The following is a 57,671-nucleotide window of genomic DNA, read 5'->3' as shown; positions in this document are numbered from 1 at the left end:
GCCTGGCTGTCGGGCTCGATGCCTCGGAGTCGATGCTGGCGGAGGCGGCGCGCACCAATGCGGTTGGACCGGTTGGTTTCGTGCGCGGCGATGCGGGCCGCCTGCCCTTCGCCGACGGCGCCTTCGACGCCGTGGCCTGCTTCTTCGCGCTGCACTTCTTTCCCGACGCGGAGGGCGCGCTGGCCGAGATCGCCCGGGTGGCCAGGCCGGGCGGGCGGATCGCGGTGACCGCGCTGGCCCACCCGCCGGTGCTCGACTTCCCGCTCTTCCGCGGCGTGGCCGGCATCGGGGGCGCGCGCAGCCTCGGCTACCACGTCGTGCCGGACGTCCTCACCGCCGCGGGCTGCGAGGTGACCGGCCGGAATTCCTCCGGCGCAGTGCAATTCGCGACGGCCGTCAAGCGCTGAGCCACAGTCTGATCCACGAACGGCGAGGTCAGCCGAGCAGCCCGCCGAACATGCCGCCCGACTGCCCGGCCTCCTGACCGCCGCCGGTGCCACCGATGAAACCGCCCGGCGGCAGCTCGGAGGGCTGCACGATGACGAAGCCGCGGCCCGAGAACGACAGGGTCAGGCCCTCGCCGGTGCTGCGGCCGATCAGGCGGCTGAAACCGAAGGAGTCATTGCGCTTGATGCCGGTCTGCAAGCTGGAGGACCAAGCCACCGCGGCCTGCGGATCGGCGTAGGTCGGCTGGTCGACATTCAGGACCACGGGGGAGCCGTGGGTGGTGATGGCGATCCGGCCGCGACCGGTGAAGACGCAGTTGAAGAAGCCCGCATTGCTGGCGTAACCGGCCGCGCCCTGGACCCTTTGGATGTTGTAGGACAGCGTGGAGTCGAAGGCCAGCACGTTCGCGCCATTGATGGTCAGGCCGTCGGTGCCGTCCAGGTCCACGATGTGCACATCGGAGGCGGCATTGGCCAGGAACAGATCCCCGCGCCCCGACACCTGCATGAGCGGCACGCCCTCGCCGGTGAGCCGCTGCTGGATCGCCCGCCCGATCCCACCCGACCCGAGTGCCTTGAAGTGCAGCTCGCCCTGATAGGCGACCATCGATCCGGCCCGCGCCAGGGTCTCCCCGTCCACCGCCACCCGGATCATCTTGCCGCCCTGCTTCTGAATGCCGTAACCGCTGACCTCGGCATGATTCGGATGGAACAGCTCGCTCTGCACGGACGGAACTCCTTGTGGCGCGGAATGATTCGGGACGGGGGCCGCGGGCGGATAGGGCGGCGGCGCGAAAGACTGCGGGGCCATGGGCATAGGCGCCGCCGGCGGCTGGAATTGCTGGGCCGGCAGGGTGGGCGGCAACGGCATCGGCTGCGCGGCGGGGTTGGGTTGTGTCGGTAGATATTGCGCGGGTTGCGGCTGCTGCTGGGGTGGCGCGGCCGGTTGCGGCGGGAGGGCCTGCGCCGGCAGCGTAGGGGCGGGTGGGGCCTGCACCGGCGGCTCGGTGTCGTCGTCGATGGTCACGCCGAAGGCCTCGGCCAGTCCGGCCAGGCCGTTGTCGTAGCCCTGGCCGACCGCGCGCACCTTCCAGGCGTCGCCGCGGCGGTAGATCTCCACGCAGACGACGGCTGCCTCGCTGGTCAGGCTGTTCATCGGGAAAGTCAGTGTGCCCGCGGGGGATCCGATGGCGGCGGTGAGCGTCCCGGCGGCGGCGAAGGTGGCGGGCCCGCTGCCGTCGAGGCTGGCGGTGATGGCGACGCGATCCACGTCGGCGGGCAGGGCGGAGGTCTGAACGTCCACCATGTCCCCGGCGCCGCGGCCGTGCCGGTAGACCACGCCGGGACCGACCGGTTGGTTGAAGAAGATGAAATCCCCGTCCGACCGCACCCGCCCGTTCGCGCCCAGGAGCAGCGCGGACACATCGACTGCGGCGGAGCAGGTTACGGTGACCGTCATCAGATCAGCGGGCGCGGGCCGATTCTCCCCGCGGGCGAGCGCCGTCACCGCGGCCCCTCACCGGCGGCGCGGACCTGTTCGGGCAATAGGCGATTCACAGCCTCAAGTGTCCCGAATGTCCGAATCAATGGCCATCCGGGTATTCCCCCAGATGTTGCCGCTCTCAGTCGCCCGGCCGCTGGAAGGCGGGGAGCGCCGGGATCAGATTCGCCGCGAAATCGCGGATACGCTGCGGCGGAAAGGCTTCGGGCGCGGCCAGCACCAGCCGTCCCGCCTCCCAGAACAGCGCGAACAGGGTGCGCGCGGTGAGCTCCACATCCACCACCCCCCGCCGCTCCGCCGGAACCGCTTCGCGCACGAAGGTTTCCAGCGCCGCGACGAACGCCTGCCGCCCGCGCTCCAACCGGCGCCGGAAGGTCGGAGTGCTCGAATCGACGAGCTGGAAGACCGCCCGCCACCGATCCGGCGCGGCCTGCACCGCGGTGAGGAAGCGTTCGAGGCTCTCGGTGGCGGCGCGGCCCGGATCCCCGGCGGAGGCCAGCGGCACCGCGGTCGCCAGCTCCGCGAGCGCCGCGGTCTCCTCGCGGTCCAGTGAGGCGCGCAGCAGTGCGTCCGAATCCTCGAACAGGCCGTAGATGACCGGCCGGCTGACCCCGGCCGTGCGGGCCACGGAGTCGATGGACACCCGGTGAATGCCCTCCTCGACAATGACCCGAAGCACCGCGTCGAGGAGTTGCTCCCGTCGCTGCTCGGGTGCCATCCGAGGTGCGTAGGCCCGGTTTCGGCGCTCGGCCACGATTCACCTCTCTGCTTCGGAGCTGCCTTGACATCTGGATCTGTCGCGCAAATACTACAGTCAGTGTAGCTACAGTGACTGTAGCTTTGTCGGCTCGGCGGACCTCTAGGCGGTATCCATGACCACTGCGCACTCCCCGTCCGCTCCCGGGTTCTTCGCCGGGCTGCTGGATCCGGCGAATCGGGCCGATCCCTATCCGCTGTACGACCGCATGCGCGAGCACGGGCCGGTGCGGCTCGGGGGCGGGCCGGTGGTGGTGCTGACGTCGTATCGGGATTGCGCGGCGGTGCTGCGGCATCCGGGGGCGGTGGTGGAACGGCGGCATGCGTCGCTGCCGCTGGGGCCGACGCCGACCTACGATCTCGCGGGGGAGCGGGCCGGGGAGTTGGCGGGGACGATGTCGTTCCTGTTCCGGGACGCGCCCGATCACACGCGATTGCGGCGGCTGGTGGCCAAGGCGTTCACGCCGGCGGTGGTGCGGGGGATGGCGCCGCGGATCACCGCGATCGCGGACGCCGCCCTCGATCGGGCCGCCGAGAATGGGCGGCTGGATATGGTGGCAGATCTCGCGTATCCGCTGCCGATCACGGTGATCTGCGAACTGCTCGGGGTGCCGATCGAGGACGAACCGCGCCTGCGGGAGTGGTCGTCCGTCCTGGCCCGCACCCTCGACCCGGTGTCGGGGACCGCCACTTCCGGCCGCCCCGACCCGGTCGAGCTGGTGCGGGCCAACAACGAATTGCACTCCTACTTCGAACAATTGGCGCGCGAGCGACGCCGGCGGCCCGGGGACGACCTGCTGTCCGCGCTGATCGCCGCCGAGGAATCCGGGGACGCGCTGTCCCGCGAGGAGCTCATCGCGACCTGCGGGCTACTGCTGATCGCCGGGCACGAGACCACGGTGAACCTCATCGCCAATGCCACCCTGGCACTGCTCGATCACCGTCATCACCTGGCGAATCTGCGCACCGCCGGATCGTTCGCGGGACCGGTGATCGAGGAGACCCTGCGCTACGACCCGCCGGTACAACTGGTTCCGCGCATCGCCCGCGACCCGATTACCTTGCCGGGCATCGAGATCGCGGCGGGCGACATGATCATCATGCTGCTCGCCGCCGCCAACCGCGATCCGGAGGTCTTCGCGGAGCCCGGCCGTTTCGATCCGGCCCGCGAGAACCGGCACCTGGCCTTCGGTCTCGGTCAGCACTTCTGCCTGGGCGCACCGCTGGCCCGGTTGGAGGCCGACATCGCCCTCACCCGCTTCGCGCGGCGCGTGCGCGAACCCCGGCTCGACTGCGAGCGTCCGCCGTACCGGGAACACGTCACGCTGCGCGGACCGGCCGCGATCCCGTTGTCCTACACCGAGATTCTGCCCGCTAGCGGCGATTCATGAGCGCGCTCAGGACATCGGTGTCGATGGTGCGGGAACCGCCCGCAAAGGCCAGTCCGGCCAGCGAGCGTTCGGCCGCCTCGGCGTGGCCCGCACCGCAGGCGTCGGTCACCACGACGGGCAGGTAGCCGAGGTCGGTCGCGTGCCGCACCGTCGGTTCGATGCCGACCTCCATGGCGATGCCCGCCACCGCGAACGCGCCGATTCCCAAGTCCCGCAGGGTGATATCGAGCGGCGTCCCGGCGAATGCGGACATGGTGATCTTGTCGAAGACGACCTCGTCGGGACCCGGGGACAGCTCGGGCACCAATTGGTACTGCGGCGAGCCCTGCGCGAAGGCGGCCCGCACCTCGGCCGGATCGTCCACGTGCTGCCACTCCATGGCGGTACGCAACTGCGAAATCCCTGCCGCCGCAGGAGGAATCGACATGTGGCGGGTGTAGAAGACGCGGAAGCCGTTCGCCCGCGCCGCATCCCGCAACCGCACACAGGACTTCACGATGCTCTCGCCGTCGGGCAGCTGCCCCACGATGCCGACCTGCATGTCGTAGATCAGCAGCGCCATGCGTTCCGGGTGGCAGGCGTCCTCGACGGTTTGCGGAATGGTCAGTCCGTAGGCTTGTCGCATGACGGCCTCACCGGGTGCGGTCGTAGGGTTCCGCGACATCCACCGAGGCGTCCATCAGCGCCTCGATCGGCAGCGGCGCCGTGACCGGCACATACGTCCACTCCAGGAACCCCTTCTTGGTGAGCGGGAAGTCGTTCACATACCGCTGCGCTTCCTCGACACTGTCGACCTCGAACACGATGACCACCCCCGGCTCGTCGGCGCGGGCGTAGTTCTCCCGCACGATGCCCGCCTTCCACAGCCGCCACACATTGGCGACCTCCTCGGGCAGATACGGGGTGATGGTCTCCAGCGTGACGCCGGGCTTGAATCGATCGAATGTAATGACCTTCATGGGAATTCATGAAAGTCCCCTGATTACAGTGTTACAAGAACGCACTTTTCGGTAAGTACCGGAGGAGAGATGCCGGCGAAGCGCTACCACTGCCCGGTCGAGGTGACCGTCGATCTGATCGGGGGCAAATGGAAGGCGGTCATTCTGGCGCACCTCAAGGAGGGGGTGCGGCGGTATGGGGAGTTGCGGCGGCTCATGCCGGACACCAGCGAGAAGATGCTGGTTCAGCAGTTGCGGGAGCTGGAGTCCGACGGCTTGGTGCGGCGCACGGTGTTTCCCGCTGTCCCGCCGCAGGTGGAGTACGACCTCACCGAGGAAGGGTGGAGTCTGGTCCCGGTGTTGACCGCGCTCTACGAGTGGGGTGAGAAGCGGAGCGCGCGAACGGGTCTCGTCATCGAGACGCCGTGACGCGCCCCGCGTCCGGGTTCGTCAGGCGGCGCGGTCGGTGCGCTCCGTGTGGTCCGGTCCGATGCCGTCCGCCTCGCACTGCGCCCGGTGCATGGCGCACCGGTACTTCGGCCCCGGCTTGATGAAGGCGGGATCCAGCCGCTGGGCGAAGGTGAGGTTGTCACGCCGCCAGCAATCGATGCACACCGGCTCCTTCATGGCGTCCTCCTCGGTCATCGCTCGCGAAAGGTATGCGCGAGAGGGATTCCCATCCCCGGCCTGATTCGGATATACCCTCGGCATCTCTTCCATAACGGATGCGGCCAAATAGCCGACCGGTCGGTTGCCTATTCGCGGTCGGGGGAGCGCCGGAGGCAGGCGATCAGGCCGCCCAGGATGACCACGTAGACGATGACATAGCAGTTCAGCAGGATCTGCGAGATCGGCCAGGACGGCGGGAACAGGAACCAGCCGACCACCACCCAGCGATCGGTCCAGTGGTAGGCCCAGGCGCCGGTGGTCAGGTAGAGGAAGCCGGCCGCCGACCACCAACGCGGTTCCGACGCGGCCCGGTTGATCAGGTAGACGAACAGCGGCAGGAACCAGACCCAGTGGTGGTTCCAGGAGAACGGGGAGACCGCGCACGAGGTCAGGCCCGCGGTGGTCACGGTGAGCAGTCTCTCGCCGCGGCTGTAGAGCGCCGCCGCGAGCAGCAGGCCGCCGACCGCGACCGGGACGGCGATCAGCAGCCACAGCCACTGCGGCACCTGATGGCCCGAGAGATGGGCGATCACGCCCCGCAGCGACTGATTGGCCGGCTGGGTGTCGGGGGCGATGCGGTCCGACTGGAAGAACGTCCTGGTCCAGTACTGCTTCGAATCGGACGGGAGGACGGCGCCGGCGACCAGGATCGTCATGACGAAGGTGGTCGCGGCCACCACGGCCGCCCGCCACTGCCGCAGCACCAGGAACTGCGCCACGAAATACAGCGGCACCAGTTTGATGCCCGCGGCCAGCCCGGTGCCCACGCCGCGCAACCGGCTGCCCTCCGGGCGCGAGAAGTCCCAGAGGATCAGCGCCATCAGGACGAGGTTGATCTGGCCGTAGTACAGCGTGGTGCGCACCGGCTCCAGGAACATGGCCGTCGCCGCCAGCAGGGCGCTGATCCCGGCGAGCCGCCAGGTCAGGCGGTGGCCGAGTACGCGCCAGCACAACAGGACACAGCCGTAGAGCACGCAAATGTTCAGTGCCAGCCAGGAATTCGTGACGTAGCCCCACGGCACCATCAGGATCGGCAGGAACATCAGCGTGGAGAACGGCGTGTAGGTGTAGGACAGGCCGCGATGCGTCGTCTCGGTGTAGAGCGGATGGCCGTGGTAGATCTTCCACGCGCCGTCCCGGTAGACGTGGACGTCGAAGCCGCCCGCCAGAAAACCCACCTGGTCCAGCCACGGATCCACGGTCGTGAAGATCAGCACCAGCGACAACGCCGCACCGAAGGCCAGCACGATCAGCGTTGTCCTGCTCCATAACGGCGGTGGCCCACCGGAATCCGCAATGACAGCACTGTCGTTCGTCCTTGCACCGATCAACACCAGACCCACCTCGGATGTGCGATACAACCTGCCGGGCTCGAGAAATGCTGAACACGAACGCTTCAGCCCACCCGCCTTGACGCTGCCGGCCAACGGCCGGCCGATCCGCGCTCTGCGTAGCGCGAATTCGGATTCTCAGCACCCTACCGTCCACGGCGGGCGGTGCGGTCACATGCCCGACCGCGTGGTCTGTAGTGATAGGCGGCGCGCATTGGCGATGATGGCGTCGGCCAGCGCCTGCTCCGGATCCGCCAGGCGGGTGCGGCGGTGCATGAGAACGAAATCCAGTTCCCCCAATTCGGGGAGCCGGGGGTCGGTGAGCGGGACCAGGCCATCGGGCAGCACACCCGCCGCGTGCGCGATCACCCCGAGCCCGGCCAGGGCCGCCGCCCGCAGTCCGAGCAGGCTGTCGCTGACACACACGACCCGGCAGGTGCGGCCCGCGTGCTCGAGCGCGCGCAGCGCCTGCTGCCGGGTCAGGCTCGGCTCCGGATAGGTGACCAAGGGCACAGGATCGTCGAATTCCGTTGGGGCCGAACGCCCCGCCCACACCAGCCGGTCCCGCCACAGCAGCGTGCCGTGCCGCTCGCCCGGCAGCCGCTTGCCGAAGACCAGGTCGAGTTCGCCTGCGGCCATGCGGGATTTGAGGGTCTCGCTCAGCCCGACGGTGAGCTCGAGATCCACGCCCGGATGGGTGCGCTGGAACTCCACCAGGATGTCGGGAAGCGCGCGGGCCATCACATCGTCGGACGCGCCCAGCCGGACCAGACCGGTGAGGGCGGAACCGGAGAAGTAGGCCTGGGCCTGGGCCTGCGCGTCGAGGATGGCGCGGGCGAAGCCGATCATGGCCGCGCCGTCGGCGGTGAGCGCCAGATTGCGGGTGTCGCGGCGGAACAGCTCCCGCCCGGCGGCCTGTTCCAGCCGTGCGATATGGCCGCTCACGGTGGACTGGCGCAGGCCCAGCTGACGGCCCGCGGCGGTGAAGCCGCCGGCCCGCTCCACGGCCAGGAAGGTGCGTAGCAGCTCGGGTTCGAACATGCGGGTAATTATCACGTATCTCGATGAGAGATATCGGATCGAACGACTATCGCGATCAGCATTCGCGCTCCTACCGTCGAAACGTGCAGCTCCTCGCCAAACTCCGCATCGACTCCTTCATGCTGGGCATTCTCGCCACCGTGGCGCTGGCCGCCCTGCTGCCCGCGCGCGGCGAAGCGGCCGAGGTGCTGGACTGGGCCACCAAGATCGCCATCGCGGTGCTGTTCCTGCTCTACGGCGCCCGCTTGGAACCCCGTGAGGCCCTGGCCGGACTGCGGCACTGGCGACTCCACTCCGGAGTGCTGGCAGCCACTTTCGTGATCTTCCCGCTGCTGGGCCTGGCCCTGCGGGTGCTGGTCCCGAGCGTGCTCACCCCGGACCTGTACACCGGTGTGCTGTTCCTGTGCCTGGTGCCCTCGACGGTGCAGTCCTCCATCGCCTTCACCTCGATGGCCCGCGGCAATGTTGCGGGCGCGGTGGTGAGCGCCTCACTGTCGAATCTGATCGGTGTTCTCGCGACCCCGCTGCTCGTGATGGCCTGCATGAAAACCACGGCGGGCGTGCATGTTTCACCGTCGGCGGTGCTCGCCATCGTGGTCCAGCTGCTGCTGCCGTTCGTGGCCGGGCAGCTGCTGCGCCCCCGCCTGGGCTGGGTGCTCGGCCATCCGGCCGCCACCAAGACGGTGGATCGCGGCTCGGTCTACCTGGTGGTCTACGCGGCGTTCAGTGCCGGTGTGACGGCGGGCATCTGGCACGATCTGTCGGCCCGGGTGCTGGTGTCCACGGTGCTGGTCTGCGCGGCCCTGCTGGCCACCGTGCTGGCCCTCACCTCGCTGGGCGGCCGCCTGCTCGGTTTCTCCCGCGCGGACCGCATCGTGCTGACCTTCTGCGGCTCCAAGAAGAGCCTCGCCACCGGCCTGCCCATGGCCTCGGTGCTGTTCGCCGGGCATCCGGTCGGCCTGATCGTGTTGCCGCTCATGATCTTCCACCAGATCCAGCTCTTCACCTGCGCGGCTCTGGCCCAGCGCTACGCCCGCCGGGCGGACCCGGTGGAAGCCGAGTTGCCCAGCGGTGCAGTGGAACCGGTGTGACCGGTCAGTGCGCCTCGTCCACCGGTGTGCCGGTTTTGCTCGCGCCCCAGTGATTGAAGACCAGATTGAGCACGAAGACCACGATCACGGCCGAGGTGATCGGGCTGCCCGCGATCATCTGGAAGTCGGCCGGGAACTTGGTGTAGATGTTCGGGGCCACCGCCGGCAGCAGCGCCACCGACAGCGTGACCGCGATGATCAGCATATTGCTGGTGCCCTCGAACTGGACCTTGTGCAGCACCCGCAGCCCGACCGCGGTGACCATGGCGAACATGACCGTGGCCGCGCCGCCGATCACCGGACCCGGCAGTGCCGCGACCACACCGCCGACCTTGGGCACCAGCCCCAGCGCCACCAGCATGCCGCCGCAGGCCGCGACCACCCAGCGGCTGCGCACGCCGGTCAGCCCGACCAGGCCGACATTCTCGGCGAAGGCGGTGTCGGGGAAGGAGTTCATGAATCCGGCCAGCACCGCGGAGAGTCCGTCGGCGGCCAGGCCGCGTCCCAGGTCCGCGGGCTCGAGCTGCTTGTCGACCATTTCGGCGACGGCGACCATATCGGCGGTGGACTCGGTGAAGGTCACCAGCATGACCACGCACATGGAGATGATCGCGCCGAGATGGAATTCGGGGGCGCCGAAGATGAACGGCCGCGAGATCGCGAACCAGCCCGAGGACCCGACCGCCGACATGTCGACCAGATGCATGGGCACCGCCACCAGCGTGCCGATCACGACACTGATCAGCACGGCCAGCTGGGCGATCAGCCCGCGGGCGAACCGGTGGATCACCACGATCAGCGCGATGACCAGCCCGGCCAGCGCGATATGCGAAATCTGGCCGTAGTCGGCCGCTTTCGGGTCGTCACCGGCGATCAGCCCGGCGTCCGCACCGATCAGCGACAGCCCGATCACACAGATCACGCAGCCCGACACCAGCGGCGGGAAGAACCGCACCACCTTGGCGAAGAAGCGGGCGATGATCAGACCGAATACGCCCGACACCAGGATCGCGCCGTAGACGGTGGGCAGCCCGGCCTCGCCGCCGCCGAACTGCTGCGCGATCAGGATCATGGGCGAGACCACGGTGAAGGTCGCGCCCGCGACCACCGGCAGCCGCACACCGAGAATCCGGCCGATGCCGACCGACTGGATGATGGTGACGATGCCGGAGACCAGCAGATCGGCATTCACCAGCAGGCCGATGGTGTGGGCCGGCAGTTTCAGCGCCCCGCCGACGAGCAGCGGCACCGCGACCGCGCCCGCGTACATGATCGCCAGGTGCTGCAGGCCCAGCAGCGCCAATCGTGGGGGCGGCGGGATTTCGTCGACCGGATGCCGGGGCCGGACGACGCCGATATCGGGTTTACGGGAGGGGCGCGAAAAGCGCATTTGCATGATGCCTCCTGGAACGCGTGAACAACGGCCCGAACAGGCCGCGACCACGACCCGAATGATGGCGCAGGAAATACCTGTCCCGCAGCAGATTGTTCGATTGTCCAGCCGGTTCGGCGCGCCTCCCGGCCGCCTTCGTATTTTCCTACAGAATCCCGCGGCGCGCGGCCCCTCGTGTTGACCGAATATCGTGCCGCGACGTAGGTTCGGTGCCTCGTAACCCGTGGTCACAGGCAGGAGGCGACCGGATGTCCACCAATTCCGACCTGCGTCGCCTCGCCCATCGGACGGTGTGGGTGCCCGGCCGCGTGGCGCACGGCTGCTGAAGCACGGCTTTCTCGACGAGCGGAATTAATCCGCGAACACTGGATAGTGCACTCGACGTAGAAGGCAGCCTGCAATGGCAATTTTCATGACGGTGAACGGGAAGACCACGACGATTTCTCCCGCCGCGCCGCATACCTCTCTGCTGGACTTTCTCCGGGAGCTCGGGCTCACGGGGTGCAAGGAAGGTTGCGCGGAGGGCGAATGCGGCGCGTGTTCGGTGCTGGTGGCCCGGCCGGGAGTGGCCGAGCCGACCGAATGGGTGGCGATCAATGCCTGCCTGGTGCCCGCCGTCGCGCTGGACGGACAGGAGATCGTCACCGCCGAGGGCCTGGGCGGCCCCGCGCGGCTGCATCCGGTGCAGCGTGAGATGGCGGTGCGCGGCGGATCGCAATGCGGTTACTGCACACCGGGATTCGTGTGCAGCATGGCCGCGGAGTACTACCGGCCGGATCGGCGAGCGCTCGACGAGATCGCACCCGACTGCGCGCATGCCGAGACCGGGCCCAATGGCTTCGATCTGCACGCGCTCAGCGGCAATCTGTGCCGGTGCACCGGCTACCGGCCCATCCGCGATGCCGCCTTCGCGGTCGGCGAGCCCGAGGCCGATGACGAACTGGCCCGGCGGCTCGCCTCCGACCCGCCGGAACCGGTGGCGACCGACTTCAGTTCCGGTGGGCAGCGTTTCGTCCGGCCCGCGACCCTCGCCGACGCGCTCCGGCTGCTGCGCGAGCATCCGGACGCCACGGTGGTGGCGGGCAGCACCGACCTGGGCGTCGAGGTGAACCTCCGCGGCCGGCGGGCGGAGTACACGCTGGCCGTCGATCAGCTGCCCGAACTGCGTGAGCTGACCATCGGCGCGGACCGGATCGAGCTGGGCGCCGCGCTCACCCTCACCGAGATCGAACGCCGCCGGGCCGGGCGGGTGCCACTGCTGTCGGAGCTGTTCCCGCAGTTCGCCTCCCGGCTCATCCGCAATGCGGCCACCCTGGGCGGCAACCTCGGCACCGGCTCGCCCATCGGCGACGCGCCGCCGGTGCTGCTGGCGCTGGCGGCGTCGGTCGTGCTGGCCGATGCCGACGGTGAGCGCGAGGTCGCGCTGGCCGACTACTTCACCGGCTACCGATGCTCGGTGCGGCGGCCGGACGAGCTCATCAAGTCCGTCCGGATTCCACTGCCGCTGGCGCCGGTGACCGCCTTCCACAAGATCGCCAAGCGCCGCTTCGACGACATCTCCAGCGTCGCAGTGGCTTTCGCGCTCGACATCGAGGACGGTTTGGTGCGTACCGCGCGCATCGGGCTGGGCGGTGTGGCCGCCACCCCGCTGCGCGCCTACGACACCGAGGCGGCCCTCGTGGGCCGGCCCTGGACCGAATCGACCGTGATCGAGGCCGCGCAGGTGTTGCGGGACGAGGGCACGCCGTTCGACGATCACCGCGCCAGCGCGCGGTATCGCAGCGCCATGCTCGGGGAGAGCCTGCGCAAACTGTTCGCCGAGACCGCCGAACCCGCGGGGGTGCTGTCATGAGCCACCTGTCGCAACGACCCGAGAATCCCGCGGTGGGCGTGGCGCTGCCGCACGAGAGCGCCGCCCTGCACGTCACCGGGGCCGCGCTCTACACCGACGACCTGGTGTACCGCACCAAGGATGTGCTGCACGCCTATCCGGTGCAGGTGCCGCACGCGCACGCGCGCATCACCGCCCTGCACACCGCGCCCGCCCTGCGGGTGCCGGGCGTGGTGCGGGTGCTCACCGCGGCGGACGTGCCCGGCATCAACGACGCCGGCGTCAAGCACGACGAGCCGCTGTTCCCCGACGAGGTCTGCTTCCACGGCCACGCCATCTGCTGGGTGCTGGCCGAGACCCTGGAGGCCGCGCGGCTGGGCGCGGCGGCGGTCGAGGTGGAGCTGGAGCCGCTGCCCTCGCTGATCACGATCGAGGAAGCAGTGGCGGCCGGCAGCTTCCAGGGCGCGCATCCCCAGGTGCAGCGCGGCGACCCGGAATCCGGGTTCGCGGCCTCGGCGCACGTGTTCACCGGTGAAATCCACTTCTCCGATCAAGAACACTTCTACCTCGAAACCCATGCCGCCCTGGCGCATGTCGACGAGGGCGGGCAGGTGTTCGTGCAGTCCAGCACGCAGCATCCGTCGGAGACCCAGGAGATCGTGGCCCACGTACTCGGGCTGCACAGTCACGAGGTGACCGTGCAATGCCTGCGCATGGGCGGCGGATTCGGCGGCAAGGAGATGCAGCCGCACGGCTTCGCGGCCATCGCGGCGCTCGGCGCGACCCTCACCGGGCGTCCGGTCCGGTTGCGGCTCAACCGAACCCAGGACCTGACCATGTCCGGCAAGCGGCACGGATTCCACGCGCAGTGGCGGGTCGGATTCGACGCCCACGGGCACATTCAGGCCCTGGACACCACCCTGACCTCGGACGGCGGCTGGAGCCTGGACCTCTCGGAACCGGTGCTGGCCCGCGCGCTCTGCCATGTCGACAACCTGTACTGGATTCCCAACGCGCGCTTCACCGGTCGCATCGCCAAGACCAACAAGCCCTCCAATACCGCCTTCCGGGGCTTCGGCGGTCCGCAGGGCATGCTCGTCATGGAGGACCTGCTGGGCCGGTGCGCACCGCTGCTCGGCCTGGATCCGATGGAACTGCGCCGCCGCAACTTCTACCGTGCCGGGCAGACCACGCCCTACGGGCAGCAGGTGCGCCACCCCGAACGCATCACCGCCACCTGGGACCAGGTGCTCGAACGCGGTGAGATCGCCACGCGCACACGGGAGATCGCGGCATTCAACGCGACGCATCCGCACGTGAAGCGCGGGCTGGCCGTGACCGGCGTCAAGTTCGGCATCTCGTTCAATATGACGGCCTTCAACCAGGCCGGGGCGCTGGTGCTGATCTACAAGGACGGGTCGGTGCTGATCAATCACGGCGGCACCGAGATGGGGCAGGGCCTGCACACCAAGATGCTGCAGGTGGCGGCCACCACACTGGGCATCCCGCTGGACAAGGTGCGGCTCGCGCCGACGCGAACGGACAAGGTGCCCAACACCTCCGCGACCGCGGCGAGTTCGGGGGCCGACCTGAACGGCGCGGCCATCAAGAACGCCTGCGAGCAACTGCGCGAACGCCTTTTGCAGGTGGCGGCGGCTCGGCTGGGGGTCCATGCCTCCGACGTCCGCATCGCCGACGGCGTCGCCCGCGCCCTGGGGCCCGGGGACGCGGTCGTCGAGTGGAGCGACCTGTGCCGGACGGCCTATCTGCAGCGAGTTCAGTTGTCGGCGGCCGGTTTCTATCGCACCGAGGGCCTGCACTGGGATGCGAAGACCATGCACGGCTCGCCGTTCAAGTACTTCGCCTACGGCACCGCCGCCGCCGAGGTGGAGGTGGACGGTTTCACCGGCGCGTACCACATCCGCCGCGTCGACATCGTGCACGATGTCGGCGACAGCCTGTCCCCGCTCATCGATATCGGCCAGATCGAGGGCGGTTTCGTGCAGGGCGCGGGCTGGCTGACGCTCGAGGACATCCGCTGGGATACCGGTGACGGACCCGGCCGCGGGCGGCTGCTCACCCAGGCGGCGAGCACCTACAAGCTGCCCAGCTTCTCGGAGATGCCCGAGGTCTTCAATGTCACCCTGCTGCAGCACGCGCACGAGGAGGGCGTGGTGTACGGGTCCAAGGCGGTGGGGGAGCCGCCGCTCATGCTGGCGTTCTCGGTGCGCGAGGCGCTGCGCCAGGCCGCCGCGGCCTTCGGACCGGACGGGGTGAGCGTCGAGCTGGGCGCGCCCGCCACGCCGGAGGCGGTGTACTGGGCCGTCGACGCGGCCCGGCGGGCCCGCGAATTCGCCACCGGGGAAAGCGTTTCCGCCCGTGCGTGACATGACCTGGGTGACCGCGGTCGCGCGACTGCGCGACCGGCGGGAACCCGGCGTCCTGGTGACGGTGGCGTCCGTGCGCGGCCACGCGCCGCGCCGCGCGGGCGCGAAAATGGTGGTGGGACAGTCCGATATCTGGGGTTCGATCGGCGGCGGCAATGTCGAGGCCGTCGCCGTCGAGCGCGCCCGCGAGCTGATCGCGAAACCGCACGCCGAACCCGAGCTGATGGAATTCGCCCTCAACGACAAGGTCGTCGGTCAGCACGGCGTCCAATGTTGCGGCGGCACGGTGACCGTGCTGCTCGAACCGCTGCCGGTGCGCCCGGCGGTGGCCATCTTCGGGGTCGGCCATGTCGGGCTGGAACTGGCCCGCATCCTGGCCCGCCAGGATGTCGACCTGCACCTGATCGACTCCCGGCCCGAGGTGCTCACCGGGGAACGGCTCGCGCCGCTGGACGACGCCATCGCGCGGGTCCATACCCATCACACGCCGCTGCTGCCGGAGCAGGTCCTCGACCGGCTGCCGCCCGGCACCCACATCCTGATCATGACCCACGATCACGCCGAGGACGCCGCCCTCTGCGACGCCGCCCTGCGCGCCGACGACCTCGGTACCATCGGCCTGATCGGATCCCCGGCCAAGTGGGCGCGGTTCCGGAAGCGGCTTACCACCGAGGGCGGTCATTCGCCGGAAGCCCTGGGCCGCATCAAGACTCCGATCGGGCTGGCCGATATCACCGGGAAGGAACCGGCCGTCATCGCGGTGAGCGTCGCGGCGGATCTGTTGCACACCTTCGAACTCGGGGCGCGCACCACCGACTGACGCCGCGGCCGGCCGCCGGGGTCAGTGCGTGGCCGCCAGCGCCACGCTGTGGGTCCCGGCGCGGCGGCCCGAGAAGACGCAGTCGGCCAGGGACAGGCCACTCACGTACGAGTTCGAGCACACCCCGACCGCGGCCCGGCCCGCCGCGAACAGACCCGGGATGGCCGCACCGGATTCGGTGCGGACCGCGCCCGTCTCCTCGTCCACCAGCAGCCCGCCCAGGGTGAGCATGGGCATCGGGTAGGTCAGCCGGGACTTGAACGAGATATCCAGCAGCGCAAAGGGTCCCGCGTGCAACGGGCGGCGGATGTCGTCGGGCTTGCCCATGGGGTCGGGTAGCTGCTGCTCGATGGCGCGATTGTGTCCGTCCACGGTCTTGCGCAGGGCCGCCGGGTCGATACCGGCTCGGGCCGCGACCTCCTCGACGGTCCGGCCGGTCACGCTGCCGAGCCGCAGCAGTCGCTCGGCCTGCATGCGCTGGAACCACACCGACTGCTTCCCGATCTGGCGGCGCGCCTCGGCGGCCAGCCGCGCATCGACCAGCATCCAGGCCCGATGCCCCGGACTGGCGGCAATGGCCGCGCCCAGCGCCGCGCCGTAGCGGGACTCGTCGATCATGCGCTGCCCGTTGGCATCCACGGCGATCGAGCCGAAGTAGGCACTCGGCGGGGCGATGAAACGCCAGGTGGACAGCGCGTCCATGCGACCGGTGGCCGCGCCCGCCGCCTGGGCCATGGCGATACCGCTGCCGTCGTCACCGGCGGTGCCCAGCGGCAGGCCCTCGGCCCACGGATAGTCGGGCGCGTGCTCGGCGACCATCGCGCCATTGGCGATGAAGCCACCGGTGGTGAGGATGACCCCCGACCGCGCCTGGATGCGCACCGGCGCCCCGTAGCGCCGCTCGATGCGGGCCAGCAGCGCCTGCACCGCGTTGCGCAAACCCTGGTGGTACACACCGGGTTTCGCCGAGATCCGGGCGAGCGCGGCGAACCTGCGCTGCACCGCCGCGGGCGCGCCGCTGATCGTGATCGCCTCGATGCCGACCACCCGGCCGTCCTCGACCACGAGTCGCGTTGCCCGGGTACCGGTTCGAACGCGCACTCCGTGTTTCGCCGCCGACTCGGCGAGCGGACCGAACAGCTTCTTGCCGGACACGCCGCGTCCGTGCGCGCGATGCCCGCGCTGCCGTGGTCGCGCCAATTCGCGGAAGCCGCCGGAGTTTTCGCTGCCCGAGTAGTACAGGTAGTAGTCGTCGGTGGGGTACGAGGTCTTGAAGGGGCACAGCGACGGCTGGAACGGCACCCCGTGCCCGGTCAGCCAATCGATCAGTGCGGGCGACTCCTCGCAGAACCTGCGCAGTGTCCGCTCGCTCACGGTGTCGCCGACCTCGGCGCGCAGATACGCGAGCATGTTCTCCACGTCGTCCTCGACCCCGGCCGCGCGCTGCACCCAGGTGCCGCCGCCCGCGTACACGATTCCGCCGGACAGCGCGGTCGCCCCGCCGCCCAGGTAGCGGTCCAGGGCGAGCACGTCGGCGCCCGACTCCCGCGCGGCCAGCGCCGCCGCGACACCCGCGCCGCCGTATCCGACCACCACCACATCGGCCGAAGAGTCCCAGGTCCGCACCGTTGCGTCCACCTTCCCGAGTGAAGAAATCCCAGCGAGGTGAACTATAACGTGTTCTAGTTCGGTGTGTGGTTCGCGGCGAGCCGGTCGCGGATGACCGGAAGGCCGGTTACCGTCGGACGGGTGGCCAGCAAGTCAGCCGCACCGGCGATCGAGGTGCCGGTCGGCGAACACACGGTGCGCGTGTCCAATCCGGATCGGGTGTACTTCCCGGAGACCGGGGCGACCAAGCTCGACCTGGTGCAGTACTACCTGAGCGTCGGCGACGGGATCGTCAACGCCTTGCGGGACCGGCCGTGCATGCTGCACCGCTTCCCGAAGGGCCTGCCCGGCGGCAAGGTCCACCAGAAACGCCTGCCCGGCGGTGCGCCGGACTGGATTCCGACTGTCCAGCTGTACTTCCCGCGCTACGGCCGCACCGCCGACGAACTCTGCGTCGAGAAGCTCGCCGACGTGATCTGGGCGGTGCAGATGTCGACGGTCGAGTTCCACCCCTGGAACTCGCGCCGCTTCGATACCGAACTCCCCGACGAATGGCGTATCGACCTCGACCCCATGCCGGACTGTCCGTGGTCGCGGGTGCAGCGGGTGGCCGGGGTCGTGCACGAGGTGCTCGACGAGCTGGGTGCGGACGGCTGGCCGAAAACGTCCGGCGGCAAGGGATTACACGTCTACGTCCGCATAGCGCCCCGCTTCGGATTCCAGGAGGTGCGCCGGGCCGCGCTGGCCTTCGCCCGCGAGGTGGAGCGGCGTGCGCCCGCGGACGTCACCACCGCCTGGTGGCGCAAGGATCGCGATCCGGCGCAGCTGTTCGTGGACTACAACCAGAACGCGCGCGACCACACCATCGCCGCCGCGTACTCGGTGCGCGGCGTGCCCGAGGCGACGGTGTCGACTCCGGTGCGCTGGAACGAGATACCCGAGGTACACCCCGGCGACTTCACCATGAAGACCGTGCCCGGGCGCTACGCCGAACTCGGCGACCTGCACGCCGGCATCGACGAGGCGGTGTTCGACATCGAACCGCTGCTGGAGTGGGCCGACCGCGACCGGATCGACGTCGACCTCGACTTGGACAGCGGCGACTAGAGCTCGTCGGTGGTGATCAGGCCGTCGCGGATGGCGCGGGCCACCAGGGCCGCCTTGGTCGGGGCCGAGCGTCCGACCGCCGCGTACTTCGCGCGGATGCGTTCCAGGTACGTGTTGACCGTGCCGACCGTGATGTAGAGCTGCTGGGCGACAAGGGCTTTGGACTCCGTCTGGAACCAGGCCAGCAGTACCTCACGCTCCCGGCCGGACAGTCGCGGCCGGTCGTCGCCGTCGGCGCTCATGGCCCGGGCCATGGTCGGGCTCAGATACGGCCGCACCTCGGCGGCGGCGTGCAGGGCGGCGATGAGGTGTTCGCGCCCTTCGGTTTTCGACAGATAGGTGACCGCGCCCAGGTCCAGGCAGTCCCGGACCAGGTGGGGTTCGGTGTACTGCGAATAGACCACCACCCGGTGACCGCGCGCGCAGATCGTGCCCAGCGCGCTCAGATCTGGTGCGCGCTGGTCGAATTGGAGATCCAGCACGATGGCGTCCAGGTCGCCGCGGTCCGGACCGCCCGCGGCCAGGAAGGCCGCCGGATCCGGATGGTCCGCGGCCACCTCGATGCGCGGCTCGGCCGCGGCACACCAGCCGCGCACGCCGTCGCGGATCAGCGGGTGGTCGTCGACTATGGCGATACGGATCATCGGGCCCCCTCGACCTGGAAACGGTGATGCAGTCGCGCCCACAGCAATTCGCCCGCGGTGACCACCTCGGTGTGCACCGCCCCGGCGGCGTCGAGGGCGGTGCCGGACAGCGTGGACAGGCGGTCCAGTGTGTCGGCCGGGCAGTCGCCCAGCGCACTGACCGTACAGCCCGCGGCGTCCGCGGTCACCACCACCCGGGCGCGGGAACGGCTGGCGTCCAGCATGATCCGGGTCGCGGCCACCAGATGGCCCCGGACCACGTCGGGCAGATCGCGCCCGGCGGGCCCGATGCCGCGACCGACCTCAACGTCCGCCTCGACGGTCACCGCCACCCCGCGCCGTTCGGCGGCGTCGATACCGGTGCGCAGGTCGGACAGCAGCGGGTGGCCGAGACCGTCCTGCTGGGTGAACAGGCGGCGCAGGCGGGCGTACTCGGTGCGGGCGGCGGCCTGAACGGCCGGGTCCCCGGGATCCCGGCTGCCGTCGGCGAGACCCGCGAGCAGCGGGGTGAATTCGGTCAGCAGTTCGCGATAGCGGCGCAGGCACTCCTGTTCGGTCATGCGCCCGACCGCGTCGGCGGTGCGGTGCCGCAGGCGTTCCCGGTGCAGGGCGGCGGCCTGCCGCGTGGCCCGATCGAGGGTGGCGGCGAACCAGGCGGTCAGCATCTGCAGGAAGAAGATGGCCGCGGTGTGATACCCCAGCACCGTGAGGGTTTCGACGCCCGGCGCGCGGGCCAGTACCAGCGCGCACACCAGGACCCACCAGACGCTCAGCGCGGACAGCGACAGCCGCGGCGGCAGCCGGAAGCCCAGCGCGACCACGGCCCAGCCGGACGCGCCGATCGACCAGTTCGCGCCCGCCAGTCCGGCATCCGGCGGCAGCAGGGCGATGAGCAGCAGCGAGGCGGCGATCGCCACGCCCATGAGCGCAAGCGTCACCGATTCGCGGCGGCGCGGCGCCAGCGCCGCCAGGGCACAGGCCACGTTCACCGCGACCAGCAGCGCGTTCACCGCCGCCGGGGGCGTCGCCGCGGCGGCGGTGAGGGTCGACTGCAACAGGGTGTCGGCGACCGCGATGCCCACCATGCCGTACCCGAAGCTGCGCCCGAGCCGGTCGATTCCGGAGGCGGCCGCCGGTGCGCCGAACGAATGATCCTCGGCGGCAACCGGTGCGGCGACCGGCCAGCGCAGCCGGACCTCGGTGCCGCGCCCAGGGTTGCCGGTGACCTCGGCGTCGCCGCCCACGGCCCGCAGGCGCTCGATGATCGAATGCCGGACGCCGTAGCGGTCCTCGTCCGGCGCGCCGTCGAATCCGATGCCGTCGTCGGTGATCAGCAGCGTCCCGGGCCCGGCGCTGATCACCACGTTCGAGGCCTGGGCGTGCCGGTCGATATTGGTGAGCGCCTCCCGCGCGGCCGCGGTCACCGTCCACGCCAGCGCCCGGCGGATCGGCAGCGGACCTGGTGTGCGCAGGGTGACCGGCACCGGGCATTCGATGCTCAACTCGCGCAACAATTCCGACAGGTCGGCCGGCGAATCATCGCCCGGCAGCGGGATTCCCGACTCCAGCACCGTGAGATCGCGCGCGGCCTGGCGGGCGATGCGCTCGCGATCGGCGGCGGCGCCCTGACCCACCATCAGCAGGGTGGCCGCGGCGGTATCGTGCATGACCGCCCACTGCTCGTGCTCGTAGCGCCGCCGGGCCGCGGCGACCTCACCGGCGATGCGGGAGTCGGCGGCCGCGGTCACGGTCTGGTCGTGCACGGTGGCCGCGCGCAGCACCACCCGGCGCACCCCCACCGCCAGCAGCCATTCGACCAGCAGGTAGGCGACGGCCAGATCGGACAGGAAACCCCAGGGCGTGAGACCGGGCGTACTGCGATTGGCCCAGTAGAGCGCGGCGAGGACCAGCACGGTCACCGCCGCCGATATCCGCACCCGCTCAGCGATACCCACCGAGATCACCGTTGCCGCCACGACCTTCACATCGATGAGGTCTCCGGTGCCGACGCCGGACGCGGCCACACTGACCGTACCCAGCAGGTAGATCGCCACCACCGCGACATCGGCCGCGGTCCACCACGGCCCCAGGCGCCGCCCCCACAGCCGGCCCGCCGACCACATCGCCAGCAGCACGGTGACCGTCCGCCCCGCGCCCGGATCGACGGCCCCGCCGGCCAGATGCACCACGGTGAGCAGCAGGCAGGCGGCGTGCCGGAACCGGATGGCCAGCCACGTCGCCTCCTGCGCGACCGCGGCGTGGGTCGGGTCGGCTTCGCGCAGCACCCGGTCACGGTACCGAACCGGATTCGAGCCAGCATGGCATCCCGGCGGACGCCGCGGTGTCCGTCGAACATCCGACAGACAGACCCGTCCGGCTACGGAAAAGTGAACCGTGCAGTGGGGTGTGCGGGTCCGGCCCGCGCAGCGGCTGCGCCCGCGGCCGTTGGCGGGCGGGGAGTCAACGGCCGCCCGGGTCAGCGACCCGGGCCGGTGCGCGCGGGGGGTGAGTACGCTTCCAAGTGGACGGACTTAGTGCCCGAGGTGACACGGCCGGCGCAGGAGGCGCGGGATGGAGTGGTTCATCGCACCGGAATACTGGTTCGCGCGGCAGGTGATCGAGCGCGGGATCGCGGCCATCTATCTGATCGCGTTCGTGGCGGCGGCCCGGCAGTTCCGGGCGCTGACCGGGGAACACGGCATGCTGCCGGTACCGCGGTTCGTGGCGCGGCGACCGTTCCGGGTGGCGCCGAGCGTCTTTCAGCTGCACTACACCGACCGGTTCTACGCGACGGTGGCCTGGAGCGGGGCCGCGGTGTCGGCGGCCCTGGTGGCCGGGGCCGCGGATCTGCTGCCGCTGTGGGCGGCCGTGGTGGTGTGGCTGCTGGTGTGGGTGCTGTACCTGTCGATCGTCAATGTCGGACAGGTCTGGTATTCGTTCGGGTGGGAGTCGCTGCTGCTGGAGGCCGGTTTCCTCGTCGCGTTCCTCGGCAACGACCGGGTGGCCCCGCCGGTGCTGGTGGTGTGGCTGGCCCGGTGGCTGGTGTTCCGGGTGGAGTTCGGGGCGGGACTGATCAAACTGCGCGGTGACAGTTGCTGGCGGGATCTGACCTGCCTCTACTACCACCACGAGACCCAGCCCATGCCCGGCCCGCTGAGCTGGTTCTTCCACCAGCTGCCGCGGCCGCTGCACCGGATCGAGGCGGGGGCCAATCACGTCGCGCAGTTGGTGGTGCCCTTCGGGCTCTTCGCGCCACAGCCGGTCGCGAGCGTGGCCGCCGGAATCATCATCGTCACACAGCTGTGGCTGGTGCTGTCGGGTAACTTCGCCTTCCTCAACTGGCTGGTCATCGTGCTCGCCTGGTCCGCCGTCGCCGATTCCGCGCTGGCAAGGGTGTTTCCGATACCCGCGGCGCCGGCACTGCCGGACTCGCCGCTCTGGTTCACGGTGCCGGTGTTCGTCTTCGCGGCCTGCACCGTGGTGCTCAGCTACCTGCCGGTCCGCAATATGCTGTCGAGCCATCAGCGAATGAACCAGTCCTACAATCCTTTCCATCTGATCAATACGTTCGGCGCGTTCGGGGTCGTCGACCGCATCCGCTACGAGGTGGTCGTCGAGGGCACCGACGAAGTCGCGCTCACCGCCCACACCCACTGGCGCGAATACGAATTCAAGGGCAAGCCCGGCGACCCCCGTCGGCTGCCCCGCCAGTGGGCCCCGTACCACCTGCGCCTGGACTGGCTCATGTGGTTCGCGGCCCACTCGTCCAGCTATGCCCGGCCGTGGTTCGACGGCCTCCTCCAGCGCCTGCTGCGCAACGACCCCGCCACCCTGCGCCTGCTGCGCCGCAATCCCTTCCCGGACGTCCCGCCCCGTTACATCCGCGCCCGGCTCTACGAGTACCGCTTCACCAGTCCCCGTGAACTGCTGGAGACCCACGCCTGGTGGGTTCGCGACCTGGTCGGCGAATACGCGCCGCCGATGTTCTCACCGCGCGTCTCGCGCGTGACCCGGACATAATGCGGCATGGGTTTCTTCAGGCCGCGCTGCCCGGTGGGGGAGGTGGAACGGCTCTGGGTCGAGGAGATGCTGTCCTGGTGCGCCACCCAATTCGGTACCAGGACGTTGCGCACCCCCGTCATCCTCCCGACCTCCGACTACTTCCCGGACACCTACTCGGGCGCCGAATCGCAGGCGCTCGCGGTCGTGGAGCGGGTGGTCCGGTACATGGGGGTGGGGCGGGATCGCATTGTCGTGGAACTCGATTCGGCCGGTGCGGCGCCGCCCGACCAGCTCATGCAGCTGGAGGGCGCGGCCCGCGGCGAGGCCGGGCACTACCGGCTCGAGCACGGGCGGGCGGTGGTGACGCTCGAACTGGCGCGGCTGCGCTCACCGGTCACCCTGGTGGCGACCGTCGCCCACGAACTCGCCCACGAGCGGCTGCTCGGTGAGCAGCGCATCGCACCCGACCGGCACGACGGCGAACAACTCACCGATCTGGCCACGGTCTACCTCGGCCTCGGCGTCTTCAATGCCAATGCGGCCTTCCAGTTCTCGCAGAACAGCCGCGGCTGGCGCTCCCAGCGCCTGGGCTACCTCTCCCAGCCCATGTACGGCTACGCCCTGGCCTGCTGGACGGTCATGCGCGGCGACCCTCGCCCCGCCTGGTCGGCCCACCTCGATACCAACCCCCGTGTCTACATGAAGCAGTCCCTCAAATACCTGCGAGCCAACCCCGACGCCCTCTCGGGCTGGCGCGCCGCGGCGTTCGAATCCTGAAGCCGGCCTTCGGATCCGGAAGTCCGGATCCGAAGGCCGTGCGGCCGCGACTACGCGGTGCTGCTCGCGCTGCCGTTCTCCAGGTGACCGGCGAAATGCCTGCGCCAGTTGGAGTTTCCGGAGAGGCTGAGCGTCAGGTCGTACCAGCCCTGGTCGAGCGGGGCGGTGATATCGCGTTTGGATCCGGCGTCGATCGTGGCCGGGGAACCGCCGCTCACCTGGACCGTCAGTGCCGAACCGCCGGAATTGCTCACGGTGACAATGAAAGTCGGCTGATCGGCGGTGCCACCGACGGCGGCGGTGGCGGTGAGCGCCGCGGTATCGGCGGTGCCCGCGGCCTCGACGACGAACCCGTTGGGGGCATGGATCGCGAAGTCGTAGGAGCCGCCGAGCTGGAATCGCTCCTGGGCTGTGCCGCCCGGGACCACCACGGTCTGCCGGATCGAATTGTCGTGGTAGGCAAAGGTTTGGAACGGCATGGCCACCGTGCCCTGGTTGCCGTATCGGGCCGTCGCGGCGTTGCCGGCGACCTCCACCCAGGCGACCGGCTGATAGGGCAGCGGCCGGGCCTTGGCGCGGCCCGCGTCCTGGACCGGCATCTGCTGTCCGGCGGGGGAGGGCGGGGTCGGCTTGGGCAGGTTCTTCTGACCGGCCGCGCGGGCGCGCTCGGCATTGGCGTCGGGCAGGGTGGGAATGCTGGTGTCGCGCTTGCCGAAATCGAAGCAGCTGGTGAGGTCGCCGCACACCGCGCGCCGCCAGGCCGAGATATTGGGTTCGGCGACGCCGGTCCACTGCTCCAGGAAGCGCAGCACCGAAGTGTGGTCGAACACTTGGGAATTCACGTAGCCGCCGCGGCTCCACGGTGAGATCACCAGCATCGGTACCCGCGGTCCCAGGCCGATCGGAGACTGCCCGCCCAGCAGCGCCCCGGCCCGGCTGATCAGGGTGTCCATGGTCGCCGAGCCCGAGGCCAGCCCGAGCGTCGCCGAGCCGGAATTCAGGTCGGTGCCGGTGATCTCCAGCGACGGCAGGATCTCGTCGGGGGTGCCGGGCGGCGCGGTCGGCGGCACCACGTGGTCGAAGAAGCCGTCGTTCTCGTCGTAGTTGACGAGCAGGACCGTCGACTCCCACAGTTTCGGGTTGTCCCACAGGGCCTGCAGGACACGCTGGATGTAGGCGGCGCCGTCGGCGGGACGGTAGGCGGGGTGCTCGGAGTAGCCGGCGGGCGCGACCACCCAGGACACCTGCGGCAGGGTGCCGGCGGCGCAATCGGAAATGAACTGCTGCAGCACGTAATCGACATTGGTGCCGTCGGTGCCGGCCGGTGCGGGCGTCATACCGGTGGTGGTCACCTTGGCACGATCGGCCAGCTGGCGGACCGCGGGATCGGACGAGGCTGCCGCGTCGTGATAGGCGCGGAACAGCCACAGCGGATTGTCACCGAAGTCGGCCAGGAAGTCGCCGCCGCTGTGCGAGTCGGCGTACACCTGCCACGAGATTCCGGCCTGCTGCAGGCGTTCCGGATAGGTGGTCCAGGTGTAGACGGGCCGATAGTCCGGGGGATTGGACACGGCGGGTCCGCCCGCCCGCCCGGCGGCGTCGATGGTGCCGGTCCAGTGGAACAGCCGATTCGGCGTGGTGGGTCCCTGGATCGAACAGAAGTAGTGATCGCAGATGGTGAACGCGGAGGCCAGTGCGCGATGGAAGGGAATGTCGGCCTCGGTGAAGTAGCCCATGGTCATCTTGGACTTGGCCGCGATCCAGGAGTGGTAGGCGCCATCGGCCCACGCCATGTGCGTGGTGTTCCAGTCGTGCGCCAGATCGCCGAGATCCTGCCCGTCCACCCGGCTGGTGTCGACGTGCCAGGGCAGCAGGAACCCGGTGCTGCTGAACGCATCCGGCTGATGGAACGCGTCCCGGGTGTCGCCGCCCGCCGACCCGCTGCTGCTCCCGCTGCCCGAACCGCTGCTCGATCCGCTCGCCGAACCGCTGGCGCTCCCGGTGCCCGCCGACCCGCTGCCCAGATCGGTCCCGGGCCCGCCGGCCAGGGCGGTGTCCATGGCCGCCTGCAGGATCGGGTCGTAGCCGCCGGCGGGCAGCCGCAGGGCGCGCTTGTCACCGAAACCCCGTACGCCGCTCATGGTTCCGAAGTAGTGATCGAAGGATCGGTTCTCCTGCATGAGGATCACCACGTGCTGGACCTGATCCAGGGAGCCCGAGCGCCCCGGTTCCGCCAGTGCCTCCGCCATGCCCTCCGGCAGCCCGGTCACCCCCGCCGCGCCCGCGGCCAGCATCGACCCCAGCACCGTTCGCCGATTCGTCCTGGCGAATCCACGCCCCATCAGAAATCTCCGATCCGTCGTCTGTCCCCAGCCATCGCGGCGCCGCAGACGCTACCGGCACGCCCGCCGGTCCGCAGCGCCCGAAACGTGTCCTGGCCAGCGCTTTTCGCTATAAGCGCGGATGGTGGGGGTGCCGTCGCGGAAAAATCGGCCCCATGAAGTTGGTCGGATGATCACCCCGGGGTCATGTAGAGGTGCCACGGTGGTCGCGTGCGGACGGAGACACAGGCGCGGCCGGCGCGCGCGGTGCGCTGGTTCCACCTGGTGTGCGACAGGGTGGTGGCGCGGCTGCCGTTCGGGCTGGGCCGGTTCGTGGCCCCGACCTTCGTGGGCTATCTGCTGGTGAGCGGGTTCACCTTCACGCTGGATCTGGTGGTGCTGACCGCCCTGCACGGGGTCGCGGGCCTGGCGCTGCCGATCGCGGTGACCGTGGCCTATTGCACGGCATTCGGCGCGAGCTATCTGCTGAATCGGATCCTCAACTTCGAGTCGCACGCCGCGGTCGGTCCGCAGGTCGCCATCTATGTCGTGGTGGTCGCGGTGAACTACCTGGTGTTCATCCTCGGCGTGACCAGCGGTGTGGCCGCCTTGGGCATCGACTACCGAATCGCCCGCGTCCTGGGCGGTCTCGGCGAGGGTTTGTTCATGTACGCGTCGATGCGGCTGCTCGTCTTCCGGACCTGGTCACTGTCCAGCCGCCGCTCGCGTCGTCAGCGCGAGTGTTGAATACCCGGCCACCAGCGCTACCAGCGACAACAAGTCAGCGGGGCTGGACGGGTGTGGGCTGGACGGGCATGTAGGTATGGCTTACCTTGGCAGCCGTGAGTGTTGCCGAAGCTGTGCCGAATCTGCTGATCTGCCTGCGGGAGGGCCTGGAGGCGGGGCTCGTGGTGACCATCCTGCTGGCCGCCGTGCGCCGGTTGTCCACACCTGAACGCCCGGTCTCGACCACGCCGGTCTGGCTGGGCGTGCTCGGCGCGATCTCGGTGGCCGGGAGTTTCGCCGCCGTGCTGACGTATTCGACTGCCGCACTGACCAGTTCGGCCCGGGCCGCCGTCGCGGGCGTGCTGAGCGTGCTGGCCGTGGCCCTGGTCACCGTGATGATCTTCTGGATGCGGCGCACCGGGGCCTCCCTGTCGGGACAGCTGCGCGGCGAGGTCGCGCGGGCCGCGGGACTGGGCGCGGGTGTGCTCGCGGTGACGGCGTTCCTGGCCGTCGGGCGCGAGGGCCTGGAGACCACGCTGTTCGTGTGGACGGCCATCAAGGCGGCGGGATCGACAGCAGCTCCGCTGGTCGGCGCGGCCCTCGGACTGGGTATCGCGATGGCGCTGTGCTGGTTGCTGTTCCGGCGTGCGGTGCGGCTGAACCTCGGTGTCTTCTTCAACCGGACCGCCGTGCTGCTCATCGTCATCGCCGCGGGCGTGCTCGCCTACGGCCTCGGTGACCTGCAGGAGGCGGGCTGGCTGCCGGGCGCCCGCTGGATCGCTTTCGACCTGACCGCGCACGTCGACCCGAACTCGTGGTGGGTCTCGATCATCACCGGCATCACCAACCTGTCGCCGAAGATGACGGTGCTGCAGATGGTGGCGTGGATCGCCTACCTGGCCACCGTGATTCCGCTGTTCGTCCGGGCGGGCCGCACCCCCGCGACCGAGGCCGAGCCGGTGGCGAAGCCGGAAACCGAGCCCACCGGCAAGAAGCCGGAAACCGAGCCCGCGCACGCGGATTGGTGGGAGCGAATCGCCGGTCCGCGTCCGGTGCTGGTCGGCGCGACCATGGTGCTGGTCCCGGTGCTGGCGGCCGGCACCGCCATCGCCCTGCTGCCCGCGGGCGGCTCGAACACCGCGCACACGGTCACCGTGACCGCGGATGCGTGCGCGCCGGAATGGACCTCGGCGCATACCGGCACCCAGACCATCGCGGTGCACAACACGTCCGGCAAGTCCGGCGAGATCGATCTGGTCGACGCGGACGGCGCGGTGGCCGGTGAGATCGAGAACATCGGTCCCGGCACCACCGCCGAGCTGACCGCGACCCTGAATCCGGGCAGCTACACCATCGTCTGCCTGATGTCGGGCCGCCCGTCGCTGTCCTCGCCGCGCGTACAGGCCACCGGTCCTCAGACGGACGCGCCGCCGGCCTTCAAACCCGCGCGCGCCAGCGAACTGCACGGGCCGAACGAGGCCTACCAGGCGTACGTGCGGGGCGTGCTGACCCGTCTGACCGGTGCCGTCGGCACGGTCGGCCGGGATCTGCGGGCGCGCAATATCCCCGCCGCGCAGGCCGATTGGCTGCTCGCGCTGCAGGAGTGGGAGCGGGTCGGCGCGTCGTACAACAGCTTCGGCGAGGCGGGGACCGCGGTCGACGGGCTGCCCGGCGGTCTGCTGGACGGCGTCAACGATCCGGGATTCACCGGCCTGCACCGCCTCGAATACGGCCTCTGGCACGGCCAGGGCCCGGAGCAGCTGCTGCCCGTGGTCGACAAGCTCACCGCGGATATCGCCGCGATCGGGGACAAGCTGACCAGCACCGATATTGCCGGTGATCCGGCCACCCTGCCGGTGCGCGCCCACGAGATCCTGGAAGACACACTGCGCGACCATCTTTCGGGCCTGGACGATCAGGGTGCGGGCGCGGCCTATCCGGCGACGCTGGCCGATGTCGAGGTCACCCGCACCGTCCTGGATCAGCTCGCCGTCCCGCTGGACGAGCGTGACCCGCAGCTGCGCCCCGACCTCGGGTCCAAGCTGGACCGGTTGCGCGCCGCCCTGCTGGCCACCCAGGACGACGGCCGCTGGCGCACGCCGGCACAGACACCGCAGGCCGCCCGGCAGGCGGTGCTCGCCGCGATCGGCGCCGCCCTGGAAGCGCTGGACCGGGTGCCGCGGCTGCTGGAAACCAAAGCGAACTGACTCTCTACGAAGGACCGAGGCCATCACCATGACTGTCAGCCGCCGCCGCTTCCTCTCCGGCGCCGCCGCGGGCGCCGCCGGAACCGCCCTGACCGCAGGCGTTCTCGTCGAGGGCGCCCGCGTGGACGCCGCCGCCGCGGGCGGGCAGGCCACGACCACACCGGCCTACCCGTTCCACGGCGCGCATCAGGCGGGCATTCTCACCCCGGCTCCGGCCGATCGCCAGAACGCCTCCTGCTTCGCGGCGTTCGACGTGACCGCCGCCAACCGCGCCGAACTCGCCGACCTGATGAAGACGCTCACCGAGCGCGCCCGCGCCCTCACCGCCGGTGGCCCGCCGCCGGATCTGGGTCCGAGCCACCCGCCCGCCGACAGCGCCGTCCTGGGACCCGAGATCCCGGCCGACGGCCTGACCGTCACCACCGGTGTCGGTGCGAGCCTGTTCGATCAGCGGTACGGACTGGCTTCCCAGAAGCCCGCGCACCTGACGCCGATGCGGATCTTCCCCGACGACTCGCCGGAAGCGGCCTGGATGCACGGTGATCTGCTGCTGCAGCTGTGCGCCCACAACCCGGACACCATCCACCACGCCATCCGCGATCTCACCCGCCACACCCGCGGCGGGATCCAATTGCGCTGGAAGATCCAGGGTTACAACTCCCCGCCGCGGCCGTCCGGCACCGGCCGCAATCTGCTCGGCTTCAAGGACGGCACCGCCAACCCGACCGGCTCCGACGCCGCCGCTCTGATCTGGGCCGGCAGCCCTGACGAGCCCGCGTGGACCCGGGGCGGCACCTACCAGGTGGTCCGCCTCATCCGCATGCTGGTGGAGTTCTGGGACCGCGTCTCGATCGCGGAGCAGGAGAACATGTTCGGCCGCCGCCGCGAATCCGGCGCACCCCTGGACGGCACCAAGGAATTCGACGTCCCCAACTACGCCGCCGATCCCGACGCCACCGTCACCCCCGCCACCGCCCACATCCGCCTGGCCAATCCCCGCACCCCCGACACCGCCGACCAGCAGCTGCTGCGCCGCTCCTACAACTACGACCTCGGCGTCGACCCGAACGGCAATCTCGCCACCGGGCACATCTTCACCTGCTTCCAGCAGGACATCCAGCGCCAGTTCGAAACCATCCAGACCCGTTTGGCCGGAGAGCCTTTGACCGACTACGTTCAGCCCTTCGGCGGCGGCTACTTCTTCGTCCTGCCGGGCGTCACCGACACCAAGGACTGGTACGCCCGCACGCTGCTCAGCTGATCCGCCACCGCCCGAGCCGGGTCAGACGGTCAGCACGGTGTGGATTCGATTGCCGGGGTCGATGGTTCGGCGCAGCGCGGCCAGGCGCGGGTAGTTCTGTCCGTAGTAGCGGCTGAGGGGATCGCCCGGTTCGAGGTAGTTGGCATAGGCCCCCACCGAGACCGGTGCGAAGAGCCGGTGGGCGGCGGTGACCCAGGCCTGGGCGGTGTCGTGCGGGATCGGTTGGTAGGCACCCCATTCGACGAGGGCGGCGTGGTTGCGCCAGGGGAAGGCGGTGGCGGTGGGTGCGGTATCGCGGATCGCCCCGTCGAGGGTGTTGATCTGCACCCAGCCGGTGCCGCCGGCGTGCGAGAAGATCGTCAGGGCTTCGATGATGCGGGCGATGGTGTCGGGGGTGAGCTCGGAGACGACGTCGGAACCATTGGTGAAGCTCGCCCGCGGTGAGGTGGGACTGCCGCCCGCCAGATACATGATGGTGTCCATGTGATCGAGGGTCTGCGTGTCGATGGTCGACGGTTGCAGACCGATCGCATCCGTCAGCGCGGCCGCGGCCTGGTCGCCGGACCCGGCCGTGCAGACCATCTGCATCCAGCAGTCCAGGCTGCCGTTGCCATCGGCGTCGACGCTCACGTCGGCCCACTGGGAGCGGTCCGCGGACTGCAGCCAGGTGGACCAGCCGGCGATCACCTGCGCGGCGCTGTCGCCGGGAAAGGTCAGGCGCACCAGGTCTTTCGACGTCGCGGGACAGGTGTCGAAGGTCAGCGAGGTGACCACGCCGAACAGTGGGCCGCCGCCGCGCAGCGCCCAGAGCAGGTCCGGGTGGGAGGTCTCGGAGACCTCGGCGACGGTGCCGTCGGGCAGCACCAGCGTAGCGCCGGCGAGCCGGTCGCAGGTGAGGCCGTAGGCGCGGGATTCGAAGCCGAGGCCGCCGCCGAGGGCGAGTCCGCTGATGCCGACATCCGGGCACATACCGGTCGGAATGGTCAGATCCGAACGGTCGAGCTCGCGGTAGACGTCGTACAGGGTGTGGCCCGGCCCCACGACCGCCTGTCCCGCATCGACACTCACGCCGGTGAGCTGCCGGACGTCGATGATCATCGCGCCGGTCGTCGTCGACACCCCCGCATAGGAGTGCCCGCCGGACCGAGCGGCCACGGGCAGGCGGTATTCGGCCGCGAAACTCATGGCGGAGACGACATCGGCGGTCGAGGCGACCTGCACCACGGCAGTGGGTGTTTCGCTGTCGAACCGGGTGTTGAAGACCTGCTTGGCCATCTCGTAGCCGGTGTCGCCGACCCGGACGACGCGGCCGCGGATGAGCCGCTCCAGCCTGCTCCAATTCGGTTTGGCCGCACCGGCTCCGGAGGCGACCGAGACGGGATCGGCATCGGACAGGCCGGTGAATCCCCACCCGGCCAAGGCGATTCCCAGTGCGCCACACAGAAATGTGCCTCGCGAGAACCCGGCATCCGTCGCCCGTACGGATCTCACTCTGCGCATGTGCCCTCCAGGCTCGGAGCTAGCCGGAAAACCATGGCGGGCAACGGATGCACGCCTGCCCGGGACGTCGACTATGTGTGGTTTGCCGCAATTTCCTGCGGATGATCAACAGCCGCCAGGTAATTGTGCCGACCACCCGGGTGGCGAGGCATGAGTTCGACCTAGGCCTAAGACAACTCACAGGCAACCGTGACCGAATTGCCCGCGTGTCGCGCTAGGTCGTGAAGTTGGAGAAGTTGTGGTCTCGGAGGAGTTGTGGCCTCAGAGATAGGCCCCGCAGTAGGGCCACGCCCCTGGGCCCTCGTGCGCGAGGATCCGTTCCGCGATGCGGATCTGCTCCTCGCGACTGGCGTCGGCGGGATTCCCCCTGCCGCCGTACGCCTTCCAGGTGCCCTGGCTGAATTGCAGGCCACCGTAGTAGCCGTTGCCGGTGTCCGCCCCCCAATCCCCGCCCGCCTCGCACTGGACGACGGCATCCCAGTCGTGCCAGCCGGCGGCGAGTGCGGTTGGGGCCGGCCCACAGGTCAAGGCCGTGATCCCAACCGCGAGAGCAAGAAAGTGAGCGGGTCTTCGAAACGAGCGCTGTCCGATCATGGCGTATCTCCGCCCTGGTAGCCGAACTCGCGGGAAAGACAACCAGCCGATCGTAGCTGAAGATTTGCTAGGATTCTATATTTTAGTATTGACCTGGGTATTAGTTGGTTTGCAGGTGGAAGTCTGCCGGGTCGGGCTCGGACAGCATGGACTCCATGGTGGCGCGGTCGAAGGGGAGCAGGTCGATGCTGCCGCCCTCGGTGAAGTACCAGGAGTTGCAGCCGGTGTTCCAGACAGTGGGGCCCATGGCCTCGGAGACCTCGGTCTCGAACCGCGCGGTGGCGTCCTCGGTGACCTCGACGGTGTCGAATTCGCCTGCGCTCCAGCGCTGGATCCACCGGGTGATGTAGCGGGCGGTCACCTCGGCGGCGTGGTGCAGCGGAATGGAACCGGTGGGGGAGTGGGGGCCGAGGACCGTGAAGAAATTGGGGAAGCCGGGGATCGCGGTCATCCGGTAGGCGCGCGGGCCCTTCGCCCAGGCGTCGTCGATCGAGATGTCGCCGCGGCCGGTCAGATTCATCGGCCGCATGTAGTCGTGGGCGCGGAAGCCGGTCGCGAGGACGATCAGATCGAGCTCGTGGTGGCGGCCGTCGGCGGTGCGGATGCCGGTCGGGGTCACCTCCTCGATGGCCGTGGTGATCAGCTCGGCATTGCGGGCGCGCAGCGCGCGATAGTAGGTGCCGGACAGCACCTGCCGCTTGCACAGCGGCTCGTAGTCGGGGGTGAGCTGTTCGCGGAGCTCCGGCTGGAGGATTTGCGCGCGCAGGCTCAGCCGCGCGTACTCCTGGACCGCCCGCCGCCGCCAGCTCGGCCGGGTCACCACGTCGGTGAACAGCCTGGCTCCCGTCATGCCTGCCTGGTAGAGCGCGCGATTCACCTGTGGCAGCCGGTTCAGCACCGCGCCGACGATCGCGGGCTGCGGGATCTGCATCGGAGCCCAGATCACCCACTGCGGGCTGCGCACGAAGTGGGTGACGCGCTCGGCCTCCGGCTGCAGCGCCGAGACCACCTGCACGCCGGTCGAACCCGTGCCGATGACCGCGATCCGCCGCCCGGCGGTCGCCACGCTGTCGTCCCAGCGCGCGGTGTGCAGCACCTCGCCGGTGAAATCGGACAAACCGGGCAGATCTGGCACCGCCGGATGATGCAGTACCCCGGTAGCCGCGATGACGAAGTCGGCCTGGTAGCGGCTCCCGTCGCCGGTCTCGACGAGCCACCCGGATCCGGTGAACGTCGCTGCCACCACCTCGGAATTCAGCCGCAGATGCGGCCGCAGCCCGTACTGCTCGGCCACATCGGCGAGATATCGCTGTATCTCCGGGCCGGGCGCGAAGATGTGCGACCAGTCCGGCTTCGGCGCGAACCCGAACTGGTACAGCTGGGAGGGCACGTCACAGGTCAGTCCGGGGTAGTGGTTCCAATGCCACACCCCGCCCACATCGGACCCCTTCTCCAGGATCACGAAGTCATCGAACCCATTGCGCTGCAACGTGATCGCACTCGCTATGCCGGACACTCCGGCTCCGATGATCACGATGCGAGGCTGCCGCGCCGCACCCATCCCAACCTCCTTGTTGGATACCCTAGGAACTCAAATACTGACGGTATTTGGAACCATTGGGTATGTCAATCGGCCGGTACGGGGCGATTGCTCAGTTCCTCCAGGTGAGCTGAGTGCGGTAGCGCGCGGGCCGGCCGTCGATTGCAGGCCACCGCCGATCGCGCCGGGGTGTCCGATCCTCAGGACTGCTTGATCGAATAGGAGCCGGCGGCGTTCCCGGTCAGCTGCCAGCCGCCCGCCACCTGGGTGAGGGTGAGGTCGGAAACGTTGGTGGACTGCACATTCGGGCGTGCGGCGCCGGGGTACCAGGCCTCCACCCGGCCCGTGCCGGTACCGGTGAAACCAGTGGCGCCGACCGTGCTCAGGGTGCCGGGGACCGCGCGCGGGTAGGCGCGGGCCAGCGCCCGGGCATACCCGGCGGCCTGGCCGAGCGACGCGCCCGACGGGCAGGAGATGCGGTTGAGATTGCCCTGCGGCTGGTTCGTATTGCCGTCGCGCACCGTGTGCGGGTCACCGCAGGCCTGCTTCCACGACCACCACGACCCGCCCATGCGATTGGCATCGAGCTGGTCCACGAACCGATCCACCTTGGCCGCATCGGAATTCGGATCCCCGAACCAGCCCCACTCGCCGCTCCACACCGGCGCCCGGTACTTGGCGGCGGCGTCGAGGGCGATCTTGAACCCCACCTCGATGGTCGGGAAGGTGTTCACGATATTGATGGACTCGCTGTACAGATGCGGCGAGAACACCGCCAGCGGATCGGTGATGTAGTGCGCCGGCGGCGTGGCGTCGATGCCGATGGCCGACCAGATCGCGCTGGGCTCGAAGATGGCCAGGTGCGGCCGGCTGCCGCGCTCGGCCTGCCGGATAGCGGCAATCACCCGCTGGTAGTACCTGCCGAGCTGGTCGGCGGCCGAGAACGGGTCGCGCAGACCGGGATTGGGCTCGTTGAGCAGGTCGTAGCCGGCAATCGCGGGCTCGTCCTTGAACTCGGCGGCCAGCTTCGCCCAGGTGTCGACCAGGTGGCCCTGAATGCCCTGGGTGTCGTCGTAGAAGTTCTGGAAGGCGCGGGCGACCGCGGGCGCGGTCTCGCGGACGCCGCCGAAGTTGCAGGTGGTCCAGCCGTCGGTGAGGGTCGCCCACGCGGGCGCGCCGTCCCAGCCGATGCCGGGCTTCATGAACGGCGGGCAGCTCTGCCCCTTGGGCGAGCCGACGGCCTTGCCCCAGGCATCCTGGTGCATGTCCAGCACGGTGTAGAGGCCGTTGGCCTTGGCATCGTCGACCGCGGTGTGGATGCGGGCCAGGTAGGCCGGGTCGAACGCGCCGGGAGTGGGTTCGAGCGCCGACCAGGCCAGATTCAGCCGCACCACATTGAAGCCGAGCTCCGCCATCTGCGCGAAGTCGGTCCGGTCGAGCGGCGCGACGGCCGGCAGCGCCGGATCGTTCTGCGCGTAGTCGTTGAGCTGATTGACATTCACGCCGCGCAGCAGCACCGTACGCCAGGTGACATCGGTGATGGTGCCATTGGCGACCGTGAGCTGAGGCAGGGTCCAGCCGCCCGGCTCCGCCGTCGCTTCCTGGGCCGTGAGGCCGGTGAACAGCAGCGCCGCCGCGACGGCGGACGCCAGAACTCGGTCTCGTCTCAGCATGTCCTACCTCTCCCTGGCGCGAAATCGCGAGGATTTCTCCGGGCGATACCCGGTGCGTGCACGGAAAACCTAGTGGCACAAGGGCTCCGAGAGAAGCATCGGTTCCGAACGGATTGACAAGACCGGGTTGTCAATGATGTTCCCCGCTGAATGAGACCCGTTGGACTGTTTTCTGATTGGTTTCCGCCGGTTCATCCGGTCCGCGTAGATCTGTCTGCGATCAATTGCGTGTCACGCGTTGTCGCAGATCAGGGCGCGGGTGGCAGGCACGAACAGGAGTCTGAGAGTTGTCTGTTTCGTGGCGTCGTAGCGCCGTCGTTGTCGCGCTGAGTGCTGGGCTGCTGGCAAGCCCGTTGCTCGGGAACGTGGTGGATGCCCAGCTGTCGGCGCTGCCGGCGGCGACCGCCAAGCCGAAAACCGATCAGGCGGCGGATGCGCCCCGGCTCGCCAGCGTCGACAATTTCCGCGATGTCGCGGGCACCGGGGCCGGTTACGACGCGCAGGGTAGCCACCACGTCAACAAGGGGGTGTTCTACCGCTCGAACGCGCTGACCCCCAACGATTCCGACCTGGCCACGCTGAACGGGCTGCACCTGAGCAGCGTCTTCGACCTGCGCAGCAGCAGCGAGATCGCCGCCAAGCAGGACCGTGTTCCGACCGGTGCGATGTATGTGAACATCCCGATTCTCGGCGGGGACCTGTCCAGCGCCGTGGCGAAGCTGAAGTCGCCCGATGACGCCGCCAACTTCATGCGGGACATCAACCGGCTCTTCGTCACCGGCGCGGACGAGCGGGCGGGATTCGCGAATCTGCTGACCCAGCTCGCCGGTCAGGACGGTCCCGCGGTCTTCCACTGCACCGCGGGCAAGGACCGCACTGGCTGGGCCGCCTACCTGCTGCTGAGCATCGCCGGCGTCGACTCCGACACCATCATGAACGACTACCTGCTCACCAACCAGTACTCGGCCGCCTCCATCGCCGCCACCCTCGCCCAGATCAAGGCTGCCAAGGGCGACGCGGCCGCCGCCCTCTACCAGCCGCTGCTCGGCGTGGACCGCAGCTACCTGCAGGCCGGAATCGACCAGCTCACCGCCACTTACGGTTCGGTCGACAAGTATCTGAAGGACGGTCTGGGCCTGAAGGGGCAGACCATCGAACAGCTGAAGCACAAGCTGATCCAGTAGCCGCCCGGCGGCGGGCTGTCAGGAGTCGCCGGCGTCCAGGGGATGGAGCCGGCCCCGGGAACGGACGATCGGCAGTTGGTGCTGCATCTGCCAGTTCTCCATGGTCAGCGAGTACAGCCCGCCTCGGACCCGCAGGCGCGATTGCATATCCAGCGGCAGCGTGTACGTCACGGCCCCGGCTTCCCACATGGTCCGGAAGTCGAGGAATCGCTCCAGCCGTTCGTGGTATTCCCGCGCCCACGAGGTGTGGCCGTAGCGCCCCATGAATCCTCGATGGGTGGCGACTCCGATCCCCACCTGGTCATTCCAGTTGATCATGATTTCCCGAGCCTCGTCGGTGAACGACCACTCGAGCATGTACATCCCCGGCCGATGGGTCGGGAAGGTGTCGTAGTAGGCCTGATTCGCCGTGATCAGCCGGCGCTGCGGCGCGTAGAAGGACACGAGATCGGCTGCCGCCTCGATCATTTCGGTGTCCATGATCGGTGTCACCGCGGTCTCGAACACCTCGAAATCCGGGATCTCCAGGGCCGGGCCGATTCCGGTGATGGACGGGTAGGGCGAGGCGTAGCCGGCCAGATCGCAGATATAACGCCACTCGTCGTCGCTGGCCTGATAGGTCGTCGCCAGCACCCGCAGGATCCCGACGTCGACCTGTCCGACCTCGTCACGCTCGACCTTGGTCAGGTAGCTGGCGGTGATATGCGCTTCGGCCGCAGCCTTTTCCCTGCTGAACTTCCGCGCCGCGGGAAGCTCGCCGGTCTCGTGCCTGTGGACCTCTTCGCGCTTGCGCAAAAACGTAAGATGCTGCCCCAACGACTGTTTCGTGGGCTCGTTCACCACTCTCGGCGGATCCTCTCTGGGTACTACATACAACGCGATTGTATATACGGGCGGGGGATGTTCGGTTCGGGTCGCGCCGGACCCGCCCTGATACATTCCGAAACATGGGGTACGAGATCGGCTCTCCGGCAGACAATTTGGCGACCGAGGTCATCGAACTGACCGATAACTTCTTCGATGACCCGCACACGGTGTACGACCAGCTGCGGGGCCGGGGAGCGGTGCATCGGGTCCGCCTGCCGGATTCCGGACTCGGGTGGCTGATCACCGATTACGAGGTCGCCAAGGCCGCGTTCACCGATCCCGCCATCAGCAAGGTCCTCAAGTCACCCGGCGCGAAGGCCACGGTCGCGGCGGAGGGTGGCGACCGGCATCTCGGCGGCAGCATGTTCGCGGACATGATGGTCTTCTACGACCCGCCGGAGCACACCCGCCTGCGCGGCCTGGTCAACCGGGCCTTCAGCGGACGGGCCATGGCCGAGCTGTCGCCGCGGATCAGCGAACTCGCCGACGAACTGCTCGCCGACTTGGCTTCCGACCGTGGCGAAGTCGTGGATCTGCTGGAACGCTTCGCCGTCCCGCTCGGCATGTCGGTGATCTGCGAACTACTCGGTGTTCCCAGCACGGACCGCGACGCCTTCCAGCGCTGGTCCACCTCACTGTTGTCCAGCGAGGAAAGCAACGAGGCCCGCGCCACCGCGGTCATGGATTTCGTCCGCTACATCGACCAGCTGATCCGCACCAAGGACGCGACCCCCGGCCGGGACCTGCTCTCCGAACTGATCGCTGCTCGCCAGGACGACGACCGCCTCAGCCACCGCGAACTGATCAGCATGGTCTTCCTGCTCCTGGTCGCCGGCTTCGAAACCACGGTCAACCTCATCGGCAACGGCGTCGCAATCTTCCTGGCCGACAAGGACTTTCACCAGGCCCTCCTGTCCGACCCGGACCGAATCCCCGCCTTCATCGAGGAGGTCCTCCGCTTCGAAGCCCCCGCCACCGAAGCAACCTTCCGCTACACCACCGCCCCCACCACCCTCGGCGGCATCGAAATCCCCCAAGACCAACTCATCCTCATCTCCATGGCCGCCGCCGACCGCGACCCCACCCAATTCCCCGACCCCCACCGCTTCGACCCCGACCGCTCCCCCAACCACATAGCCTTCGGCCACGGCATCCACCGCTGCGTTGGCGCCCCCTTGGCCCGCACCGAAAGCGCCATCGCCCTCACCCGCCTCCTATCCACCTACCCCAACCTCGAACTAGCCCCCGACACCGACCTCCATTGGCGCAAAAGTCTCATTGTCCGAGGCCTGACCGCCCTCCCGGTCCGGTTGCGATAACCCGGCAGCCATTTTTCGAGCACGGACTGGTCGGACCGCCCGTACACCGCTCACCGCTTCGGAGCCGGCCACCGCTGTTGTTTCGGGCTTGCGAGGGACTGTAAAAACAACGGCTCTGGCGCACTTCCGGTGGTGATCGGGGGCTAGGCCAGCCGGATGCGGTGGCGAAGCAGCTGGAAGCTGGCCCGGCCGTGGCGAGGGCATCAGCCGGTCGCCTTCGGCGGCGAATTGCGAAATCGTCCACGCTCACCACTCGGGGAACCGGCTGTTGCGGTGCAGGGATGCGCAGCAGCACCCGCACCGCGGCTTGCCCGGCCAGCTCCCGCACGACCGCCGGGATCGTTGCGCACAGCGGCACGGGTGGCGGGATCGTCGCAGTCAATGACCTGACGGTGCAGCTTTTGGGCGATTGCAGGTGGTCTTCTTCCGCATCTGCATGGGTTGATTCCGCATTGCCTACCAGTGGATCCGTGTGTGCATCCAGATCGGCGGGGTCGACCAGACGTGCACAGTTATTCGCCCTCCGCGCGGTTGAATCGGCCGCGAGGACGAACGCCATCGCGATACAGCCCAGCGCGGCGACGTGCAGCAGGCCTGCGGCCCCGGCCGGCCCGGCGAGAGCGTGCACGGCCAGCAGCCCGAGGCTGGTGCGGATCCATGCCAGGAAGGTGCGCTCGTTCGCCAGGGGGAACCTGTAGTCGATCGGTTCCTCGGTGGGTCGGTTCTCAGTGCGATGTTCCTTCGGTGTTCTGCTGCGGTACCTACGGCATATATTCCTTAGAATATATAGTTCCGGACTGCCGGGTCGATGAGTTCCACATGTCCTGCAAGCTCTATCGCTACTTGACAACGAGATGTTCTCGTTGAATGGTGGCCGAATAGATTCCTGGGAACATAGGAGACCAATGCAACTCGACTACGTGATCCTGGGCGCGCTGGCCCTCGGCCGGTATTCGGGATACGACCTGCGGCGCTGGATGGAGGGGCCGGGGCGCTACATCGGCTACGGCGTGCAACTGCCGCAGATCTATCGGCGGCTGGGCAAGCTGGTCGAGCGCGGGTGGGTCGAGTTCGAGGTCGATGCTCGCGAGGGGCGACCGGACGCCAAGGTCTATCACCTGACCGAGGCGGGCCGCGAGGTGCTGCTGGACTGGGCCCGCTCACCGTTCGAGCCGTCGCCGCGGCCGATGGACCCGGACTTCAAGCTGCGCTTGATCTTCGCGGGCCAGCTCGACCGGGAGATCGCCGTCGATATCGTCCGCACCGAGCTCGAGTACCGCCGTAAGCACGACACCGGTTCGGCCGCAACGCCTTTCCCTGCCGACTACGACCCGCAGATTCCGGAACTCGATCCGGTGTGGGCGCGTCAGGTGCAGACCATGGCGCACGAGCACGGCTATGCCTTCACCGCGAGCTACATCGCGTGGCTGGAGCTGACGCTGGCGCGTCTGGAGGGTGACCGGTCCCGCTGACCGTCATTCCCTTCCGCCCGAATCATTTTCGCCCCGATGAAGAGGCCGCCCATGTCATCCACGCCCACCGAATCCGGCGCTGTCGCCAATCCCGTCGTGGCGGTGTCCGCCGCCGATACCCGTCGAGTCCGGGGTCAGCTCGCATTGCTCAGCGGGTTGATCAGTATGGACAACAGTGAGGCGTCGGTGATCTCGACGCTGTTCCCGGCCATTCGCTCCGCACTGGATCTCAAGCTGTCCGCGCTCGGAAACCTGATGGCGGTCAGCAAGATCCTCACCACCATCGCGGGCCCGATGTGGGTCCTGGCGGCGGCGCGGTACGGCCGCAAGAACGTGCTGGTGGTGTGCTGTGGGCTATGGGGTGTGTGGTCGATCGCGGCCGGGTTCTCGCAGAATTACCTGCAGCTGTTCGCCCTGTATGTGATTGCCGCGATCGGCTATGCCGCGGGCGGGCCGCTCGTCAACGGCATCCTCGCCGACCTGTTCGGCGAGAATCAGCGCGGCCGGGCGGCGGGCTGGCTCTACGCCGGATTCGCGATCATCGGTGCGTTCCTCACCCCGCTGCTCGGCCTGCTGTCGAACATTCCTGACGGCTGGCGCTACGGGTTCTTCCTCACCGGCGCGATCACGGTGTGCTGCGGGCTGCTGGTCCGGCGGTACTACACCGACCCGGGCATCGGTGCGGCGGATGCCGCCCCGGTGGACCGCGGGGCCGCCATGCCCGGCCGTGACCAGGTGCGAGCGGCCCTGCGCATCCGCACTCTGTGGGTGGTCATGGCGCAACGGGCCACCACCCCGCAGTTGGCCTTCCTGAGTTTCGCGGTGACCTACATGGTCAGCGTCCGTCATTTCAGCAATGCGCAGGCGGCGCTGGTCAGCCCCTTCGCCATGCTGGCGTATGTGCTCGGCACGGTGCTCGGCGGCTATGTCGTCGACCGTGTGGGCGCCTGCTTTCCCGGCTTCGGCCGGGTGGCGGTGTGGCAGGCGTCCGTGCTGAGCTGGGCGGCCGCGGCCGCGCTGTGCACCCAGATCGAATGGCCGTCGATCTGGGTGTACGCGATGATGTTCGCCCTACTGGGGCTGCTGCAGGGCTTCGGTCCCGGCAGTACGCGTCCCATCGTCATGGCGGTGTCCCGTCCCGAAATACGCAGTGCGGCTTTTGCTTTGTTCATCGGAGCCGAGTCGGTGGGCTGGGCGCTGAGCACCTTGGCGCTCGGTTACGTGGGCGATGCGATCGGGCTGCAGGACGCATTCCTGTGGCTGATCGTTGTGCTCGGCGCGGCCAACGGCGTGTTGATGACCTTGATCTATCGGCTGTTCCGGCGTGAATCTGCCGCTCTCCGTGCCGAATTGGCCGCGGCTCTCGCCGATACGGCCAGTGCCTGAGCTTGGCTACGGGCATTCTCTCCCCCTATCAGAAAGCATCCGCGATGACCCTCTCCGAGAGCGACTGTCCCACCGACCGCGCCGCGGCCGTCGAATCCGCCCTGGCCGCACTGGATCTGGATGACAAGACCGCGCTACTGGCCGGGCAGGACCTGTGGTCGCTGCGCGCCCTGCCCGCGATCGGGCTGCGGTCGCTGGTCATGTCCGACGGCCCGGTTGGCGTGCGCGGCGTCGACTGGAGTGCAGACGACCCCTCACTGACCCTGCCCAGCCCGACGGCACTGGCCGCCACCTGGGATCCGGAACTGGCGCGCCGCGCCGGACGGGTGCTGGCCGCCGAGGCACACCGCAAGGGCGTGCACATGCTACTGGCGCCGACGGTGAACCTGCATCGATCCCCGTTGGGCGGCAGACATTTCGAGGCGTATTCGGAGGACCCGCTGTTGACCGCGGCCATCGGCGCGGGCTATGTGACCGGGGTGCAGGAGTGCGGCGTAGCGGCGACCGTCAAGCATTTCGTTGCCAATGAAGCCGAGACCCAGCGGTTCACGGTGGACAACCAGGTCTCCGAACGGGTGCTGCGCGAACTGTATCTCGCGCCGTTCGAGCAGATCATCGAGACCGCGCGGCCGTGGGCGCTGATGTCGGCCTACAACGCGGTCAATGGCGCGACCATGACCGAGAACCGCGACCTGCAGGTGGACGTGCTGCGCGACGAATGGGGATACGACGGCGTCGTGGTCTCCGACTGGCTCGCCGCACGCGATACGGTGCGTGCGGCACGGGGCGGCACCGATATCGCCATGCCGGGCCCCTACACGGTCTTCGGTGCGGCGCTGGCCTCGGCCGTACGGGCGGGTCTGATCGCCGAGGCGACCGTCGACGAGGCCGTGCGCCGGGTGCTGCTGCTGGCCGCTCGGCTGGGTCTGCTCGACGGTGTCGAACCGGAGGTCCCGGTCTCCGCGCGGCCCGTTCCACCCGACGGCATCGAGACCGCCCGGGAGCTGTCCGCGCGGTCGATGGTGTTGTTGTGCAACCAGAATCAGCTGTTGCCGCTGCGGACCGATCGGGTCGGCTCGATCGCGTTGATCGGCAGTGCGGCGCGGGACGCGCGGGTTCTCGGCGGCGGATCGGCCACGGTCTTCCCGGCCCGGGTGATTGCGCCACTGGACGGGCTGCGCGACGCACTGCCGGAGAACGTCACCCTCACCTACGCCGTCGGCGCGGACCCTGAAACGGGACTCACGCTGGCCACCAAGGGATTCGAACTCACCGCCGTGCTCCGTGACGGGGAAGGCAGGGTGCTCGGCCGGCAGCCGCTCACCGTGGGCCGCGTCCGCTGGATGGACAATGCCCTGCCCGGCAACGCCGACTACGACGCGGTGGCCTCGGTCGAGATCAGCGGCACCTACACCCCGCGCGAAACCGGTCCGCACGAATTCGGCATCGGCGGGCTCGGCAGCTTCCGGCTCATCGCCGCCGGACAGCTGCTCTTCGACGGCGAGCACGAATTGCCCGAGCATGCTGATCCTTTCGAGGCACTCACCGGACAGCCCGTCCCCCACGGCAGCGTCGAGCTGCGGGCCGGCCAGGCGGTGCCGATCAGCCTGCTGGACACCACGCCGCACGGCGCGATCGGGCCCATCCGGGGCGTCAGCTTCAGCCTGGCCGTGCGGGAACCGCGCCAGGACGACGACACGCTGATCGAGCAGGCTGTCGCCGCGGCCGCCGCGGCGGAGGTCGCCGTGGTCGTGGTGGCCACCACCGCTACGCAGGAGAGCGAGGGCTTCGACCGCGCAGATCTGCGGCTGCCGGGGCGGCAGGACGAGCTGGTCGCCCGCATCGCCGCAGTGAATCCACGCACCGTGGTGGTGGTGAACAGTGGCTCTCCCGTCGAGATGCCTTGGCGCGACGACGTTTCTGCGATCCTGCTGAGCTGGTTCCCGGGTCAGGAGGGCGGCGCCGCGCTGGCCGATGTGCTGCTCGGCCGGGCGGAGCCGGGCGGCCGCCTGCCCACCACCTGGCCGGTCCGCCTTGCCGACGCCCCGGTATCGGACGTGCAGCCCGCCGAGGGCGTATTGCGCTACGACGAAGGCATTTTCATCGGCTACCGCGCCTGGCAGCGACACGACATCGCACCCGCCTATCCCTTCGGGCACGGACTCGGATACACCGAATGGTGCTACGAACAGGTCGAAGCAACCGGTCGCCACGTGCGAATCAGGGTGCGCAACAGTGGCTCTCGAAGTGGCCGCGAAATCGTCCAGTTCTATGTCGCACCCACCGAACCCGACGAAAGGCGCCCGCGCTATTGGCTCGCCGGATTCGCCATCGCCGAGGCCGCGCCCGGGGAGATGGTGGACATCGCGATCACGTTGCCGCGGCGAGTCTTCCAGGTGTGGGACGAGGGCTGTGGCACATGGGAATTCGCCGGCGGCGGGTATGAGATACACGCCGCCCGCAGTAGCACGGATTTGCGGGTGTTCACCATCGCGAATATCGATTAGCCCCAACGGAAGACCTCGAAAGGCCGACCCGCCGAACGTGATAGACGTCGGCGGGCCGGATCGGTCTTCGATCAGGTGGTCTCCGGCCGCGGTGGTCACCGCCGCGTCCAAGCCCTGCCCATCCTCGGCCCCGACGACGAGGTGTATGCCGTCCAACCGTGGGTCGCGGCGCCGGATGAACCCATTTGGTGAAAGGTCGTCCGGGGCGGTCGGTTTCACTGGTGAGCTTCCTCACGGTTACCGGTTCGCTGTTGGGGGACACAGATTTACAGCCGGTCATCCGGATGCCATCCGGGTGTCACCGTTGTGGCACGGTTGATGGTCGAGACTGTTATCGCACTCGGTGCCGGTCGACGAGCCTCCAATCGCCCGGTGTCCGCACTCGACGCGAATCCTCCGTTCATGCCTCGCGTCGGCCACGGGAACCCGCGGACACCCTGGCACCGGGTGCACCCCTCGTCGCGCGCCCGGAGGTTTGGATGTTCGAATCGTGCTGTTCCCCTTACGAATCGGCCCATGTGCTGAGAGCGCGCTATGGACTTCCGGTGAAGATGTACGCCGACCGCCCGCTGCTCACCGTCGGCGCTGCGGTCGAGGCGCTGGCGCTGCCCGAATCACTGGGCGACCGGGTCCGCCTGCGGCTGTCCTGGCTGCCGTCCACGCCGGTGGTCGCCGACCCGCGCGACCGATTCTGGACCTTCCTGGTCGCCCCGCCCCTCCCGTATCACCCCGCACCCCAGCGCCTTCGAATCTTCTTGCAGGAGAACGGCGTAACGATGCCGGACCGCGGTAGCCACATCATGCTGCCGACCTCCGACCACGAGCCGGGCTGGCACTGGGCGAACGAGCCGGAGCCGGGCCGGCTCGGATTGCCGCACCGAGCAGTGGTACTGGCCGCCATCCGGCTGTCGATTCTCCAGGGACCCGACCGCGTCCCGGCCTGAACGCCGGGCACAGCGGGCGGGTGCGTGGTTACCTGAGCTTGCGGCAGTACAGGGCGTCCGGATGCCCGTAGCGGGCGTTGGCCCAGGAGAAGGCGATGCCGGCGGCGTATTCGTCCGCGTTGCACTGCCCCTTGTAGTAGCCGTTCGCGTAGTCGCCGCCTTCGCCCGAGGCCGGTCGATTGTCACCGCGGTCATCCCATACGGTGCGGCCGGCGCCCGCCAGCGGAATGCGGCCGGGGGCGCAGAGGACGGCCGAGGTGCCGTCGCCGCGCACGCTGTAACCGATCATGAATTGTCCTTCGGCGCACTGGTATTTGGTGAAGCCATTGGCCCAGTCGGTTGTCACCTTCTCCGTGGCGACCTTGGTCGCCGAGGTATTGGCCTGCCACAGGTTGCCCTCGGTGGCGTCGGTGCACAGGCCGCCCTGCCCGCGTGAACTGATCCCGATCAGGCGCTGGTCGTCGGGGCAGACGAGCTTGTGCGCGCCCGGATCCCAATCGTTCGCGGCCCGCAGCGACGCGTTGTGGTCGTCGTGGATGGCATTGAGCATGGACCAGGCTCGCACCGGAGCGACCTGGCCGGTCTTGCCATCGGCCGCCAGCAGCCGCTGCAGGTGCGCGCCCCGCCAGTCGTCGGCGTCCATGACGCTGCGCTTGCTGCCGTCGGTGTCGTAGCGCAGCAGACCCCAGGCGTTGCCCTTGTCCTGATGCTGGAAGCCGACGATCGGCCAGTACGCGAAGTCGAGGTCCCGATTGATCAGATAGTCGACCATGTTCGGGAACCACGCCTTGTCCAGGCCCTCGGCGTCCTTGCCGATCCCGAATTCGCTTACCCACACCGGCGCGGTGAAATGCTGGTCCGGCGTGGTGGCCACGTACCCCGCGAGCTCGTCCATGGATTTGAACAGGTCGTCTCGGGACATGTCCCGGAACCGAGGATCATGGGTCTCGCCCCCGCTCAGGCCGGTCCCGCCGGTGTTGGCCGGGCCGATGTAGCTGTAGAAGTGGACCGAGTAGACCAGCTTGTGCGACCGGACCAGCGTCTGCGACAACGACTTCAGATCACGCAGCATGGGGCGCTGGTGCCAGGTCAGATCGGTCGGGATGCCGGACCAGTTGATGCCCTCGATCATGATGAGCAGATTCGGGTTGGCGTCCTTCAGGATCCGATCGCCCGCCTGGTGCGCGGCCGCCTCCCAATCGTGGCTGTCGCCCGAACCCCAGTTGGGGTTGTCCCAGGTGTCGCGCCGAACCTCATTGCGCAGATCGGCTCCGATCACCCCCGGATCGCCCTTGTACCGGGCGGCCATGAATGCCCAGTCGTTCACCCAGGTGTCGGTGTCCTGCCCGGAATTCCAGCGTTCGTTGCCATCGACGGCGCAACACCACCGGGTGGTCGTGGCGTGATTGTTGAGGATGACGCCGAGTCCGGCGCCGGTGAGCGCGGCGACCGCCTTGTCGTATACCTCCAGCGGCTTCAATCCGTTGAGCGCCGGATTCGCGGTCAGCCCTTGCACCGGCCGGTCGTCGGCGATCATCTGATTGGAGAACGGCAGCCGAATGCTGTTCAGCCCCAGGTCCTTGAAGTCCTGGACGATCTTGGCGAGCGGGACGCGGTCGAGTCCGAGCGGCGCGCGATGCCCGATTTCCTGGGCGAAGTTGTTCGCCGGATCCTCGTCGTCGCCGCTACCGGTCCAGGTACCGCTGGACCCGTGCCAGTTGCCCGACTTCAGCTTCACCCGATTCCCGGCCTCGTCGACGATATACCGGCCGCGGGTACTCAGCGGACCCTTCAACCCGGTGGGTGCGGCCTGCGCCGCCGGCTCGAGATGAACCGCGGGGACCAGCAGCAATCCCGCGGCCAGCAGCAGAATGGTGAAGGCCCTCATCTTTCCTTCCGGGCAGTCTTCGAAGAGTCGAGGGGCAGGCTCCGCCCCGGGTCACAGTCCGGTGCGGAACCCGCCCGCGCGAGCAGTTCGCTCGCATCGAAGACGTTAGGAGGCAAGGTATCCGAAGAGAAATCAGTATTTTGGGTCCATTCACAACATCGAGTTGTGATTCTCCTGGGATCGACCGCCATCGACCGGGGAAGGCAGGGGCGAATTGGTGTTCATCACGACCGGATTCGGCCGAATTCCGTGCTGGTGAGCTCTCCCGGCGCGCAATATCGCGATGACTCGCTCGAGGTCGGCCACCTGCTTGCGGAGCCGCCTGTTCTCCGCGGCCAGCGCGGCGGAGGGGCTGTCGTCGGTTGCGCATTGCTCTTGCTCGGCGTGGCGAATCCACAGTCGCAGCGCCTCGTGATGAACGCCGAGATGCGCTGCCATGGTACGGAAAGTCGGTTTGGGATCCGACTCTCGGTACAGGCGGATCGCATGCGCCCGCAGCGCGTCCGGGTATTTCTTCGGTGGAGCCACGGAGAAACGTTAGGACACAGTGCAACTACAGAGAAATCAGAATTTTCCGATCGTTGACAAGCCGAGGTTGTCAATCAGAGGTGGGGCGGCACCGTGCAGTCCGCGAAATCGGGTTCCTGTAGCAGGGCGACCAGGTCCGGATGGGTGTCGCGGATGCCGCGGGCGACCTCGACGAACGAGCGGACCAGCGCCGATTCGTGTGCGCCGCGCCAGCCGACCGCCACCTCGTTGGGCGGGGCGTCGGCGATCGGCAGCAGGCGCACGCCCGGAAACGGGATCCAGCGGGCGCAGGCCACGGTGAGGGCCACACCGATCCCGGTTGCGACCTTGTGCAGCTCCTCGAGCAGCGTGTTCGACCGCGACACCACCTGGGCCGGGGACCCGTCGCGGTAGGAGTCCAACTCCCAGAACGCATTCCACACCGGATCGGTGGTGGCAGCCCCGAGCAACGGCTCCCCGAGCAATTCGTGCGCAAAGACCTCGGTACGTGCGGCCAGCCGATGACCGGCCGGCACCATCACCATCAGCGGTTCGGCGAACAAGGTCTCGAAATGGACCCCCGCGTCGACGAAGGGGCGGCGGGCGAAGGCCACATCCACCGAACCCGTGGCCAGCCCGGCCGACGGGTCTTCGTAGGTGAAGTGGCGCATTTCGACGGTTATCCCGGGGTGGCGCTGGCGGAAGGTCGAGAGGATCGGCTCGGTCAGGGTCAGGGCCGCGCCCTCCAATGCGCCGAGGACCAGCCTGTCCTGTTCGCCGCGGTGCACCGACCGTGCGCGCTCGATCGCGACATCCAGGCCGGTGAGAGCGCCACGGACATCCTGCAGGAATACGGCTCCTGCGGCCGTCAATTCGACATTGCGGGTGGTCCGGGAGAACAACACCACGTCCATCGCGTGCTCGAGCTGCTTGATCTGGGTGCTCAAGCCCTGCTGCGAAACATGCAATCGCTGCGCCGCGCGGGTGAAGCTAAGCTCCTCCGCAACCGCGATAAAGTACTGCAACTGACGGGTGTGAACTTCCATGGCGCGCAGTCTAGGTCGATGGATGGTCGGAACCGAACTCTATCGTCGAATAGTCTTCCGCATTGACAAATCGGTGTTGTGAACTGTCCGCGAACAATGATTTCTCTTCGACTTCCCGGTGCGCTAGCGTTTTCCAGGGCATTCGCCATGGCCGGAACAGGAAGCATCCGTTTCTCTTCCACGCTCTGGGTGAGCAGATCGCGGACCGCCGATGCCCGCGGTGACCGCCTGCGGTCTCGGCGGTCCGGACGATCAGGCCAGCAGCTTGGCGCGCAAGGTGTCGATGGTGGCCTGATCCAGGCCCAGTCCGTCGCGCACGTACTTGTCGAAGCTCCCGTAGAGCCGGTCGACCTCGTTGAAAGCCGCCTCCAGCCACGACAATTGGACCGCTTTTGGGTCGCCGAGTTCGGTATTGCTGGCGAGGTAGTCGGCATTCACCACATCCCGGGGTACGCCGAGCAGAGTGAGCAGGACCGCGGTGGCCCAGCCGGTGCGGTCCTTGCCCGAGGTGCAGTGGTAAACCGTCGCGCCGCCGGTGTTCGCGGCGATGGATCGCAGCAGGGTGCCGAAGGCGACGTCCGAGCCGTGGAAGTCGACCATCAACGGATAGTCGATCGATTGCACGAGGTCGGAGGAGCCGTTGAGCAAGCCGTCGATCACGCCGCGCCCCAGGGTGATCACCGGGAATTCGTGGAACGAGATGCCGCTGTCGAAGCTGACCACGTCGGCGACCTTGTACTGTGCGCCCGTCGGCACCCTATCGGGCGCGCTGCTCCGCTCGGAGCCGTTGCGCAGGTCCACATCCAGCGTTACGCCCGCGGTACTCAGCTTGGCCAGATCGGCGTCGGTGAGCCCGGCCAGGCGGTTTGATCGGAAGGCCACGCCGGTGCGGACGGTGTGCCCGTCGGAGGTGCGGTAACCGCCGATATCGCGGAAATTGGCGGCGCCGTCGAGCCGGACCGCCGTCGAGGCGGGTGCCGGCAGGGTGGACACCGGGTCGTTCACCCCGGCGGAACCGGACCCCGCCGAACCCGATGACCCGAAACTTCCTGAGCCGGAACCGGACCCGGAGGCGATATCCGCCGGCTGCGCCGGCGCGGGTGCCGCGCCGAGGGTGGCACCGAGCGTGATCATCCCGGCCAGCGCAAGAGCCGCGGTGTCGGCCCGGCGGGCCTTACGTGGAGACATGTGTACCTACTTACTGTGGGAAAGGGAGCCGCCCGGTATCTGCACGAAAAACGTAGTGGCACACGCGTTCCGAGCGGAAACAGTGGTTCCGGTCCGATTGACAAGGCCAGGTTGTCAATAACCCCGAAAATAGGATTTAAGTTCTCTTCCGTTGTGCTCTAGCGTTTCCCGGCGTGAGCTAATGCTCGAATTCCCCATCGCTCACGGGTAATCGGTTCCGCGTTCTCCGGAACTGTTGGAAGGAATCATGCGTAAGACCCCGAAATTGGCTGCCGGAATTGCGGCCGCCGCATTGGTGATGTCGGGGGCGGGTCTCGCCCTCGATACCGCGACCGCCACCGCGGACACCGCCCCTCAATCCTGCGTTCAGAAACAGCACGTGGACTACAACCCGGGTATCAGCAGCTTCTGGATCACCCACACCTACGACAAATCTGTCGACGTCGCCACGGCCGCGGCGGGCACCCTGGTGACCTACAAGATCGTGGTCGGGACCACCAGCATCGGCAACCCGTACGTCAACTCGATCACCGACTACCCGCCGCCGGGCTTCGACAAGCCGGTCAAGGCCGTCGTCACCGCGTATCACTTCGGTCAGGGTGAGCAGCCCGCTGATGTGACGCCCGAGCCGAACAACGGTGGCTGGAGCGTCAACAGCACCGGATGGTTCGTCAACTCCGGCAACCCGGTCACCGCCGAGTTCACCTACAAGGTGCCCAGCTCCGTCACCGACGGTCAGCAGGTGATGAGCGGCGGCATCAGCGTCGGCGGGACCGTCGGTTCCGGTTCCGATCAGCCGAACATGAGCGTCTGCTTCACCGGTCGCGGCGCGAATCCCGGTGAGGCCCTGCTGGGCAGCCTCGACCAGGGCGGCTTCGGCTCCTCGCAGAATCAGCTCAGCTCGACCGGTTCGGTCACCGACACCATCGCCAACGTGATCAAGCGCCTGATGGGCAGCTGATTCACCGGCCCGATTCTCCTGGGGCGTGGCGTGTGCGCGGCCGCCACGGCCCAGGACCCTTCCACCATCGTTCGGAGGAGCCAGTCGTGTCGCCCAGGCGGAGTTTCGCGTCGATGATCGCGTCGTGCGCCGTTGCCGCAGCTCTTTTGTATGTCGCGCCGGGTGCGCTGCAGATTTCGCGGGCCGAGGTCGGTTCCCATCTGGATCACATCGATCGCGCGGGACAGCGGCAGCAGATGTTCTATGTGTATTCGGCTGCCATGCAACGAGTAATCCCGTTGCAGGTTCTGACGGCCGCCGAATCGACCACGCCGAGCCCGACTCTGTATCTTCTGAATGGCGCGAGCGGCGGTACCGATATCACCAATTGGTACAGCAGAACGGATATCGTGTCGTTCTTCTGGAACAAGAACGTGAATGTGGTGACTCCGGTCGGCGGCGAGTTCTCCTATTACACCGATTGGCGGCAGGACGATCCGGCCTTGGGGCGCAACCGCTGGGAGACGTTCCTGACCCGGGAACTTCCGCCGATCATCGACGCTACCCTGCACACCTCGGGTGCCAATGCGATTGCGGGCGTATCCATGTCGGCCACCTCGGCACTGGATCTCGCGTCCGCCGCGCCGATGGTGTACTCCGCGGTCGCGGCCTACAGCGGCTGCGCCTCCACCTCCGACCCGGCCGGCCGCGCCTACATCCGGCTGGTGCTGGCGCGCGGCGACGGCGACCCCAAGAACATGTGGGGGGCCGACGACGATCCGGCCTGGCGCGCCCACGACGCCGTCCTCAACGCGGACAGCCTGCGCGGCAAGGCGATCTACCTCTCCAGCGGCACCGGCCTGCCCGGTCCGGCCGAGGCGCTCACCGGGCAGCCCACACCCGACCAGATCATCACCAAGGCGAATCAGATGGTGCTGGGCGGCATGATCGAGGCCGCTACGAACACGTGCACCCATCAACTCGCCGATCGGCTGAGCGCACTGGACATCCCGGCCCGGGTCGACTTCCGCGCCACCGGAACGCATACCTGGCACTACTGGCAGGACGACCTGCACAATTCCTGGCCCCTCCTCGCCTCCGCGCTCGGCACGGCTCAGTGAGCACTGCTACCCCGCGGGCCACGGGCAAGCCGACCGGATCCCTGTCCCGTCCGGGCGGAGCCCATCGGCCCAATTCCAGTCCGCGCACGGTCAATTCGGACCTCGCGGCGACTCCAACCCATGAAGGAATCCGCCATGACATTTCGATCCCCCGCACGGGCCGCCGTTGCGACGGCGCTCGGCGTCAGTGCACTGACCCTCCTCGGCGTCGGGACCGCCACGGCCGCCCCCGCGACGGTCACCTGGACCGACAACGGCACCGTCTACAACCGCACGATCGGCACCGCGATGACCACGGGCATCGAATACCTGTCCAATCTCGGCCACCATGCCGACTTCAAAACCCAGGGACCCGCGATCACCGTCGGTGGCACGGCCCCGGGCGGCGGCACCGGCAGCTCCGACGGCCTCGGCTCTCTCCTCGGACCTCTCCTCGGCGGGCTTGGTTCCAGCAAATAGCGCCGCGAATTCCGTTGAACGAGGCCCGGAACCATCAGGTTCCGGGCCTCGTTCGTGGGCTGAGGTGACCGCGTGCAAAAAGCGGGGCCGAGTCGTTGTCGAACGACTCGGCCGCGCTTTGGTTATTGCGCCCGGGGCGGAGTGATTTACGCTTTGGTCCCCGCGGAGCCGCTGAATAGATGCTTGATCAGCTCCGAAACGAGCGCGTCCACAACGAGATTGGCCAGGGAACCCATTTTTGTGCTTCTCCTTCAGATGTTTCCGAATGAGCCTTCGCTCACCTCGAAAAACGTTATGGCACAAAGGAAAAGAACAGAAATCAAATATTGGAGATGATCGACAAGGAGTAATTGTGGATTCAGGAGGACAACGCGGGAACGGGAGTGGTGTGCCGTTCGCGGCGGTGCGGTGTCTCGAGCCGGGCGATAAGGTCCGGATCGGCTGCGCGGACCCGCCGGGCGACGTCGACGAAGGACCGTACCAGCGGGGTCTGGTGTGCGGCGCGCCAGCACACGGCGACCTCGCTCGGGGCGGCGTCGGTCACCGGAACGACGCGCACACCGGGGAATCGGATCCAGCCCGCACACGGCACCGTCATCGCGATGCCCGCGCCGGTCGCGACCTGATGCAGCTCTTCGAGCAGGGTTTTCACCGGGAAGACGGCCGGGGCGGGGCGCCCGTCACGGTGAGATTCGAGCCGCCAGAAGGCATTCCACACCGGATCGGAAGGCCCCGACGCGAGGATCGGATCGTCGAGCAGTTCCGCGACCGTGACCTCGGCGCGGTCGGCGAGGCGATGATGCGTGGGCAGCATCGCCATCAGCGGCTGGGCAAACAGCGGCTCGAACCGCAGCCCCTCGTCGACGAACGGGCGGCGCACGATGGCGACATCCACCAGTCCGTTCGCCAGACCGGCGGACGGGGTGTCGTAGGTGAAGTGACTCAGTTCGACGGTCACCTCGGGATGACGCTCCCGGAAGGCGGCCAGAATCGGTTCGGTCAAGGTCAGCGCGGCCCCTTCGAGGCAGCCCAGCACCAGGCGATCGTGTTCACCGCGATGCACCGCCCGTGCTTCCTCGACCCCGAAATCCAAGTTGGCCAGCGCATCTCGAACGTGTCGCAGAAACACCGCGCCGGCCGCGGTGAGCTCCACCTGCCGCGTGGTCCGCGAGAACAGCGTGACGTCCATCTCGTGCTCCAGCTGCTTGATCTGTGTGCTCAGACCCTGCTGTGACACGTGGAGCCGTTGCGCGGCCCGGGTGAAACTCAATTCCTCCGCGACCGCGATGAAGTACTGCAACTGCCGAGTATGAACTTCCATGAGGGGCAGTCTAGGCTGGTCAGACGTCTGAAATGAGACGTTTCCTCAACTCTTTCGAGTGGTCGGCAATTTTGCAGCAGCCATGCACGATGCGTGTTCGAATGCCGGGATCGATGGTTCGGCGGAAACGATCCGGCACCGCCACGTCATGTATTGCGGCAAGCAAAGTAGACCGTATGTCCGCCGTTCCGACCTCGCTCTCGCTCCGACTGCGGCGCGAACGCGGCTACTTGCCATAGATCGCTGAGGTGAGCAGATCTCCGGGGTAGGTGGCGACCGTCGGTGCGAGCCAAGTCGCGGCGCAGTACTGGCTGGAAGCGTTCGCCGGGCCTCCAAGGGTGATGCGGTCGATGCGGCAGTCGCGCTGTGCTGGGGCGGTCTGTCGTCGGTGGTGCGTCGGCCGGTCCCTCATGGGCAAGGTGTTGATTCATATGTTTCCCGAGTGGCGGGCGCATCCGTAGCGCAATCCGTCCCATAGGGTGCTGCTGATGGGTAGGAGCACCTGAGAGACATTTCTCTGTTCGTCATTGTTTCGAATTTCTGGTGGGTATCGGTTTGTGCCGCCACGAGCTCAGTTATAAGGAAACCAATGCGAATCCTGCTTCTCGCAAGCGCATTCAACAGCCTCACGCAGCGTATTCACGCGGAATTACGGCAGCGGGGGCACCGCCTGGGGGTCGAGTTGGCACTCGGTGACGACGAGTCACTACGGGCGGGTGTAGCGCGATTCCGGCCCGAGTTGATTCTTGCGCCGATGCTGACAGTCGCTGTGCCAGAAGATATTTGGTCGGAGAACACAGTGCTGATCGTGCATCCGGGTCCGAAAGGAGACCGGGGTCCGTCTGCGCTGGACTGGGCGATCAGTTCCGGCGCCACCGAGTGGGGCGTCACCGTTCTGCAGGCCGTCGCGGAATTGGACGCGGGTCCGATCTGGGCCTCGGAATCGTTTGTGATGCGGCCCTGCGGGAAAAGCGAGTTGTACCGTACCGAGGTCGCCGATGCCGCGATGTGTGCAGTATTGCGGGCGGTTGACCAATTCGAGCAGGGAGACTTCGAGCCCGAACCCCTCGACTACGACCGTCCCGATGTCCACGGACGACAGCGGCCATATCACGCGCAGGAGTTTCGACGTATCGATTGGTCCAGCGACAGCACGGAAGTGGTGCTCCGCAAGCTGCGCGCGGCCGACTCCCAACCCGGCGTGCTGGACGAGCTGTACGGACGCCAATACTTCGTACACGGCGGGCATCGCGAGGATCGACTGCGCGGGGCGCCGGGCGCCGTTCTCGCTACCCGGGATGGCGCGATCTGCCGAGCCACCGTGGACGGCGCGGTCTGGCTACCGCAGCTGCGCAGCCGCCGGATACCCGGCGGCCCAGCGACTTTCAAACTGCCCGCCACCGCGGTGATAGACCGCGAGCTCCTGGCCGGAGTACCGGACCTTCCCATTTCGGCAGCCGAGGCCGCAACCCGCGATACCTGGTCCGAGCTGCGGTACTACGAACTCGGGAACGTCGGCCATCTCGAATTCTCTTTTGCCGGTGGAGCAATGAGCACAGACCAGTGCCGACGGCTACTCGACGCGTATCGGCAGGCGTGTGCTCGCCCGACAACCGTGCTCGTGCTGGGGCCGGCGCGCGACCTCTTCTCCAACGGCATCCACCTCAACGTGATCGAAGCCGCCGCGCACCCCGCCGACGAGTCCTGGCGCAATATCAACGCCGTCGACGACCTGGTCGAGGCGATTCTCACGACCATGGACAAACTGGTGATCTCGGCGCTGGCCGGGAACGCGGCTGCGGGTGGAGTGATGCTGGCGCTGGCCGCTGACGAGGTCTGGTGCCGGGAGTCCACCGTGCTCAACCCGCACTACCGGCTGATGGGTTTGTACGGGTCCGAGTATTGGACCTACACGTTGCCACGCCGCGTCGGTACACAGCAGGCCGATCGGCTGATGCGGGAAGCACTGCCGGTCGGTGCACGCGCCGCCGAGGCTCTCGGCCTGGTGGACCGCGTCGTCCCAGGAGATGTCGGAGAATTTCGCGCCTGGGTGAGGCGAGAGGCCGCCACATTGTCGGCGGCCCTGTCCACCACAGCGGGTCGACTGCTCGAGAAGAAGCTCTGCCGCGCAGTGGACGAGGCGGCAAAACCCTTGGCGGCGTATCGATCCGAGGAACTCGGCCGCATGCGTCAACACTTCTACGGCGTGGGCGAGCCCTATCACCGGCTCCGCCACGACTTCGTGACGAACGCTCGCCCCTCGGCCACGCCCGCCCACATTCTCCGACAACTCACGCAAACGGAGCAGACCTGATGGTTATCGATCACTTCAGGGTGCGCACCAGGCTCACCTGGCCGCCGAGCCCACCGACGTCCCGACGCTGCCAGTCAGCTGATCCCCGTGCTGAGATCCTGTGGTTGGGGGTGTGCGGTGTCGGTGGCGGCGCGGACGACGGGGGCGAGCAGGCGGGGGAGGATGAACTGGTCGCGGGGTAGGTGTCGTGCGTCGGGGAGCCAGTTGTGTACGAGTCCGACGGCGAGGCCGCTGTCGGGGTCGGCCCAGCCGCCGGAGCCGGCGAGTCCGCCGTGTCCGAAGCCTCGTGGTGCGCCGGGGGCTGGGATGGAGTGGTAGCCGAGTCGCCAGCCCATGGGGAGCAGCAGGTTTCGGTCCGGGAGCCAGGTCTGCACGCGTGATATCTGCTGTACCCGTGATCGTGACAGCAGGGGGGTGTCGGTGACGATCGTGTTGTAGACGGAGGCGACGGCGCGGGCGGTGAATACTCCGTTGGCGGCGGGCATTTCACCGGTCAGGATCGCTGGGGCGGTTCCGGAGGTGAGCTGTTCGATGCCGTGGGTGTAGATGGATCGGACGAATCCGGTGCCCGGGAGGGGGAGTCGTCCGGCGATCCGCAGGACGTGGGCGGCGCCGGGGATGCCGAACGGGACGCGTGATCCGTGCGAGACAGCGACGGTGGTGTTCGCCGACGATGGTGGGATGCCGAGGTGGAGGCCGTCGGTGCCCAGGGGCTCGGCGAGTTCGGTGCGGTAGAGCTCGCTCATGCCCTTACCGGTGACCGCGCGGGCGATTCCGGCGGCCAGCCAGCCGAAGGAGATCGCGTGGTATGCGGGTATTCCGCGCCATCGGTCCGGTGCGGCGGCGGCGATCCGCTCTTCCATCAGGTGGTGGTCGACCAGCTCGTCGAGATTCTTGGCCAGCGGTGTGACGTGGGAGAGTCCGGCGCGGTGGCTGAGGACTTCGGCGACGGTGATCTTCTTCTTGCCGTTGGCGGCGAAGGCGGGCCAGTATTCGGCGACCGGTGCGTGGTAGTCGAGCAGTCCGCGTTCGGCCAGCCGGTGCAGCACGGTGGCGGTGATGCCTTTGGAGGTCGAGTACGACAGCGCGGCGGTGTTGTGTTGCCAGGCGATGCCGCGGTCGGGGTCGGCGGTGCCGGTCCAGACATCGATCACGGGGCGGCCGCGGTGGTAGACCGCCAGTGCGCCGCCGCCGCGGCCGGTGGAGAACAGCCGCGCGAATGCGGCGATCGCGTCGGCATAGCGGTGTTCCCAGGTGCCGTGCACGATGGTGCCGGACGCGTGGGGGTGATCGTGTCGGGAAGGAAGCGGATCAGGCACGTCGTTGTCGCCTTACTCGTTGCCGAATTTCTTTGCAGCACAGGGGAATCGGAATGTGGTGTTAGCCGGGGACGTAAGCGGTCGAGGAGTCGGGGTAGGCGCGCCACGCCCATGACAGCGAGTCCAGCAGGTTGCGTTTGAGCGTGCGCGCGTCGCGGGTGTCGCTGGGGGTTTGGGTGAGGGCTTCGCGGATCATCTGCACGAACCGCCAGCGGGTGACGCCGAAGGCGACGAGCAGTTCGCCGGCGCTGGCGCCGCCGGAGGGGGCCCGTCGGATCGCGAACTCGACCACGGATCTCGCGGTCGTGTCGAGGGATTTGTTGGCCGCCAGAAA

The 57,671-nt window shown here is 68.3% G+C and carries 48 protein-coding genes (1 of these 48 running past the window's edge); 23 read left to right on the top strand and 25 right to left on the bottom strand.

Annotation, left to right across the window (positions count from 1 at the left end; translation table 11 throughout):
- Positions 1-407: the 3' portion of a class I SAM-dependent methyltransferase gene (locus tag ACFXHE_RS29815; protein ID WP_379387746.1), read on the top strand. 337 nt of this gene lie to the left of the window's left edge; only the last 407 of its 744 coding nucleotides appear in the window; the start codon falls outside the window, past its left edge; it ends in the stop codon at positions 405-407.
- Between the two features lie 28 nt (positions 408-435).
- Here ACFXHE_RS29815 and ACFXHE_RS29810 read toward each other — a convergent pair whose 3' ends face one another.
- Together ACFXHE_RS29810 and ACFXHE_RS29805 are read right to left on the bottom strand one after the other, a co-directional pair.
- A complete protein-coding gene (locus ACFXHE_RS29810) occupies positions 436-1,905 on the bottom strand; it encodes an AIM24 family protein (RefSeq protein ID WP_379387903.1) in 1,470 nt (489 codons plus the stop codon).
- Between the two features lie 163 nt (positions 1,906-2,068).
- Positions 2,069-2,665 carry a TetR/AcrR family transcriptional regulator gene (locus tag ACFXHE_RS29805; protein WP_379387745.1) on the bottom strand — a complete coding sequence of 199 codons (597 nt, stop codon included), beginning with the start codon at positions 2,663-2,665 and terminating at the stop codon, positions 2,069-2,071.
- A gap of 154 nt (positions 2,666-2,819) precedes the next feature.
- Here ACFXHE_RS29805 and ACFXHE_RS29800 point away from each other — a divergent pair, with 154 nt between their 5' ends.
- Positions 2,820-4,094, top strand: a complete 1,275-nt coding sequence (locus tag ACFXHE_RS29800; RefSeq protein WP_379387744.1) for a cytochrome P450 — start codon at positions 2,820-2,822, stop codon at positions 4,092-4,094.
- Here the strand turns inward: ACFXHE_RS29800 and ACFXHE_RS29795 are convergent.
- Entirely contained in the window at positions 4,078-4,719 is a 642-nt protein-coding gene (locus ACFXHE_RS29795) for a cysteine hydrolase family protein (RefSeq protein WP_379387743.1), read from the bottom strand. The two genes, ACFXHE_RS29800 and ACFXHE_RS29795, sit on opposite strands and share 17 nt — an antisense overlap.
- Positions 4,720-4,726: 7 nt before the next feature.
- On the bottom strand, positions 4,727-5,053 hold the full coding sequence (locus tag ACFXHE_RS29790) for a hypothetical protein (protein WP_213557582.1): 327 nt from the start codon (positions 5,051-5,053) through the stop codon (positions 4,727-4,729).
- Between the two features lie 69 nt (positions 5,054-5,122).
- Between ACFXHE_RS29790 and ACFXHE_RS29785 the strand changes: the two genes are divergently transcribed.
- Positions 5,123-5,461 carry a winged helix-turn-helix transcriptional regulator gene (locus ACFXHE_RS29785; RefSeq protein ID WP_379387742.1) on the top strand — a complete coding sequence of 113 codons (339 nt, stop codon included), beginning with the start codon at positions 5,123-5,125 and terminating at the stop codon, positions 5,459-5,461.
- 21 nt (positions 5,462-5,482) lie between these two features.
- Here the strand turns inward: ACFXHE_RS29785 and ACFXHE_RS29780 are convergent, their stop codons facing one another.
- From ACFXHE_RS29780 to ACFXHE_RS29770, 3 genes are all read right to left on the bottom strand, one after another.
- Positions 5,483-5,677, bottom strand: coding sequence for a hypothetical protein (locus ACFXHE_RS29780; protein WP_354841682.1), 195 nt, complete (start codon positions 5,675-5,677; stop codon positions 5,483-5,485).
- Between the two features lie 110 nt (positions 5,678-5,787).
- Complete coding sequence (locus tag ACFXHE_RS29775) at positions 5,788-6,948, bottom strand: glycosyltransferase 87 family protein (RefSeq protein ID WP_379387741.1); 1,161 nt, start codon at positions 6,946-6,948, stop codon at positions 5,788-5,790.
- A gap of 255 nt (positions 6,949-7,203) precedes the next feature.
- Positions 7,204-8,073: a LysR family transcriptional regulator gene (locus ACFXHE_RS29770; protein WP_379387740.1), complete on the bottom strand. Its 870-nt coding sequence runs from the start codon at positions 8,071-8,073 to the stop codon at positions 7,204-7,206.
- 83 nt (positions 8,074-8,156) lie between these two features.
- On the opposite strand from ACFXHE_RS29770, the gene ACFXHE_RS29765 reads away from it, so the two are divergent.
- Positions 8,157-9,164, top strand: a complete 1,008-nt coding sequence (locus tag ACFXHE_RS29765; RefSeq protein WP_379387739.1) for a bile acid:sodium symporter family protein — start codon at positions 8,157-8,159, stop codon at positions 9,162-9,164.
- A 4-nt stretch (positions 9,165-9,168) separates the two neighbouring features.
- On the opposite strand, the gene ACFXHE_RS29760 is transcribed toward ACFXHE_RS29765, so the two are convergent.
- Complete coding sequence (locus ACFXHE_RS29760; protein WP_379387738.1) at positions 9,169-10,560, bottom strand: nucleobase:cation symporter-2 family protein; 1,392 nt, start codon at positions 10,558-10,560, stop codon at positions 9,169-9,171.
- A 397-nt stretch (positions 10,561-10,957) separates the two neighbouring features.
- Between ACFXHE_RS29760 and ACFXHE_RS29755 the strand changes: the two genes are divergently transcribed.
- Genes ACFXHE_RS29755 through xdhC form a run of 3 tightly spaced genes read left to right on the top strand, consistent with a single transcriptional unit; the run spans position 10,958 to position 15,595 of the window.
- On the top strand, positions 10,958-12,409 hold the full coding sequence (locus ACFXHE_RS29755; protein WP_379387737.1) for a xanthine dehydrogenase small subunit: 1,452 nt from the start codon (positions 10,958-10,960) through the stop codon (positions 12,407-12,409).
- Positions 12,406-14,775, top strand: coding sequence for a xanthine dehydrogenase molybdopterin binding subunit (gene xdhB, locus ACFXHE_RS29750; protein ID WP_379387736.1), 2,370 nt, complete (start codon positions 12,406-12,408; stop codon positions 14,773-14,775). The genes ACFXHE_RS29755 and xdhB overlap by 4 nt, the downstream gene beginning before the upstream one ends.
- A 1-nt stretch (position 14,776) precedes the next feature.
- Positions 14,777-15,595 (top strand): xanthine dehydrogenase accessory protein XdhC, encoded by an 819-nt coding sequence (gene xdhC, locus ACFXHE_RS29745; protein ID WP_379387902.1) that lies wholly within the window; start codon positions 14,777-14,779, stop codon positions 15,593-15,595.
- A gap of 21 nt (positions 15,596-15,616) precedes the next feature.
- Here xdhC and ACFXHE_RS29740 read toward each other — a convergent pair whose 3' ends face one another.
- Entirely contained in the window at positions 15,617-17,233 is a 1,617-nt protein-coding gene (locus tag ACFXHE_RS29740; RefSeq protein ID WP_379387735.1) for an FAD-binding protein, read from the bottom strand.
- Between the two features lie 111 nt (positions 17,234-17,344).
- On the opposite strand from ACFXHE_RS29740, the gene ligD reads away from it, so the two are divergent.
- Complete coding sequence (gene ligD, locus ACFXHE_RS29735; RefSeq protein WP_379387734.1) at positions 17,345-18,310, top strand: non-homologous end-joining DNA ligase; 966 nt, start codon at positions 17,345-17,347, stop codon at positions 18,308-18,310.
- Here ligD and ACFXHE_RS29730 read toward each other — a convergent pair.
- A complete protein-coding gene (locus ACFXHE_RS29730; RefSeq protein ID WP_379387733.1) occupies positions 18,307-18,954 on the bottom strand; it encodes a response regulator in 648 nt (215 codons plus the stop codon). The genes ligD and ACFXHE_RS29730 overlap by 4 nt on opposite strands.
- Complete coding sequence (locus ACFXHE_RS29725) at positions 18,951-21,239, bottom strand: sensor histidine kinase (protein ID WP_379387732.1); 2,289 nt, start codon at positions 21,237-21,239, stop codon at positions 18,951-18,953. The genes ACFXHE_RS29730 and ACFXHE_RS29725 overlap by 4 nt, the downstream gene beginning before the upstream one ends.
- A 286-nt stretch (positions 21,240-21,525) precedes the next feature.
- Between ACFXHE_RS29725 and ACFXHE_RS29720 the strand changes: the two genes are divergently transcribed.
- Positions 21,526-22,974 carry a lipase maturation factor family protein gene (locus ACFXHE_RS29720; RefSeq protein ID WP_379387731.1) on the top strand — a complete coding sequence of 483 codons (1,449 nt, stop codon included), beginning with the start codon at positions 21,526-21,528 and terminating at the stop codon, positions 22,972-22,974.
- Between the two features lie 6 nt (positions 22,975-22,980).
- The gene (locus ACFXHE_RS29715; protein WP_379387730.1) at positions 22,981-23,733 is read left to right on the top strand and encodes a hypothetical protein; all 753 of its coding nucleotides are present in this window, start codon (positions 22,981-22,983) and stop codon (positions 23,731-23,733) included.
- A 50-nt stretch (positions 23,734-23,783) separates the two neighbouring features.
- On the opposite strand, the gene ACFXHE_RS29710 is transcribed toward ACFXHE_RS29715, so the two are convergent.
- Positions 23,784-25,982, bottom strand: coding sequence for a phosphocholine-specific phospholipase C (locus ACFXHE_RS29710; RefSeq protein WP_379387901.1), 2,199 nt, complete (start codon positions 25,980-25,982; stop codon positions 23,784-23,786).
- Positions 25,983-26,285: 303 nt separating this feature from the next.
- Between ACFXHE_RS29710 and ACFXHE_RS29705 the strand changes: the two genes are divergently transcribed.
- The 3 genes from ACFXHE_RS29705 to efeB all read left to right on the top strand — a co-directional run bounded on the left by ACFXHE_RS29705 (position 26,286) and on the right by efeB (position 30,248).
- Complete coding sequence (locus tag ACFXHE_RS29705; RefSeq protein ID WP_379387729.1) at positions 26,286-26,801, top strand: GtrA family protein; 516 nt, start codon at positions 26,286-26,288, stop codon at positions 26,799-26,801.
- A gap of 95 nt (positions 26,802-26,896) precedes the next feature.
- Positions 26,897-28,987, top strand: coding sequence for an iron uptake transporter permease EfeU (gene efeU / locus ACFXHE_RS29700; protein WP_379387728.1), 2,091 nt, complete (start codon positions 26,897-26,899; stop codon positions 28,985-28,987).
- 28 nt (positions 28,988-29,015) lie between these two features.
- Positions 29,016-30,248, top strand: coding sequence for an iron uptake transporter deferrochelatase/peroxidase subunit (gene efeB, locus ACFXHE_RS29695; protein WP_379387727.1), 1,233 nt, complete (start codon positions 29,016-29,018; stop codon positions 30,246-30,248).
- 21 nt (positions 30,249-30,269) lie between these two features.
- Here efeB and ACFXHE_RS29690 read toward each other — a convergent pair whose 3' ends face one another.
- The 4 genes from ACFXHE_RS29690 to ACFXHE_RS29675 all read right to left on the bottom strand — a co-directional run bounded on the left by ACFXHE_RS29690 (position 30,270) and on the right by ACFXHE_RS29675 (position 35,555).
- Entirely contained in the window at positions 30,270-31,667 is a 1,398-nt protein-coding gene (locus tag ACFXHE_RS29690) for an FAD-binding oxidoreductase (RefSeq protein WP_379387726.1), read from the bottom strand.
- Between the two features lie 342 nt (positions 31,668-32,009).
- The gene (locus tag ACFXHE_RS29685) at positions 32,010-32,342 is read right to left on the bottom strand and encodes a transglycosylase family protein (protein WP_379387725.1); all 333 of its coding nucleotides are present in this window, start codon (positions 32,340-32,342) and stop codon (positions 32,010-32,012) included.
- Positions 32,343-32,442: 100 nt separating this feature from the next.
- Complete coding sequence (locus ACFXHE_RS29680) at positions 32,443-33,903, bottom strand: flavin-containing monooxygenase (RefSeq protein ID WP_379387724.1); 1,461 nt, start codon at positions 33,901-33,903, stop codon at positions 32,443-32,445.
- 179 nt (positions 33,904-34,082) lie between these two features.
- Positions 34,083-35,555, bottom strand: coding sequence for a glycoside hydrolase family 5 protein (locus tag ACFXHE_RS29675; RefSeq protein WP_379387723.1), 1,473 nt, complete (start codon positions 35,553-35,555; stop codon positions 34,083-34,085).
- Positions 35,556-35,842: 287 nt separating this feature from the next.
- Between ACFXHE_RS29675 and ACFXHE_RS29670 the strand changes: the two genes are divergently transcribed.
- Positions 35,843-36,739, top strand: a complete 897-nt coding sequence (locus tag ACFXHE_RS29670) for a tyrosine-protein phosphatase (RefSeq protein ID WP_379387722.1) — start codon at positions 35,843-35,845, stop codon at positions 36,737-36,739.
- Between the two features lie 18 nt (positions 36,740-36,757).
- Here ACFXHE_RS29670 and ACFXHE_RS29665 read toward each other — a convergent pair whose 3' ends face one another.
- A complete protein-coding gene (locus ACFXHE_RS29665) occupies positions 36,758-37,678 on the bottom strand; it encodes a helix-turn-helix domain-containing protein (RefSeq protein ID WP_379387721.1) in 921 nt (306 codons plus the stop codon).
- A gap of 8 nt (positions 37,679-37,686) precedes the next feature.
- On the opposite strand from ACFXHE_RS29665, the gene ACFXHE_RS29660 reads away from it, so the two are divergent.
- Positions 37,687-38,925: a cytochrome P450 gene (locus ACFXHE_RS29660; protein ID WP_379387720.1), complete on the top strand. Its 1,239-nt coding sequence runs from the start codon at positions 37,687-37,689 to the stop codon at positions 38,923-38,925.
- On the opposite strand, the gene ACFXHE_RS29655 is transcribed toward ACFXHE_RS29660, so the two are convergent.
- Positions 38,882-39,775, bottom strand: a complete 894-nt coding sequence (locus tag ACFXHE_RS29655) for a YidH family protein (RefSeq protein WP_379387719.1) — start codon at positions 39,773-39,775, stop codon at positions 38,882-38,884. The two genes, ACFXHE_RS29660 and ACFXHE_RS29655, sit on opposite strands and share 44 nt — an antisense overlap.
- Before the next feature lie 55 nt (positions 39,776-39,830).
- On the opposite strand from ACFXHE_RS29655, the gene ACFXHE_RS29650 reads away from it, so the two are divergent.
- The 4 genes from ACFXHE_RS29650 (at position 39,831) to ACFXHE_RS29635 (ending at position 45,234) form a co-directional block, all read left to right on the top strand.
- Complete coding sequence (locus tag ACFXHE_RS29650) at positions 39,831-40,397, top strand: PadR family transcriptional regulator (RefSeq protein WP_379387718.1); 567 nt, start codon at positions 39,831-39,833, stop codon at positions 40,395-40,397.
- A gap of 51 nt (positions 40,398-40,448) precedes the next feature.
- Entirely contained in the window at positions 40,449-41,783 is a 1,335-nt protein-coding gene (locus tag ACFXHE_RS29645; protein ID WP_379387717.1) for an MFS transporter, read from the top strand.
- A gap of 44 nt (positions 41,784-41,827) precedes the next feature.
- Positions 41,828-44,290 (top strand): glycoside hydrolase family 3 C-terminal domain-containing protein, encoded by a 2,463-nt coding sequence (locus ACFXHE_RS29640; RefSeq protein WP_379387716.1) that lies wholly within the window; start codon positions 41,828-41,830, stop codon positions 44,288-44,290.
- Positions 44,291-44,835: 545 nt separating this feature from the next.
- Positions 44,836-45,234 carry a hypothetical protein gene (locus ACFXHE_RS29635; RefSeq protein WP_379387715.1) on the top strand — a complete coding sequence of 133 codons (399 nt, stop codon included), beginning with the start codon at positions 44,836-44,838 and terminating at the stop codon, positions 45,232-45,234.
- 28 nt (positions 45,235-45,262) lie between these two features.
- Here the strand turns inward: ACFXHE_RS29635 and ACFXHE_RS29630 are convergent, their stop codons facing one another.
- The 4 genes from ACFXHE_RS29630 to ACFXHE_RS29615 form a co-directional block, all read right to left on the bottom strand.
- A complete protein-coding gene (locus tag ACFXHE_RS29630; protein WP_379387714.1) occupies positions 45,263-47,122 on the bottom strand; it encodes a glycoside hydrolase family 5 protein in 1,860 nt (619 codons plus the stop codon).
- Positions 47,123-47,272: 150 nt separating this feature from the next.
- A complete protein-coding gene (locus tag ACFXHE_RS29625) occupies positions 47,273-47,650 on the bottom strand; it encodes a transposase (protein WP_379387713.1) in 378 nt (125 codons plus the stop codon).
- A gap of 74 nt (positions 47,651-47,724) precedes the next feature.
- Positions 47,725-48,675 (bottom strand): LysR family transcriptional regulator, encoded by a 951-nt coding sequence (locus tag ACFXHE_RS29620; RefSeq protein WP_379387712.1) that lies wholly within the window; start codon positions 48,673-48,675, stop codon positions 47,725-47,727.
- 252 nt (positions 48,676-48,927) lie between these two features.
- Positions 48,928-49,863 carry a tyrosine-protein phosphatase gene (locus ACFXHE_RS29615; RefSeq protein ID WP_379387711.1) on the bottom strand — a complete coding sequence of 312 codons (936 nt, stop codon included), beginning with the start codon at positions 49,861-49,863 and terminating at the stop codon, positions 48,928-48,930.
- Positions 49,864-50,110: 247 nt separating this feature from the next.
- On the opposite strand from ACFXHE_RS29615, the gene ACFXHE_RS29610 reads away from it, so the two are divergent.
- From ACFXHE_RS29610 to ACFXHE_RS29600, 3 genes are all read left to right on the top strand, one after another.
- Entirely contained in the window at positions 50,111-50,824 is a 714-nt protein-coding gene (locus ACFXHE_RS29610; RefSeq protein ID WP_379387710.1) for a hypothetical protein, read from the top strand.
- A 113-nt stretch (positions 50,825-50,937) separates the two neighbouring features.
- A complete protein-coding gene (locus ACFXHE_RS29605; protein WP_379387900.1) occupies positions 50,938-51,924 on the top strand; it encodes an alpha/beta hydrolase in 987 nt (328 codons plus the stop codon).
- Positions 51,925-52,059: 135 nt separating this feature from the next.
- The gene (locus ACFXHE_RS29600; RefSeq protein ID WP_379387709.1) at positions 52,060-52,383 is read left to right on the top strand and encodes a hypothetical protein; all 324 of its coding nucleotides are present in this window, start codon (positions 52,060-52,062) and stop codon (positions 52,381-52,383) included.
- Between the two features lie 358 nt (positions 52,384-52,741).
- On the opposite strand, the gene ACFXHE_RS29595 is transcribed toward ACFXHE_RS29600, so the two are convergent.
- Complete coding sequence (locus tag ACFXHE_RS29595) at positions 52,742-53,704, bottom strand: LysR family transcriptional regulator (RefSeq protein WP_379387708.1); 963 nt, start codon at positions 53,702-53,704, stop codon at positions 52,742-52,744.
- A gap of 808 nt (positions 53,705-54,512) precedes the next feature.
- Here ACFXHE_RS29595 and ACFXHE_RS29590 point away from each other — a divergent pair.
- Complete coding sequence (locus ACFXHE_RS29590) at positions 54,513-56,018, top strand: enoyl-CoA hydratase-related protein (protein WP_379387707.1); 1,506 nt, start codon at positions 54,513-54,515, stop codon at positions 56,016-56,018.
- A 74-nt stretch (positions 56,019-56,092) separates the two neighbouring features.
- On the opposite strand, the gene ACFXHE_RS29585 is transcribed toward ACFXHE_RS29590, so the two are convergent.
- Positions 56,093-57,337 (bottom strand): serine hydrolase domain-containing protein, encoded by a 1,245-nt coding sequence (locus ACFXHE_RS29585; protein WP_379387706.1) that lies wholly within the window; start codon positions 57,335-57,337, stop codon positions 56,093-56,095.
- Positions 57,338-57,398: 61 nt separating this feature from the next.
- A partial coding sequence (locus ACFXHE_RS29580) for a hypothetical protein (protein ID WP_379387705.1) occupies positions 57,399-57,671 on the bottom strand: 273 nt, incomplete at its 5' end.

It is taken from the genome of Nocardia sp. NPDC059229 (genome assembly GCF_042754165.1).
In the GTDB taxonomy this organism is placed as follows: Bacteria; Actinomycetota; Actinomycetes; order Mycobacteriales; family Mycobacteriaceae; genus Nocardia.
Note: the sequence above shows the minus strand (reverse complement) of the source record. Positions and strands in the feature narration are given on the sequence as shown.

Coding starts and splice junctions, on each gene's coding strand:
- ACFXHE_RS29810 (WP_379387903.1), bottom strand. CDS start 1,905: ATGACGGTCACCGTAACCTGCTCCGCCGCAGTCGATGTGTCCGCGCTG.
- ACFXHE_RS29805 (WP_379387745.1), bottom strand. CDS start 2,665: ATGGCACCCGAGCAGCGACGGGAGCAACTCCTCGACGCGGTGCTTCGG.
- ACFXHE_RS29800 (WP_379387744.1), top strand. CDS start 2,820: ATGACCACTGCGCACTCCCCGTCCGCTCCCGGGTTCTTCGCCGGGCTG.
- ACFXHE_RS29795 (WP_379387743.1), bottom strand. CDS start 4,719: ATGCGACAAGCCTACGGACTGACCATTCCGCAAACCGTCGAGGACGCC.
- ACFXHE_RS29790 (WP_213557582.1), bottom strand. CDS start 5,053: ATGAAGGTCATTACATTCGATCGATTCAAGCCCGGCGTCACGCTGGAG.
- ACFXHE_RS29785 (WP_379387742.1), top strand. CDS start 5,123: ATGCCGGCGAAGCGCTACCACTGCCCGGTCGAGGTGACCGTCGATCTG.
- ACFXHE_RS29780 (WP_354841682.1), bottom strand. CDS start 5,677: ATGACCGAGGAGGACGCCATGAAGGAGCCGGTGTGCATCGATTGCTGG.
- ACFXHE_RS29770 (WP_379387740.1), bottom strand. CDS start 8,073: ATGTTCGAACCCGAGCTGCTACGCACCTTCCTGGCCGTGGAGCGGGCC.
- ACFXHE_RS29760 (WP_379387738.1), bottom strand. CDS start 10,560: ATGCAAATGCGCTTTTCGCGCCCCTCCCGTAAACCCGATATCGGCGTC.
- ACFXHE_RS29755 (WP_379387737.1), top strand. CDS start 10,958: ATGGCAATTTTCATGACGGTGAACGGGAAGACCACGACGATTTCTCCC.
- xdhB (WP_379387736.1), top strand. CDS start 12,406: ATGAGCCACCTGTCGCAACGACCCGAGAATCCCGCGGTGGGCGTGGCG.
- xdhC (WP_379387902.1), top strand. CDS start 14,777: ATGACCTGGGTGACCGCGGTCGCGCGACTGCGCGACCGGCGGGAACCC.
- ACFXHE_RS29730 (WP_379387733.1), bottom strand. CDS start 18,954: ATGATCCGTATCGCCATAGTCGACGACCACCCGCTGATCCGCGACGGC.
- ACFXHE_RS29720 (WP_379387731.1), top strand. CDS start 21,526: ATGGAGTGGTTCATCGCACCGGAATACTGGTTCGCGCGGCAGGTGATC.
- ACFXHE_RS29715 (WP_379387730.1), top strand. CDS start 22,981: ATGGGTTTCTTCAGGCCGCGCTGCCCGGTGGGGGAGGTGGAACGGCTC.
- ACFXHE_RS29710 (WP_379387901.1), bottom strand. CDS start 25,982: ATGGCGGAGGCACTGGCGGAACCGGGGCGCTCGGGCTCCCTGGATCAG.
- efeB (WP_379387727.1), top strand. CDS start 29,016: ATGACTGTCAGCCGCCGCCGCTTCCTCTCCGGCGCCGCCGCGGGCGCC.
- ACFXHE_RS29685 (WP_379387725.1), bottom strand. CDS start 32,342: ATGATCGGACAGCGCTCGTTTCGAAGACCCGCTCACTTTCTTGCTCTC.
- ACFXHE_RS29680 (WP_379387724.1), bottom strand. CDS start 33,903: ATGGGTGCGGCGCGGCAGCCTCGCATCGTGATCATCGGAGCCGGAGTG.
- ACFXHE_RS29675 (WP_379387723.1), bottom strand. CDS start 35,555: ATGCTGAGACGAGACCGAGTTCTGGCGTCCGCCGTCGCGGCGGCGCTG.
- ACFXHE_RS29665 (WP_379387721.1), bottom strand. CDS start 37,678: ATGTATCAGGGCGGGTCCGGCGCGACCCGAACCGAACATCCCCCGCCC.
- ACFXHE_RS29660 (WP_379387720.1), top strand. CDS start 37,687: ATGGGGTACGAGATCGGCTCTCCGGCAGACAATTTGGCGACCGAGGTC.
- ACFXHE_RS29650 (WP_379387718.1), top strand. CDS start 39,831: ATGCAACTCGACTACGTGATCCTGGGCGCGCTGGCCCTCGGCCGGTAT.
- ACFXHE_RS29645 (WP_379387717.1), top strand. CDS start 40,449: ATGTCATCCACGCCCACCGAATCCGGCGCTGTCGCCAATCCCGTCGTG.
- ACFXHE_RS29640 (WP_379387716.1), top strand. CDS start 41,828: ATGACCCTCTCCGAGAGCGACTGTCCCACCGACCGCGCCGCGGCCGTC.
- ACFXHE_RS29630 (WP_379387714.1), bottom strand. CDS start 47,122: ATGAGGGCCTTCACCATTCTGCTGCTGGCCGCGGGATTGCTGCTGGTC.
- ACFXHE_RS29620 (WP_379387712.1), bottom strand. CDS start 48,675: ATGGAAGTTCACACCCGTCAGTTGCAGTACTTTATCGCGGTTGCGGAG.
- ACFXHE_RS29615 (WP_379387711.1), bottom strand. CDS start 49,863: ATGTCTCCACGTAAGGCCCGCCGGGCCGACACCGCGGCTCTTGCGCTG.
- ACFXHE_RS29610 (WP_379387710.1), top strand. CDS start 50,111: ATGCGTAAGACCCCGAAATTGGCTGCCGGAATTGCGGCCGCCGCATTG.
- ACFXHE_RS29605 (WP_379387900.1), top strand. CDS start 50,938: ATGATCGCGTCGTGCGCCGTTGCCGCAGCTCTTTTGTATGTCGCGCCG.
- ACFXHE_RS29600 (WP_379387709.1), top strand. CDS start 52,060: ATGACATTTCGATCCCCCGCACGGGCCGCCGTTGCGACGGCGCTCGGC.
- ACFXHE_RS29595 (WP_379387708.1), bottom strand. CDS start 53,704: ATGGAAGTTCATACTCGGCAGTTGCAGTACTTCATCGCGGTCGCGGAG.